This window comes from Klebsiella sp. 141240, assembly GCF_050600805.1.
In the GTDB taxonomy this organism is placed as follows: Bacteria; Pseudomonadota; Gammaproteobacteria; order Enterobacterales; family Enterobacteriaceae; genus Klebsiella; species Klebsiella aerogenes.
Genome location: NZ_JAQIRK010000022.1, coordinates 1 through 57,130, shown reverse-complemented (window position 1 = coordinate 57,130; position 57,130 = coordinate 1). Strand labels below are relative to the sequence as shown.

Below are 57,130 nucleotides of genomic sequence, written 5' to 3'. Positions count from 1 at the left end.
TCCGGTTTATACCCGTAAGGTCTACACCGACGTTTCTTATCTCGCCTGCGCCAAAAAGCTGCTGGCGGTACCGAACCTGATTTATCCGCAATTTGCTACCCATAACGCCCACACGCTGGCGGCTATCTACCAACTGGCTGGACAAAACTACTATCCTGGCCAGTATGAATTCCAGTGCCTGCACGGCATGGGCGAACCGCTGTATGAGCAGGTCGTGGGCAAAGTCGCCGACGGCAAACTAAACCGTCCGTGCCGTATCTACGCGCCGGTCGGTACCCATGAAACGCTGCTGGCTTATCTGGTACGTCGTTTGTTGGAAAACGGCGCCAATACCTCCTTCGTTAACCGTATCGCGGATAATACCCTGCCGCTGGACGAACTGGTGGCCGATCCGGTCAGCGCGGTAGAAAAACTGGCGCAGCAGGAAGGCCAGGCCGGCCTGCCGCATCCGAAAATTCCGTTGCCGCGCGATCTCTACGGTAACGGCCGCAGCAACTCCGCCGGTCTGGATCTGGCTAACGAACACCGACTGGCCTCCCTCTCCTCTTCGCTGCTTAACAGCGCGCTGCACAAATGGCAGGCGCTACCGATGCTGGAGCAGCCGGTGGCCGAAGGCGAAATGCAGCCGGTCATCAACCCGGCAGAACCGAAAGATATCGTCGGCTACGTGCGCGAAGCCAGCGATGCCGAAGTGCAGCAGGCGCTAACCAGTGCTATCAATAGCGCGCCAATCTGGTTCGCCACCCCGCCGCAGGAACGCGCCGCCATTCTTGAGCGCGCCGCCGTGTTGATGGAAAGCCAGATGCCGACCCTGATGGGGATCCTGGTACGCGAAGCTGGCAAAACCTTCAGCAACGCCATTGCTGAAGTGCGCGAAGCCGTCGACTTCCTGCACTATTATGCCGGTCAGGTGCGTGACGATTTCGATAATGAAACCCACCGCCCGTTAGGTCCGGTCGTCTGTATCAGCCCGTGGAACTTCCCGCTGGCGATCTTCACCGGCCAGATTGCCGCGGCGCTGGCGGCAGGCAACAGCGTGCTGGCCAAACCGGCCGAGCAGACGCCGCTTATCGCCGCGCAAGGCGTGGCGATTCTGCTGGAAGCCGGCGTGCCGCCGGGCGTGATTCAACTGCTGCCGGGCCGCGGGGAAACCGTCGGCGCCGCGCTAACCTCAGATGAACGCGTACGCGGCGTAATGTTTACCGGTTCGACCGAAGTAGCGACGCTGCTGCAGCGCAACATCGCTAACCGCCTTGATGCGCAGGGCCGTCCGACACCGCTTATCGCGGAAACCGGCGGTATGAACGCGATGATCGTCGACTCGTCGGCGCTCACCGAGCAGGTGGTGATCGACGTACTGGCCTCGGCTTTCGACAGCGCCGGCCAACGCTGTTCTGCCCTGCGCGTGCTGTGCCTGCAGGAAGAAGTAGCCGACCATACGTTAACCATGCTGCGCGGCGCAATGAGCGAATGCCGGATGGGTAATCCGGGTCGCCTGACCACCGATATCGGCCCGGTAATCGACGCGGAAGCCAAAGAGAATATCGAACGCCATATTCAGGCGCTGCGCGCGAAAGGCCGCAATGTCTTCCAGGCGGTACGTGAAAATAGCGAAGATGCCCGCGAATGGAATCACGGTACGTTCGTCGCGCCGACACTTATCGAACTCGAGAGCTTCGACGAACTGAAAAAAGAGGTCTTTGGCCCGGTTCTGCACGTGGTGCGCTATAACCGTAACGAACTGGATAAGCTGGTCGAGCAGATTAACGCCTCCGGCTACGGTCTGACCCTCGGCGTGCATACCCGCATCGACGAAACCATCGCTCAGGTCACCGGCAGCGCGAAAGTCGGCAACCTGTATGTTAACCGCAATATGGTTGGCGCGGTGGTCGGCGTACAGCCGTTCGGCGGCGAAGGGTTATCGGGTACCGGCCCGAAAGCCGGCGGCCCGCTGTACCTGTATCGCCTGCTGTCCAGTCGCCCGCAGGGCGCGGTCGGCGTCACTTTCGCCCGCCAGGATGCGGAGCGTCCGCTGGACGCCCAGTTGAAAACGCTGCTGGAAAAACCGCTGCAGGCGCTGCAGCAGTGGGCGGCAGGCCGTCCTGAACTGCAGGCGCTGTGTCAGCAATACAGCGAGCTGGCGCAAAGCGGCACCCAACGTCTGCTGCCAGGACCAACCGGCGAGCGTAATACCCTGACGCTGATGCCGCGCGAACGCGTATTGTGCGTGGCGGATAACGAGCAGGACGCGCTGATTCAGCTGGCGGCGGCGATGGCGGTTGGCTGTGAAGTGCTGTGGCCGGATAGCGCCCTGCAGCGCGAACTGGCGAAGAAACTGCCGCGTGAGGTCAGCGAGCGGATTCATTTTGCGAAAGCGGATCAGTTGACCAGCCAGGCTTTCGACGCGGTCATTTATCACGGTGATTCCGATCAGTTGCGCGAGCTGTGTGAGCAGGTGGCGGCGCGCGACGGGGCGATTGTATCGGTGCAGGGCTTTGCCCGCGGCGAAACCAATCTGCTGCTGGAGCGCCTGTATATCGAGCGTTCGTTGAGCGTCAACACCGCCGCGGCAGGCGGTAACGCCAGCCTCATGACCATCGGCTAAAACGGGCTCCCCGGTGGCGCTACGCTTACCGGGGCTACATAACCCCGCCAAAGGGTAGCCCGGATGAGGCGCTGTGCGCCGTCTTCCGGGAAATCTACGGCGTGTTCAACTAATGACAGCCGACGTCAGCTGTGCTTAATTAAGGCTCCCGGATGGGAGCTTTTTTTATGGGAGTAGAACGATGAAACGCACTTTAATTGCCGTGGCTGCCCTATTAGCCAGCGGTGCGGCGTGGGCGGATGACTGCAGCAACGCCAACACGCAAACCGAAATGAATCAGTGTGCCGCCGCACAATATCAGGCGGCCGATAAAAAGCTGAATGAGACCTGGCAGCAGGCGCTGAAACGCGCCTCCGGCCAACAGCTGGAATTGCTGAAAAAAGCCCAGCAGGCGTGGATTTCGCTGCGTGACGCCGATTGCGCGTTTCTCGCTTCCGGCGCGGAAGGCGGCAGTATGCAACCGATGCTGATAAGCCAGTGTATGACCGATAAGAGCGTCGAGCGCGAAGCCTTCCTCGCCTCGCTGCTTCAGTGCGAAGACGGCGACCAAAACTGCCCGCTGCCGCCGGCCAATTAACGTACGCGGATCCCTTCGATAATCATCCGCTGCACGTTATCCACGGTTTGCTGGAAAAACAACTCATCCTGCAGCGTTGCGCCGGTCACCGCCTCCACCTGAGTGGCAAAATCGGCGTAATGCTGCGTCGTCGCCCAGATCATAAAGATAAGGTGCTGCGGATCGACCGCCGCCAGCTTGCCGCTATCAATCCATGACGAGATTATCGCCGACTTTTCATCTATCAACGCCTTTAGATCGCCGGTCAGTTCGCCCATCAGCAGCGGCGCCCCCTGCAGCATCTCCAGACAGAACAGCCTGGAGGCCTGAGGATGATCGCGCGATACCTCAAGCTTGAGGCGAATATATTCGCGGATCGCCACCAGCGGACTGATATCTTCGCGAAATGCCCGCAGCGGCGCCAGCCAGATGGCGAGGATCCGCTGCAGCACGGCAACGTACAGCGCCTCTTTTGACGGGTAGTAATAGAGTAAATTGGTTTTCGACACCCCGGCCAGTTCAGCGACCTGCTCCAGTCGCGTACCGTGAATGCCGAACTGCGAGAAGGTCTCCAGCGCAGCGGCCAGAATGGCCTCTTTTTTGGCGCTCACCGCCTGTGAACGCTTGCCGGTTTTTTTCACGGCGCCCTGTGCCATACGTCTTCTCCTTCGGTAGTCGTCTTCAGCATAGCAAAAGCCCCTCGCCGACACGACCCTGCGCACTCCGATCGCGCATGACTGCCGTTTTTTCGTGCACTGATTTTGACCATTCAGTCCACATTTTTACCTTCAAATCCAGCAACCATTACGCAACACATTAATAACAAAACCTTTTTTAAAACTGGCATTACCTTTGCTTTATTTCTTCTGCGAGGTGGTTCGGGGAGAGGCAGGATGCCGCACCGCGCGATTTCATCTTCCATGACGACAGAGAGGTAGTTATGAAAATCGGTGTTTTCGTTCCCATTGGTAATAACGGCTGGTTAATTTCCACCCATGCACCGCAGTATATGCCCTCCTTCGAACTGAATAAGGCGATTGTGCAGAAGGCCGAGCACTACCATTTCGACTTCGCGCTCTCCATGATCAAACTACGCGGCTTCGGAGGGAAGACCGAGTTCTGGGATCACAACCTGGAATCGTTCACCCTGATGGCCGGTCTGGCAGCGGTGACGTCGAAGATAGAGATTTATGCCACCGCCGCGACGTTGACGCTCCCTCCGGCCATCGTCGCCCGCATGGCCTCGACTATCGACTCTATCTCCGGCGGACGTTTTGGCGTGAATCTGGTGACCGGCTGGCAAAAACCGGAATATGACCAGATGGGGATCTGGCCCGGCGACGAATACTTCGCCAGCCGCTATGACTACCTGACAGAATACGTTACGGTTCTGCGCGATCTGTGGGGCACCGGGCGCAGCGATTTTAAAGGTGATTACTTCACCATGAACGACTGCCGGGTTAGCCCACGGCCCTCGCAGCCGATGAAGGTTATCTGCGCCGGGCAAAGCGACGCCGGCATGGCATTCTCCGCCCAACACGCCGACTACAACTTTTGCTTTGGCAAAGGGGTTAATACCCCCGCCGCCTTCGCGCCCACCGCCGCACGTATGATGCAGGCGGCGGAAAAAACCGGTCGCGACGTCGGCTCCTACGTGCTGTTTATGGTGATCGCCGACGAAACCGACGAAGCGGCCCGCGCTAAATGGGAACACTACAAGGCCGGCGCGGATGACGAGGCGCTGGCATGGCTGACCGAACAGAGCCAGAAAGATACCCGCTCCGGCAGCGATACCAACGTCCGCCAGATGGCCGACCCCACCTCCGCGGTCAACATCAATATGGGCACCCTCGTCGGCTCTTATGCCAACGTCGCCCGTATGCTCGATGAGGTGGCAGCGGTCCCCGGTACCGACGGCGTACTACTGACCTTCGATGATTTCCTGCAGGGCATTGACGCCTTCGGCGAACGTATTCAGCCGCTGATGCGCTGCCGTGACCACATTGCTCCCATTAACCGCGAGGTGGCCTGATGATGATTACCCTTCCCGCTCGCCCGGAATCGCTGACCTTGTCGCCGCAGCACAGCGCGCTGATCGTGGTCGATATGCAAAACGCCTATGCAAGCCACGGCGGATACCTGGATCTCGCCGGTTTTGACGTCTCCGCCACCCGGCCGGTTATCGATAATATTAATCTCGCGGTGGCCGCCGCCCGCGCCGCCGGCATGTTAATCATCTGGTTCCAGAATGGCTGGGACGAACAGTATGTGGAAGCCGGCGGTCCCGGCTCGCCGAATTACCATAAATCCAACGCGCTGAAGACCATGCGCCAACGTCCCGAACTGCAGGGTAAATTACTGGCGAAAGGCGGTTGGGATTATCAACTGGTTGATGAATTGCGGCCGCAGGAGGGCGATATCGTCCTGCCGAAACCGCGCTACAGCGGTTTCTTCAATACCCCGCTCGACAGCATTTTACGCAGCCGCGGTATTCGCCACCTGGTGTTCACCGGCATCGCCACCAACGTCTGCGTCGAATCGACGCTGCGCGATGGCTTCTTTCTCGAATACTTCGGCGTGGTGCTGGAAGATGCTACCCATCAGGCAGGCCCCGCCTTCGCGCAACAGGCGGCGTTGTTCAACATTGAAACCTTTTTCGGCTGGGTCAGCGATGTCGGTAGCTTCTGTCGTGCCATAGAAGGCGCCGCCCCGCTCGCTTTTACCGAGGAGAAACGCTATGCCTAAACAGGTGATTATTCCCCCGGGCACCGCTACGCCGATTGCCCCCTTTGTTCCTGGGACGCTCGCCGACGGGGTGGTATATGTCTCCGGCACTCTGCCGTTTGATAAGCAAAACAATGTGCTCTACCCCGGCGACCCAAAAGCGCAAACCCGTCACGTGCTGGAGATTATCAAAAGCGTTATCGAAACGGCGGGGGGCAGCATGGCGGATGTGACCTTCAACAGTATCTTTATCACCGACTGGCAAAATTACGCCGCGATTAACGAGGTCTACGCCGAGTTTTTCCCCGGTGATAAACCGGCGCGTTTCTGTATTCAGTGCGGGCTGGTGAAACCCGATGCGCTGGTGGAGATTGCCAGCGTCGCCCATATCGGTACTCCAACATGATGAGGCTCAATATTGCCCCGTCGCCGTGGCCCGGCGCGCCGGTGGTGGTGCTGAGCGCCGGTCTTGGCGGCGCTGGCGCGTACTGGCTGGCGCAGCGGGCGGCGCTGGCACAGCATTATCAACTGGTGTTCTATGACCATAACGGTACCGGGGAGAACCGCGGCCCGTTGCCGGAAAATTACAGCATGGCGACGATGGCGCAGGAGCTGTTCAGCGCCCTGCAGGCGGCGGGCATCATGCGCTTCGCGCTGGTTGGCCACGCCCTGGGGGCGCTGATTGGGATGCAATTAGCGCTCGACTATCCGCGCGCGGTCAGCGCGCTGGTGCTGGTTAACGGTTGGCTAACGCTTTCCCCGCATACCCGCCGCTGCTTTCAGGTTCGCGAACGCCTGCTGCATGCCGGCGGCGCTCAGGCGTGGGTCGAGGCTCAACCGCTGTTTCTCTATCCGGCGGAGTGGATGGCGGCCCGCCTGCCGCGTCTCGAAGCTGAAGACGCGTTGGCCATTAGCCATTTCCAGGGCAAGGAGAATTTACTGAAACGGCTGCAGGCCCTGAAACAGGCGGATTTTTCGCGCCGCGCGGCGGCTATCGCCTGCCCGACGCTCATCATCAGCGCCGCCGACGACCTGTTGGTACCCGCCTCCTGCTCGCGAATGCTGCAGGCGTCTATCCCCAATAGCCGACTCGTGGAAATGGCCTGGGGCGGCCATGCCTGTAACGTTACCGACAGCGAGACGTTTAACCCCCTTTTATGCGACGGACTGGCGGCCCTGCTGCCGGTCGCCGAGGAGAATATATGAGCGAAGCAATCAACCAAAAGGCTTGCGAGACGCTATTCACCCACGCCCGAACCTACAACGGCTGGCGCGAACAGGCGGTTAGCGATCGGCAACTGCAGGAGATTTACGACTTGATGAAAATGGGGCCGACCTCGGCCAACTGTTCACCGGCGCGAATCGTTTTTGTGCGCAGCGCCGAGGGCAAAGCGAAACTCCGCCCAACGCTCTCCAGCGGCAATATGGAAAAAACCATGCAGGCGCCGGTCACCGCCATCGTGGCCTGGGATAGCGCGTTTTACGACCGCTTGCCCGCGCTGTTTCCCCACGGCGACGCCCGGAGCTGGTTTACTTCCAGCCCGCAGCTGGCCGAGGAAACCGCCTTTCGCAACAGCTCGCTGCAGGCGGCGTATCTGATTTTCGCCTGCCGCGCGCTGGGCCTCGACACCGGTCCGATGTCGGGGTTCGACCGCGAGAAAGTCGATGCGGCGTTTTTCGCCGACAGCGGCTGGAAAAGCAATCTGCTGGTGAATATCGGCTATGGCGACCCCGACAAACTGTACGACCGGCTGCCGCGCCTGAGCTTTGATGAAGCCTGCCTGCTGGTATAAGGAGACGATAATGAACCTAGCGGATCGACAAAGTTTTCGCGACGCCATGGCCCACGTCGGCGCGGCGGTGAACATTATCACCACCGAAGGACCTGCCGGGCGCGCCGGTTTTACCGCCAGCGCGGTCTGCAGCGTAACCGATACCCCGCCGACGCTGCTGGTATGTCTCAACCGTTCGGCGTCAGTCTGGCCGGTATTCAGCGAACATCAAACCCTTTGCGTCAATACCCTCTCGGCAGGGCAGGAGACATTATCGAATACTTTTGGCGGCAAAATCCCGATGGCGGAACGTTTCGCCGCCGCCGACTGGCAAACCGGCGCGACCGGCTGCCCGCGGCTGAAAGAGGCGCTGGTCAGTTTCGACTGCCGCATCGACCAGCGGCTGCAGGTCGGCACCCATGACATTCTGTTTTGCCAGGTCGTGGCCATCACCCGCCAGCAGGAACCGCGCGGTTTGATGTGGTTTGACCGCAGCTACCACACGCTTATGCGGCCCGTTTGTTAACCTCTCACCCGGGATATCATCATGGCACTCTTCAATTTTCCTCGCTGGCAGTTGACCTCCCCCGCCGCGGATGCCGGCGTTGTCGCCCCGGATGAACGTCTATCCGCCGGGCAAACGCTGATCATGGGCGTTCAGCACGCCGTGGCAATGTTTGGCGCAACCGTATTAATGCCTTTATTGATGGGGCTTGATCCGAACCTGGCTATCCTGATGTCGGGAGTGGGCACTCTGCTGTTCTTTGTCGTCACCGGCGGCCGGGTACCGAGCTATCTTGGCTCCAGCGCCGCCTTCGTCGGCGTGGTCATCACCGTGACCGGCTTTACCGGTCAGGGGTTGAATCCTCATCTCAGCATCGCCCTCGGCGGTATTATCGCCTGCGGGCTGCTCTATACCCTGATCGGTCTGGTGGTGATGAAAATCGGCACCGGCTGGATAGAGCGTCTGATGCCGCCGGCGGTAACCGGCGCGGTGGTGATGGCGATCGGTCTTAACCTGGCGCCGATTGCCGTGCACAGCGTTTCCGCCAATGCCTTCGACAGCTGGATGGCGATGCTGACGGTGCTGTGTATCGGCGCCGTCGCGGTGTTTACCCGAGGACTGCTGCAGCGTCTGCTGATCCTGATGGGGCTTATTATCGCCTGTGCGCTCTATGCGCTGCTGGCCAACGGATTCGGTCTTGGCAAACCGCTGGATTTTGCCCCTGTCGCTCAGGCGGCATGGTTTGGGGTCCCGCACTTTACTTCGCCCACCTTTGACACCCAGGCGATGCTGCTGATTGCGCCGGTGGCGATTATTCTGGTGGCGGAAAACCTGGGGCATTTGAAGGCCGTCGCGGGAATGACCGGGCGTAATCTGGATCCCTGGATGGGGCGCGCGTTTGTCGGCGACGGGCTGGCGACCCTGCTTTCCGGCGCCTGCGGCGGTAGTGGCGTCACCACCTATGCGGAGAATATCGGCGTCATGGCGGTAACCAAAGTCTATTCAACGCTGGTGTTTGTCGCCGCGGCGCTGATCGCCATCCTGCTCGGCTTTTCGCCCAAGTTCGGCGCCCTGATTCATACGATCCCAGGCCCGGTAATAGGCGGCGCGTCAATCGTGGTTTTTGGTTTGATTGCGGTCACCGGGGCGCGGATATGGGTGCAGAATCGGGTCGATCTCAGCCAGAATGCGAATTTAATCATGGTGGCGGTGACGCTGGTTCTGGGCGCAGGCGATTTTACCTTGTCGTTGGGGGGCTTTCGCCTGGGCGGGATTGGCACGGCGACTTTCGGCGCTATTCTACTGCATGCGTTGCTTAACCGCCGCCAGCATCAGGAAAAGGTGGCGAAAGCCACTACGGTATAACGTGAGTATTGGTTCGCCCCGGCGGCGCGGCTGCCGGGGCGAAAATTAGGGCTCGCGCCGATCCGCGAGCTCTGGTGCTTCCTCCGCCACGATCTGCGGCCGCGATTTTTTCTTCCACTTCAGCTCGCTGACCAGCACCCCGGCGAGAATAAACAGACAGCCCACCAGCGCCAGCAGCGGCAGACGCTCGCCGGCGATACGACCAAACACGCCAGCCCAAACCGGCTCGCCGGTGTAAATCAGCGTCGCCCGCGTCGGCGATACGCTACGCTGCGCCCAGTTCATGGTGACCTGAATAATGGCGCTGAAAATCCCCAGTCCCAGCGCGACGGCCAGCAGTTCCGGGCGCATCGGCGGGATAGACTCCCCTGCCGGGCCCATCGCGGCAAAAGCCACCAGCGAGGCAGTCGCCAACTGTACCACCGTCACCCGGCGCACATCGACCTGACGCGCCCACGCGCTGATTAAAATGATCTCGGCAGCGATAGCCACCGCGCTTGCCAGGGTAATCATTTCGCCAATCCCCAAAGCCAGCAGGTTGTTTTCCGGCCCCGCCAGCAGGATCAGCCCGATAAACGCCAGCACGATGCCCACGCAAGACATGACGCCGGGCATGCGCCCCAGACAGAGCCACTGCAACAGCGGCACCAGCGGCACATACATGGCGGTAATAAACGCCGATTTACTGCTGGAGATGGACTGTAAGCCCCAGGTTTGCAGGCTGTATCCGAGCGCAATCGCTACGCCAATCGCCACACCGGCCTTAACCTCAAGCCAGGTCAGGCCGCGTAGCGTACGCAGCGACAGTAGCGCCACCGCCAGCGCGGCGGTGGCGAAGCGCAGGCCGACGAAGAAAAACGGCCCGCTAAAGCTCACGGCGTATTGTACGGCAAGAAAGGTACCGCCCCAGAACATGGTGATCACAATCAGGATCAGTTCCTGCGGCGTTATCGAGAGTTTGAGCGAAGACATGAGGCGACCAATAGCAAAATATAGCTAATCAGTTTCGCAGGCGCTTCAGGCTAAAAGCAACACTCATTGACAAAAAAACCGCCGACATACGTCGGCGGCGAGGGTGATGCGGCAGGGTCGGGGGAGATTAACACCGCATCATTAAAGACAGTCCCGGCTAGCTATTGCGATTACCGTGACTATTTTTACCCCCTTTTTTGCCAGCTTCCGAGGCGCGTTGAGGATCGTTTTTAAAGTTCCCCCCGCTGTGCTGGCCACCTTTACGACCTGCTTCTGATGCTCTGGCACGATCTTCGGCAAAGTTGCCGGAACCGCCACGATGGTTTGCCATTACTGACCTCCATTGGGTTTGACATCATATTGCATTAGGTGAGTTCAGGGCCTAAGCCCCCGCGACATATGGCATGGCCATTATGCATCGCGTGCTTATAAGCGTAGTAAATGAAACTCATTCCCTGGAAAAATAGTCACATCCCGCAACATTTAATCGTTAAAACCAGACGCCAGCCGCCAGCGCAACCGCTAAGCATTTCTTCTCACAGCTGAAATCAGCCCTGCGTAAAATGTATCTATTTGCTACGAGGTATGTTGCAAATTAATCTTTGCCATTTTGTTATAAATCAAACAAATGTTTGTTGGATTTGCACTCTGCGCCACAGGTCTTATCTTTATAGATAGCCAGTCGTTTGGCTGGACAATTACGCAACCGAGGAGTGATGCAAATGGCTAAAATTCTGGTGCTTTATTATTCCATGTATGGACACATCGAAACCATGGCTCATGCCGTTGCCGAAGGGGCAAATAAAGTTGACGGCGTTGAGGTGGTTGTGAAGCGCGTGCCGGAAACTATGCAGGCTGAAGCGTTTGCCAAAGCAGGCGGGAAAACACAAAATGCGCCCGTCGCCACGCCGCAGGAACTGGCGGAGTATGATGCCATCATCTTTGGTACCCCTACCCGTTTCGGCAATATGTCGGGACAGATGCGCACCTTCCTGGATCAGACCGGCGGCCTGTGGGCGTCTGGCGCGCTGTATGGCAAAGTCGCCAGCGTCTTTAGTTCAACCGGTACCGGCGGCGGCCAGGAGCAGACAATTACCTCAACCTGGACTACCCTTGCCCATCATGGGATGATCATTGTGCCGATTGGCTACGGCGCGCAGGAGCTGTTTGATGTCTCCCAGGTGCGCGGCGGCACGCCGTATGGCGCAACCACCATCGCAGGCGGCGACGGCTCCCGTCAACCAAGCCAGGAAGAGCTGGCTATCGCTCGCTATCAGGGTGAACACGTCGCCAATGTGGCTGTGAAATTACACGGCTAACCTTTAACAGGAGGAGTTGCATGCCGAACCAAGAAGCGAAGGCCCACCACGTGGGCGAATGGGCAAGCTTACGTAATACCTCTTTGGAAATCGCCGAAGCCATTTTCGAACTCGCGAATTACGATGAAAAGCTGGCGGAGAAAATTTGGGAAGAAGGCAGCGATGAGGTGCTGTCGCGAGCTTTCGCCAAAACCGACAAAGACAGCCTCTTCTGGGGCGAACAGACCATCGAACGTAAAAACGTCTGACGACGATCGCCTAATGCGGGCTTCAGGCCCGCATATTCCCGTATAAAGGTGGTCATAACTGACCTTACCTGAAGCCCTCCCCCTGACAACATTATGAATGTTGCCGGGCATGGTTATTGATTGCCTCGTTTAGACGATCGTCATTTAAAGCGTATTATGGTTGCCGGTTATGAGGCGCGCAGACCGTGAAAGACACCTTTCCGGGATCGGCAGTATATAAAAATTGCCATTATCCTTGTCAATCATCCCATAAAAAATAACATCGCCGAGATTTGCAACAACTCGTAAAGTGCTATATTCAAAGTACTGCATTTTCCCCGTACTGGTGACTATCTTTCCCAGGCCGTCAATACAGTTCAACTCTACGCTCCTGGTGCTGCGCAATGAGCGCATACTGCGCTTTATTAACACATTAGCCCTTATTGCAGTAAGACATCTAAGCGTAAACTTCCTGTATTTAACGCACCTTGCTAAATAGGTTTTATAACAATAATCCTGCAATCGGTGTTTGTATTTTTTAAAGACAACAATAACCATCGGAAATACAATTAAAAATGCGAGCACAGATTCAACGGAGTAACCACGAAGCTTAAAAGAAATAATAAATGAGGTAAAAATTGAGATGGTCATCACAACATTAAATCGGCGTGCAAACTTACCCTTGTCGGCAACCTTGAACCATTTTGTGGTTTTTGTGTTTTGTATATTATACTTCAGAAAATATCTTAAATAGTTTTTCAGCAAGTAAGCTTTAATTGTACGAACCTCAGCTTTAGTAAGCTTATAATTAGCGCTTGAATATATCACCCATGAATCATTCATAATCTTCCATAATATAATTTTATTGTTTCGCATACCCTCTGCATTTCTCAATAAATTATGTGCATCCTTGCCGCAAATATCAACACATTAACGTAAAGACTATCCTGGAAATAATTTTCAGCATAATGCCATCAAGCATAAACCCGGATTGCTCCGGGTTTTTTGTTCTATTTTGCCGCCTCGTTCATGACCTTTTTGAACGTCTCCAGCGGGCAGAATCCCTGATCGTCTACCGGACAACCGTTAAGCGCCAGCGTGACCCGCTGCGGTGGGGATTGTAGGCTCAGGGCATCCGCGTTGCGCAGTTGTTCAGTGCTTTGATAGACATACTCAATCTTCATTAAATCGCGATTGCTGCCGCTATCGTGCCAGCGTTGGAACAGCAGCTTGCCGCCGATGGGGGTGCGCTCATACTGGCCCGGTAACTGGTAGGGTTTAAAGTCCAGCGCCGTCAGCAGCGAAGCGATATTGGAATCATGCCCGACCAGCAGCGTTACCTTCGCCTTACCGGCGCCATCGCCCACCAGCGCATTATCAATATATTTGACCAGCGGCTTAGCGACGTTGCGCGCCACTTCCGCGGAAGTAAACAGGCTGTCCTGATAGCCGTTTTTCAGCTTCGACAACACCTGCCACTGCTTATCGCTGGCAATTTCGCCCCACGCCACCTGATCCTTCGGAAAACCTTCGTAGTACTGCAAGGTGAAGGCGTCGACCAGCGAGTTGCCGACCTTCAGCGGCCCGGAGACGCCCGGCTCCTGCTGATATTTGGCGCTAAAGGTATCTTTACCGTCGCTAAGTGAGCAGACATGCTTTTCTTTACAGGATGGCGAATTACGATAGTCGGTCATCTCTTCCAGTAGTTTGTAGCTCTCAGCGAGCTGCATCCCCTGACGCTCTTTCTCCATCGACTGCACCGCTTTTTGCGCGAATTCGGCTGAATCGTCGGTAATGACCGGGTTGAAAGTGGGATCCATGGTTCCCATCTGCGGCTGATGATGCACAGGCACCCCGCAGCCCGGGAAAGCGCCGGTGATAAAGAACTGCGCGGTTGCGACGGTCCGCTGCAGGCTATTGGCGTAGGCGTAAACCGCATTCTCCGGCGGGCACTCGCCGCTGGTCACCAGCTTCTGCTGCGCCAGCCACTCACGCATATAGTGGCCCATATAGACTTCCAGCACGCCGCCTTTGGTGGTCAACTGGCCGCCAGGCACATCCCACTGCGGCCAGGATTTTGGCGTCGACTGCTCGAGTACGCTGCCGTTATTGGCTAGCGGAGCGCGCAGGTTGTGGCGGCTCATGATCAACACCTGTTGCAGCTGATACCCCTCTGGCGCAGCGGCGTCCTGCGCCTGGGCGCCGGCGGATAACAATACGGCCCCGGCCACCGCGGCGGCAAGTAGACTTTTTTTCATCCCTTCATCCTCAGTCATTTATTATCATCGCCATCATTGTGACGGATTTATGACATTTTTGCGGGCAATGGCTCACAAACTGAGGCGTCGGTCGCTTTTTGTCGCAGAGGGAGAGGAGAAAGCGGCTACCTATTCCGGTAATGGCACCGCCGCCAACGTACAAATCGCTTCATGTTCGCCGCCCCTGCGGTCAACCATCACTACTTTATCGCCGGCCTTTTTACCTTCGCAGGGCTTTAACACCTGCTCGACAATTCGTTCGCGAACCTGTTGGCTTTCCGACTGCGCCCAACTGGCAAAAGCCGTCAGCATAAGCGCCGAAGCACACAGGCCGGCGAGACTTTGTTTAAACATGCATTACTCTCAGAAAATTCTCATTCAACAGTTAGCGTAACAGCCGCAGCCCCGTTCGTCTGTAAAATGACTTAACGGAGTGTTACATCCAACGCTAAGACTCCTACAGAGCGGCGCAAACACATTAACACCACCAATACTTTAACATAACGAGCCATACCAGATGCCTCTGGCACTTTTAGGTCATCTTTCGGAAACATCCCGATGTTATCGTCTTCGTGAGGCGTTATTTTTTCTTCTGTTTAAACAAATCATTAGGTTAATTTATGTCGGGTTTTGTGCTCTTTATCGTGGCGATTGCTCTACTGGGAGTCGCCGTTTACAGTCTGGTGTCCTATATCAAAGAACGTCGCGCCGCTCAGCTGCCAACCGATAAAAAAAAGAAATAATTCCCCTTTGCCAATCTTTACACCTGGGCTGCGTAACAAACAGAGAAGGCAGGCTTAGCGCCTGCCTTCTCTCCTGCTATCACTAAAAGTTAAGACTCCCAAGCCTGTTCCGCCTTTGTTGCATCAAACTGCGGCGGCGGTTTACGGAAACGGCGGGTCAGGTAAGTGAGATAAAGCAATCCCAGCGCGGCCCACACCAGACCTAACGTCAGCGAGGTCGCCTCAAGGTTCAACCACAGCACCCCCACGGTTAATGCGCCTACCATCGGCAACAGCAGATAATGGAAGCGATCTTTCCAGGTTTTGTTATAACCCTTGCGCCGCCAGAAGTGGTTGTATACCGAGAGATTAACGAAGGTAAAGGCCACCAGCGCGCCGAAGTTGATTAGCGCCGTCGCGGTCACCAGGTCGAAGAACAGCGCCGACAGCGCGACGATGCCCACCATAATCACGTTGAGCGCAGGGGTTCGCCATTTCGGATGCACATAGCCGAAAATGCGCTCCGGGAAGACGTTATCGCGCCCCATCACGTACAGCAAGCGCGACACGCTGGCGTGCGACGCCAGGCCCGATGCCAGGGTATTAACAAAAGTGGTGCACAGGAAAATCGACTGGAACAGCTTGCCGCCGACGTAGAGCGCAATTTCCGGCAGCGCGGCGTCCGGATCTTTAAAGCGATGGATATCCGGGAAGAACAGCTGCATAAAGAACGAGGCGACGATAAAAATAATGCCGCCGTACATTGCGGTAAGGAAGATGGCCTTCGGGATCACCCGCGCGGCATTCGGGGTTTCTTCTGAAAGCGTGGTAACGGCGTCAAAGCCGAGGAACGAGAAGCAGACAATCGTCGCGCCGGTAATAATCGGGATCAGATGCGCATTCTCGCTGATGAACGGCTGCAGCGACCAGACGGTACCCACACCCTCGCCTTTATGCAGCCCTTGTACCACCAGAACCACAAACACCACCATGATGGAGATCTGCACCAGCACGAACAAAGTATTGAAGTTGGCCACCAGGTTGACGCTTTTCAGATTCGCCGCGGTCAGAATGGCGACAAAGGTCACCACCCACACCCACGGCGGCACTTCCGGAAACAGCGCGGAGAGGTAGATCTTCGCCAGCAGGACGTTAATCATCGGCAGGAACAGATAGTCCAGCAGTGAGGACCAGCCGACCATAAAACCGATATGCGGGCTAATTGATTTTTGCGCATAGGTGTAGGCCGAGCCCGCTTCCGGGAACTGGCGCACCAACTTGCCGTAGCTGATAGCGGTGAACAGCACCCCTGCCAGCGCCAGCAAATAAGAGGCTGGAACGTGGCCATTACTGATACCGGAAACGATGCCGAAGGTATCAAACACCGTCATTGGGGTCAGGTAAGCCAGCCCCATCATCACCACTTGCCACAGTTTGAGCGATTTACGCAGACGCGGTTTTCCCGCCTGAGCGGCGTTTTCTGCAGGAAGATTAGTAGCCATGACGCATTCCCCCCATGCCGACGACAGTTTGCGGGCACAAAGACCGGGTAACAAACCTGCTTAGCAAGGGGGTAAGACGTAAATAAAAGGGTAAGACGGACCGATGAACGGCGGTAAGTTGGCATCCAATGCGGCCAAAGAGGCCCCCTTCTCCCTGCGGATATTTGAACATCTGCATCATCTCATTTCCTCGTCACACACTGTGTCGTTAACTGAAGCCCCGTTGCCGCCTACGCTCCTTAACGCGACATCCGGGAAATGGCTGGGCTCCCAGCAAAAAGGACGACCAGGCTCCGCTCAGGCCGTATGATGCTACCGGTTAAACTAATGCGCCCCTTTCGGGGCGAACATCAGGCGTTTTTCAACATCCACTCAATTTCGGTTTCTGTGATAAGACGCTCAAACTGCAGTAACTCATCATTCTTACAGGCGTGGTAAACGTGGCAGAAACGCTCGCCAAGACGCTCCCGCAGATGATCGTTTTGCATAAACTCCCACAGCGCATCGCTCTGGCGGATCGGGAACGGCAAGCCTTCTTGTTCCAGACCATTACCTTCCACCTCTTCCTGCAGCGGCAGCGGATTATCCAGCCCGTGCAGGATACCGGCGAAAATCGCCGCCATCACCAGATACGGGTTGGCGTCCGCCCCGGCCACGCGGTATTCAACGCGGTGGTTATGCCGATCGCCACACGGAATACGCAGCGCTACCGTACGGTTGTTATGCCCCCATGACGCCTGGGTCGGCACATACATGCCCGCCTGGAAGCGACGATACGAGTTCACGTTCGGTGCCAGCAGCGCCATCGACGCCGGCATCAGGTCAATCATCCCGGCCAGCACGCGTTTCAGCAGGGCTGAATCCTCGCCGTCCGCATCCGCCAGCACGTTTTCACCTTTATTGTTTTGCATGCTGATATGGATATGCATCCCGCTACCCGCATGCTCTTCATAGGGTTTCGCCATAAAAGTGGCGTGCATCTTATGCTTCTCCGCCATTAAACGCACGAGACGTTTTAATGCCAGCGCATCATCGCACGCATCCAGCACGTTATCGGTGTGGTGGAGGTTGATTTCGAACTGCCCTGGAGAGGCTTCGGCCACCGCGCCATCCGCCGGGATCAGCTGTAACTGGGCCAGTTCATCAATATCATTCAGTACATCGGCAAAATGGTTGAGGTTATCAACGGAATAGACCTGGCTTTGGGTATTGCGGTCGTCGGTGCCGGGCGCGCACGGCGGCTGCAGGTAGCCCTCGGCATCGCGTTTGCGATCGAGTAAATAGAACTCCAGCTCTACCGCTACCACGGGGAACAATCCGCGCTGGCGGAGCTGCTGCCAGAGGCGGTTGAGTACGTTCCGCGGCTCAACGTCAAAGGGAGCGCCATCTTCATCAACCATGGTCAACAGGACCTGCCCGATGTATTCCGGATCGGCGGCCGAAGGGGTCAACGTACCCAATACCGGGACGCAGCTACGGTCCGGTTCGCCCATATCCTGGCCAAGCCCGGCCTCTTCCACCACGTTGCCGAGAATATCCATCGCGAAAACGGATGCCGGGAAGTAGCAGCCTTTCTCCAGCTTGCTGAGGCTGGCAACCGGGATGCGTTTGCCGCGAAAGCAGCCGTTCAGGTCTGTGAGAAGTACATCGACATACTGAGTATTGGGGTAGGTTTCGAGGTAGCGCTTCACTTCTTTAGCGAACGCGCTTACCCGTCTCTCTTCCGTCTGCTGAACAAAATTCTCAACTTCTACGATATTGGTATCCATGATTCACCGCCGTTGTTTTAGTTTTCGGACCCTGACTGAAAATGTCAAATATAATGTCCACCCTTCGAATGTGTATGCAAACAAAATGTTTGTCAAATGTTAAATTAAGTTTGCAAACGGCTATTTCCACTGCTAGATTGAGAAAATATTGAACGATATGGCCGTTTATCAGCCACTGGCGGTCATAATTTAGTCCACTTTGTGAGGGCGATCATGGAAAATATAATGTACAAGCCAGTTATTGGCGTCGTGATGTGTAGAAACAGGCTTAAGGGTCACCAGACCCAGACTCTGCAAGAAAAGTACCTGAATGCCATTGTTAACGCTGGCGGACTGCCGATTGCCCTGCCGCACGCGCTGGCCGAGCCGGAACTGCTGGATGCGTTAGTCGATAAACTGGACGGGATCTACCTGCCAGGCAGCCCCAGCAACGTGCAGCCGCACCTTTATGGTGAAAACGGCGATGAGCCTGACGCCGACCCCGGGCGTGATCTTCTGAGCATGGCGCTAATTAACGCCGCGCTCGAAAGGCGCATCCCCATTTTCGCCATCTGCCGAGGGCTGCAGGAACTGGTTGTCGCCACCGGCGGGACTCTGTATCGTCGTCTGTTTGAACAGCCGGAACTGCTGGAGCATCGCGAAGATCCTGAACTACCGGTGGAGCAGCAGTATGCGCCGTCCCACCAGGTGGAGGTGCAGGAAGGAGGTTTACTTTCTCAGTTAATACCGGGCTGCAACACGTTTTGGGTAAACTCGCTACACGGCCAGGGCGCAAGAACGCTGGGTTCGCGTCTGCGCGTGGAGGCCCGTTCACCGGATGGGCTGGTTGAGGCGGTCAGCGTCAACGACCACCCTTTCGCGCTGGGCGTACAATGGCATCCTGAATGGAACAGTAGCGAATACGCCCTGTCGCGTATGTTGTTTGATGGTTTTATCACCGCCTGTCAGAACCATGTCGCCGAAAAGCGGCGGCTCTGACCACTACAGTTAAGGAAATGCAAATATGAGCGATGACGGACTGGCGCCAGGGAAACGTCTGTCAGAGATCCGCCAACAGCTGGGTCTTTCACAGCGTCGTGCCGCCGAACTGTCTGGGTTAACACATAGTGCCATCAGCACCATAGAGCAGGACAAAGTCAGTCCTGCCATCAGTACGCTGCAAAAGCTGCTGAAAGTATATGGGCTGTCGCTCTCGGAATTCTTTTCTGAACCCGAAAAGCCGGATGAACCGCAGGTCGTCATTAATCAGGACGATCTTATCGAAATGGGGAGTCAGGGCGTTTCAATGAAACTGGTTCATAACGGAAATCCGAACCGTACGCTGGCGATGATTTTTGAAACTTACCAGCCTGGGACCACAACCGGGGAGAGAATTAAGCATCAGGGTGAGGAGATAGGCACCATACTGGAAGGTGAGATCGTGCTGACGATTAACGGTCAGTCGTACCACCTGGTGGCTGGACAGAGCTATGCCATTAATACCGGCATCCCTCATAGCTTCAGCAACACCTCGGCAGGTATCTGCCGCATTATCAGTGCCCATACCCCCACCACATTCTGATTTCTTAGCCTGAGCAGGTTTCAGGCTTTCTTCAGGCCTGTCGCGGCGGATGTAATATTTCCGCCGCGGCGAAGAACTCGCAGTAATAATACCTGCGCAGCGCGGAAATCTTATTTCCTGCCGGCCCAAAGATAATTAACGCCAGTGAATGGCGAAGAACGGTACTCAACTCCGGGGATGCTCTGCACCCTGAAAACGCCGAACCCTATATTTTGCCGATGATGTTTTTAAGGAGTCATGATGAATTTTCAGCACCTGGCTTACTGGCAGGAAAAAGCGAAAAACCTGGTCATTGAAACGCGCTTATTTATTAACGGCGAATATTGCGCCGCGGCCGATGATACCACCTTCGAGACTATCGACCCTGCCGCACAGCAGACATTAGCGCAGGTCGCCCGCGGTAAAAAAGCCGACGTCGAACGGGCAGTGAAAGCCGCGCGCCAGGCCTTTGATAACGGCGACTGGTCGCAGGCCTCCCCGGCCCGGCGTAAAGCGGTTCTCACGAAATTTGCCGACCTGATGGAAACCCATCGTGAAGAGCTGGCGCTGCTGGAAACGCTCGATACCGGCAAACCGATTCGCCACAGCCTGCGCGACGATATTCCCGGCGCCGCCCGCGCCATTCGCTGGTACGCCGAAGCGCTGGATAAAGTCTATGGCGAAGTCGCGCCCACCGGCGGCAACGAACTGGCAATGATCGTTCGTGAACCGATTGGCGTGATTGCCGCGGTGGTGCCGTGGAACTTCCCGCTGCTGCTGGCCTGCTGGAAACTCGGCCCGGCGCTGGCGGCTGGTAATAGCGTAATCCTCAAACCCTCGGAAAAATCGCCGCTCACCGCCCTGCGTCTGGCAGGGCTTGCGAAAGAAGCCGGACTTCCGGACGGGGTGTTAAACGTGGTCAGCGGCTTTGGCCACGAGGCCGGGCAGGCGCTGGCGCTGCATCCTGACGTTGAAGTCATTACCTTCACCGGATCCACCAGCACCGGCAAGCAGCTGCTGAAAGACGCCGGCGACAGCAATATGAAGCGCGTGTGGCTGGAAGCCGGCGGCAAGAGCGCCAATATCGTCTTCGCCGACTGTCCGGATCTGCAAAAAGCGGTCAATGCCACCGCCGGCGGTATCTTCTATAACCAGGGGCAGGTCTGCATCGCCGGCACCCGCCTGCTGCTGGAAGAGAGCATCGCTGATGAGTTCCTGACGTTGTTGAAAGCGCAAGCGCAAAACTGGCAGCCGGGTAATCCGCTCGATCCCGATACCACCATGGGGATGTTAATTGATAACGCCCATGCCGACAGCGTACACAGCTTTATCCGCGGCGGTGAGGCCAAAAGCACGCTATTCCTCGACGGGCGGAAAAATCCGTGGCCAGCCGCCGTCGGCCCGACCATTTTCGTCGATGTCGACCCGTCCTCAACCCTCAGCCGCGAAGAGATCTTCGGCCCGGTGCTGGTCGTCACGCGATTCAAAAGCGAAGAACAGGCGCTGCAGCTGGCCAACGACAGCGACTACGGTCTCGGCGCCGCGGTGTGGACCCGCGATCTGTCGCGCGCCCACCGCATGAGTCGCCGCCTGAAGGCCGGCTCGGTCTTCGTCAACAACTACAACGATGGTGATATGACCGTCCCGTTCGGCGGCTATAAGCAGAGCGGCAACGGGCGCGATAAATCGCTGCACGCGCTGGAAAAATTCACCGAACTGAAAACCATCTGGATTGCTCTGGAGTCTTGATCATGACTGAACATACCACTAGTTACTACGCCGCCAGCGCCAACAAGTATGAACCGTTCCCGACGCTGGAGGAATCAATCAACTGTGACGTCTGCGTCGTTGGCGGCGGTTACACCGGCCTCTCCTCGGCCCTGCATCTGGCCGAAATGGGCTACGACGTAGTAGTGCTGGAAGGCGCGCGTATCGGCTTCGGCGCCAGCGGCCGCAACGGCGGACAGCTGGTTAACTCCTATAGCCGCGATATCGACGTGATTGAGAAGAACTACGGCCCGGATGCGGCCAAAATGCTCGGCAGCATGATGTTCGAAGGCGGCGATATTATTCGCGAGCGCATCCAGCGTTATCAGATCCAGTGCGATTACCGCCCAGGCGGCCTGTTTGTGGCCATGAACCATAAGCAAATGGAAACGCTGGAAGAGCAAAAAGCCAACTGGGAGCGCTACGGCAATACCCAACTGGAACTGCTCGACAGCCATGCCATTCGTCGCGAAGTAGACAGCGACCGCTACGTCGGCGCCCTGCTCGACCACAGCGGCGGCCATATTCACCCGCTGAACCTTGCCATCGGCGAAGCGGACGCCATTCGTCTTAACGGCGGCCGGGTGTATGAGCAGTCGCCGGTGACCCGAATTCAGCACACCAGCCCGGCGGTAGTCAGTACCGCTCGCGGCCAGGTAACCGCGCGCTACGTGATCGTCGCCGGTAACGCCTATCTCGGCGACAAGCTTGAACCGGAGCTGGCAAAACGCAGCATGCCGTGCGGCACTCAGGTCGTGACGACCGCTCCGCTGTCGGAGGACTTAGCCCGCTCGCTGATCCCGAAAAACTACTGCGTGGAAGATTGTAACTACCTGCTGGACTACTACCGCCTCACCGGCGATAACCGCCTGCTGTACGGCGGCGGCGTGGTCTACGGCGCACGCGATCCGGACGACGTTGAGCGCCTGATCATGCCGAAACTGCTGAAAACCTTCCCGCAGCTGCAGGGGGTAAAAATTGACTACCGCTGGACCGGCAACTTCCTGCTGACCCTGTCGCGTATGCCGCAGTTCGGCCGTCTCGATAACAATATTTACTACATGCAGGGCTACAGCGGCCACGGCGTGACCTGTACCCATCTGGCCGGACGCTTGATTTCAGAACTGCTACGCGGCGATGCCGAGCGCTTCGATGCCTTCGCCAAACTGCCCCACTACCCGTTCCCGGGCGGGCGCAGCCTGCGAATTCCTTTTACCGCCATGGGCGCCGCCTACTACAGCCTGCGCGATCGCCTTGGGGTCTGATTTGCCGTTCGGTTCCGTGATTAACTTTTGCTAAAGGGTGTTTATTATGAGCAACAATGAATTCCATCAGCGTCGTCTTTCCGCTACCCCGCGCGGCGTGGGCGTTATGTGCAACTTCTTCGCCCAGAGCGCGCAAAACGCCACGTTGACCGATGTCGAAGGCAATGAATATATCGATTTCGCCGCCGGCATCGCGGTGCTGAATACCGGCCATCGCCATCCGCGGATGGTCGCCGCGGTTGAACAGCAGCTACAGCAGTTTACCCATACCGCCTATCAGATAGTGCCTTATGAAAGCTATGTGTCGCTGGCTGAGAAGCTCAACGAACTGGCGCCGGTAAAAGGCCCGGCAAAAACCGCCTTCTTCTCTACCGGCGCGGAAGCGGTCGAAAACGCGGTGAAGATCGCCCGTGCCCATACCGGACGCCCGGGCGTTATCGCCTTCGGCGGCGGTTTCCATGGCCGTACCTATATGACGATGGCACTAACCGGTAAGGTCGCGCCGTACAAGCTAGGCTTCGGGCCGTTCCCCGGCTCGGTATACCACGTGCCGTATCCGTCAGCGCTGCACGGTATCAGCACCGCCGATTCGATTACCGCCCTTGAACGCCTGTTCAAAGCCGATATCGAAGCCAAACAGGTGGCGGCGATTATTTTCGAACCGGTACAGGGCGAAGGCGGCTTTAACGTCGCGCCGAAAGAGCTGGTTGCCGCAGTACGCCGCCTCTGCGATGAGCACGGCATCGTGATGATTGCCGATGAAGTACAGAGCGGCTTCGCCCGCACCGGTAAATTGTTCGCCATGGATCACTATGCCGATAAACCGGATCTGATGACGATGGCTAAAAGCCTGGCGGGCGGCATGCCGCTTTCCGGCGTGGTCGGTAACGCGCAGATCATGGATGCCCCGGCGCCGGGCGGCTTAGGCGGCACCTACGCCGGCAACCCGCTGGCGGTGGCGGCCGCGCATGCGGTGCTGGATATCATTGATAACGAAGCGCTGTGCGAGCGCGCCCAGTTCCTCGGCGAGCGCCTGCTGGCGACGCTACAGGAAGTGAAGGGCTGGTGTCCGGCGCTGGTGGAAGCGCGCGGCGTGGGTTCGATGATCGCCGCCGAGTTTTTCGACCCGGCGACCGGCGAACCGTCGGCGGCGATTGCGCAGAAAATCCAGCAGCAGGCGCTGGAGCAAGGCCTGCTGCTGTTGACCTGCGGTCAGTATGGCAACGTCATTCGCTTCCTCTATCCGTTGACCATCCCGGATGCACAGTTCTCCCGCGCGCTGACGATTCTGCAGAGCGTCACGCGTCTGTAACGCCCTCCGCCGGCGGCGCTGGTCGCCGGCTGTTTTCCTCGCTGCTGACGATACATTGCTGGGGATAGTGCTGCTGAAAATAGTGGCGTAGAAACTCCACGGTGGTGCGGATTTTGGCTGAGGTCGCCAGCCGCGACACGTAGACCGCCCAGACGTTGGCGGGCTGAAAGTAGTCAGGCAGCACGTGCACCAAATGGCCGCTGGCGATATTTTCACTGACATCCCACCAGGAACGTAACGCAATCCCCTGCCCATCCAGACACCACTGATGCACGATCTCACCATGGTTGGAGGAGAGCGGCCCGGTCACCTTGATCGCGTGCTGACCCTCTTTGCTGTGCAACTGCCAGACGCCAAACGGATGGTCGCGCTCTTTGATCACCAGGCAGGGTAAGGTAGCCAGATCGCTAAGCTGCTTCGGTTGCGGATGGCGGGCAAGAAACTGCGGCGACGCGCAGAGAATACGATGGTTGGTCGCCAGCTTGCGGGCAATCAGATTCGGCGCGATATCGTCGCCGACGCGAATATCGAGATCCACCCCTTCATTGACTAAATCCACCAGCCGGTCCTGGACATCGAAGCGCAGCTCAAGTTGTGGGTACTGGCGCGCCAGCGCCGACAGCGCCGGGGCCACCACCCGACGGCCAAAACCAAAGCTGCTGATAATACGCAGCGTTCCCTGCGGTACCTGACGCACGTCGGAAAGCTCGTCCATCATCTCATCCACATCCTGCAGAATGCGCTGCGCCCATTCGTAGATCCGCTCCCCTTCTTCGGTAATGGTGACCCGACGGGTGGTACGGTGCAGCAACATCACATGCAGGGTTTGCTCCAGCAGCGAAACCCGCTTGCTGACGAACGCCGGTGAGACGCCAAGCTCCTCGGCGGCGGCGGCAAAACCGGCCCGGCGAGCGACCAGCATGAACACGCGTAAATCATTTAGCAGCGGCAGATTATTCATGATCTGTGTTTTATGTTTCACCAGTTAGCGTGATTAATTATAAACCAGTCAATTATAGGATAGGCAGGTGGTCAAACATCATCGCTAAAAAGTGAGAACCGGAATGAAAAAAACCTGTCGTATTGCCGCCATCCCCGGTGACGGAATTGGTAAAGAAGTTCTGCCTGAAGGTATTCGCGTGCTGCAAGCCGCCGCGCAGCGTTGGGATCTGTCGCTGAGCTTCGAACAGATGGAGTGGGCAAGCTGCGAATATTACGCCCATCACGGCAAGATGATGCCGGACGACTGGCGCGAGCAATTGCAGGGCTTCGATGCTATCTATTTCGGCGCCGTCGGCTGGCCGGATACCGTCCCCGACCATATCTCCCTATGGGGATCGCTACTGAAGTTCCGCCGTGAGTTCGATCAGTACGTCAACCTGCGCCCGGTGCGCCTGTTCCCCGGCGTCCCCTGCCCGCTGGCGGGTAAAAAGGCCGGCGATATCGATTTTTACGTGGTGCGCGAAAATACCGAAGGCGAATATTCCGCCCTCGGCGGTCGCGCTAATGAAGGCACCGAGCATGAAGTGGTGATTCAGGAGTCGGTCTTCACCCGCCGCGGCGTTGACCGGATCCTGCGCTACGCCTTTGAGCTGGCGCAAAGCCGCCCGCGCAAAACGCTCACCTCCGCAACCAAATCTAACGGCCTTGCGATCAGCATGCCCTACTGGGATGAGCGCGTGGAAGAGATGGCCAAAAGCTATCCCGAAATTCGCTGGGACAAGCAGCATATCGATATTCTCTGCGCCCGCTTCGTGCTGCAGCCGGAACGTTTCGACGTGGTCGTCGGCTCCAATCTGTTTGGCGATATTCTGTCGGATCTCGGCCCGGCCTGTACCGGCACTATCGGTATTGCGCCGTCGGCTAACCTCAATCCCGAGCGCGCCTTCCCGTCGCTGTTCGAACCGGTTCACGGGTCGGCGCCGGATATCTACGGTAAAAATATCGCCAACCCGATCGCTACCGTTTGGGCCGGGGCGATGATGCTCGATTTCCTCGGCAACGGCGATGAGCGCTACCACGCCGCGCATAACGGTATTCTGGCGGCGATAGAGCAGGTGATCGCCAGCGGGCCGAAAACTCCGGACATGAAAGGCACCGCCTCAACGCAGCAGGTCAGCGACGCTATCTGCAAGGCCATTTTGGCGTAATTACCCCGGCCGCTCCCCGGTCGCGCTGCGCTTACCGGGGCTACAATGGCACGAGAATATCGCCCGATCGCGTAGCCCGGGTAAGGCGTAGCCGCTACCCGGGAAAACTCGCGCCAACTCCCCTCTCTCCTCTGAATGCAGAATCCCCCACGATTGACAAGTGAACCGCATCACAGCGGCGAACTTTATTCATTCCCGAAAGGAAAGAACCTGCGCCAATTCACCTTTTATTATTTCCGTTCCGTGTTTTATTGCTTCACGAATCGGCCAATTGTTTAATTCATGTAACGAAGAAATAATCCAATTGTTAATAGCATTTTGCTACGAACCCTGACCCTACAGCGTGATAACAACGACAGGCTAAAGCCACCGACGGGCAACCGTGCCCAGGAGATCACTCATGTTGAGCAACGTAAAGAAAAAAGATGTGCCGCTGATTGTCATCAGTCTCGCGGCCATTGTTTTCATCGCCGCTACATTAAGTCTCTTCCCCCAGCAAACCGCGCAGGCGGCTAATTCGATATTTAACGGCGTTACCCGCCTGCTGGGTTCCGCGGTACAAGTGCTGGTGCTGCTGGCGCTGGGACTGGTGTTGTATCTGGCCACCAGCAAATACGGCAATATCCGGCTCGGCGAAGGCAAAGCCGAGTACAGCACTCTCTCATGGCTGTTTATGTTTATCTGCGCCGGGCTCGGCTCCTCTACGCTGTACTGGGGTGTTGCCGAGTGGGCTTATTACTACCAGACCCCTGGCCTGAATATTGCGCCGCATTCAGCAAAAGCGCTGGAATACAGCATCCCGTACTCTTTCTTCCACTGGGGCATTAGCGCGTGGGCGACCTACACCCTCGCCTCGCTGATCATGGCCTATCACTTCCACGTGCGGAAAAACAAAGGCCTCAGCCTCTCCGGGATCATTTCGGCGATCACCGGCGTCAATCCGCAGGGCTTCTGGGGTCGTCTGGTTGACCTGATGTTCCTGATAGCCACCGTCGGCGCGTTAACCATTTCGCTGGTGGTCACTGCCGCCACCTTCACCCGCGGCCTGTCAGCACTCACCGGACTGCCGGATAACTTCACCGTCCAGGCGTTTGTGATCCTGCTCTCCGGCGGTATTTTCTGCATGAGTTCGTGGATTGGCATCAACAACGGCCTTCAGCGTCTGAGCAAAATGGTCGGCTGGGGGGCGTTCCTGCTGCCGTTGGTGGTATTACTGGTTGGCCCGACCGAATTCATCACCAATAACATCATCAACGCCATCGGTCTGACGACCCAAAACTTCCTGCAGATGAGCCTGTTTACCGACCCGCTCGGCGACGGCGCCTTTACCCGCAACTGGACCGTCTTCTACTGGTTGTGGTGGATCTCCTATACCCCTGGTGTGGCGATGTTCGTCACCCGCGTCTCCCGCGGACGCAAAATCAAAGAGGTCATTTGGGGACTGATTCTCGGCAGCACCGCCGGCTGCTGGTTCTTCTTCGGAGTGATGGAAAGCTACGCCATGCATCAGTTCGTCAACGGCGTGATTAACGTGCCGCAGGTCATGCAGACCCTCGGCGGAGAAACCGCCGTCCAGCAGGTGCTAATGTCGCTGCCGGCGGGCAAGCTGTTCCTCGCCGCCTATCTGTTCGTGATGATTGTTTTCCTCGCTTCGCATATGGATGCGGTGGCTTACACCATGGCGGCGACCAGTACCCGTAACCTGCGCGAAGGCGAAGATCCGGATCGCGGCATGCGCCTGTTCTGGTGCGTGGTGATAACCCTCATCCCGCTATCGATTCTGTTTACCGGCGCTTCGCTGGAAACCATGAAAACCACCGTGGTGCTAACCGCCTTACCGTTCCTTGCCATTTTACTGATCAAGACCGGCGGCTTCGTACGCTGGCTAAAACAGGACTACGCCCACGTGCCTGTGCATCAGATAGAAACCCATACGCCCGAGCCGATCGTTAAAGCCGAGACGCTGCCGGTTGGCGCGGTACTCAAAGGCGACGGCCAGTCGCTGTAAAAAACGCTTACTGACAATAATCACAAGGTGACCTTACATGAGCAATTTAAGCCCTGACTTTACCCTGCCGATTAACTTTTGCGCCAATCCGCAGGACGCCTGGACCATTCCGGCCCGTTTTTACACCGACAGCCAGGCGTTTGAGCACGAGAAAGAGCGTATCTTCGCCAATAGCTGGATTTGCGTCGCCCACGGCAGCGAAGTCGCCAGGCCGAACGATTACATTACCCGGGAGATCATCGGCGAAAATATCGTTATCGTCCGCGGGCGCGACAACATTCTGCGCGCCTTCTATAACGTCTGCCCGCACCGCGGCCACCAGTTGCTGAGCGGCGAAGGTAAAGCCAAAAACGTGATTACCTGCCCCTATCACGCCTGGGCCTTCAAGCTGGACGGCAATCTCGCCCACGCCCGCAACTGCGAAAACGTGGAGAATTTCGATAGCGATAAGGCTACGCTTGTGCCGGTTCGCCTTGAAGAGTATGCCGGCTTTGTGTTTATCAATATGAACCCACAAGCGGAGAGCGTGGAAACGCAGCTACCGGGGCTGCAGGACAAAGTGCTGGAAACCTGCCCGGATGTGCATGAGCTGAAACTGGCGGCGCGCTTTACCACTCTTACCCCGGCGAACTGGAAAAATATCGTCGATAACTATCTGGAATGTTACCACTGCGGCCCGGCGCACCCGGGCTTCTCGGATTCCGTGCAGGTTGACCGTTACTGGCACACCATGCACGGCAAATGGACGCTGCAGTATGGCTTCGCCAAGCCGTCCGAGCAGTCGTTTAAATTCGAAGAAGGCACCGACGCCGCGTTCCACGGTTTCTGGCTGTGGCCGTGCACCATGCTCAACGTCACGCCGATCAAGGGCATGATGACCGTCATTTATGAATTCCCGGTGGATGAAGAGACCACCCTGCAGAATTACGACATTTATTTCACCAACGAAGAGCTGACCGACGATCAGAAAGCGCTGATTGAGTGGTATCGCGACGTGTTCCGCCCGGAAGATTTACGTCTGGTCGAAAGCGTGCAAAAGGGGCTGAAGTCCCGCGGCTATCGCGGCCAGGGGCGCATTATGGCGGATAACAGCGGCAGCGGTATCTCCGAGCACGGGATCGCCCATTTCCATAATCTGGTCGCCCAGGTGTTCCAGCCGTAATCGTTGAAGGAGTTAGCCATGTCCGTATTTCACTCAAATCTGTTTCGCCAGCAGGCGCTGATTGCCGGAAGCTGGCGCGACGCTGCCGACGGTACGACCCTTGCCGTCAGCAACCCCTCCACCGGCGAGGCGCTCGGCCAGATCCCGAATATGGGACGGACGGAAGCGCAGCAGGCGGTGGATGCCGCCGCTGCCGCGCTGCCGGCATGGCGCGCGCTTACCGCCGCCCAGCGCGCAGCGTTATTGAAGAACTGGCACCGCCTGATCCTCGAAAACAAGACCGCGCTGGCGCAGATAATGACCGCCGAGCAGGGCAAGCCGCTGGCGGAAGCGGAAGGCGAAATGACCTATGCAGCCTCGTTTATCGAGTGGTTTGCCGAACAAGGAAAACGCGCCAACGGCGAGATAATCCCCTCCCCCGGCGCCGATAAACGCCTGATGGTGATCCGCCAGGGCGTGGGGGTCTGTGCGGCGATCACCCCGTGGAACTTCCCGGCGGCGATGATAACCCGTAAGGCCGGCCCGGCGCTGGCCGCGGGTTGTACGATGGTAATTAAGCCTGCCAACGAAACGCCGTTTACCGCGCTGGCGATGGCGGAACTGGCGAATCAGGCCGGGATCCCGCAGGGCGTGATTAACGTTGTCACCGGGCAGTCGCGTGAAATTGGCGCGGTGTTCACCGGCGATGAGCGGGTGCGAAAGCTCTCCTTTACCGGCTCGACCGAAGTTGGCCGCGTGCTGATGCGCCAGTGCGCTGAATCCATCAAAAAGCTCTCTTTAGAGCTCGGCGGTAACGCGCCGTTTATCGTCTTTGACGACGCCGATATCGATAAAGCCGTCGAGGGAGCGCTGATCGCCAAGTTCCGCAACGCCGGGCAAACCTGCGTTTGCGTCAACCGCTTCTATATTCATCGCGCCGTCTACGACCAATTCTGCGATAAGTTCGTCGCCCGCGTCGCCGCCCTGAAAGTCGGCGATGGCAGCGAGTCCGATGTACAGATTGGCCCGCTTATCAACGCCGACGCCGGACGCAAAGTCCAGTCCCTGCTCGACGATGCGCTCACCCGCGGCGCGACGCTGTTAACCGGCGGAAAAGCACATCCGCTGGGCGGTAATTTCTTCACCCCGACGGTTATCGGCAACGTACAGCCGGGGTCACTGCTGCTGCAGGAAGAGATTTTCGGCCCGGTGGCCGCGCTGGTGAAATTTGAAGATGAGCAAGAGGTCATTGAGCAGGCCAATAACACCATCTACGGCCTCGCCTCCTATTTTTACAGCAACGATGCCGCCCGTATCTGGCGCGTCTCCGAGCAGCTGGAATACGGCATGGTCGGCATCAATACCGGGCTGATTTCCAACGAAGTCGCGCCATTTGGCGGGGTGAAACAGTCGGGTCTTGGCCGCGAAGGCTCGGAACACGGAATTGAAGATTACCTGGAGATGAAGTATCTCTGCCAGGGGTTGTAACTGTATTCTCCCGGCGGCGGCTCTGGCCACGCCGGGATTTTTGATGGAGTTCAGCGATGTCTGATTATCAAATGTTTGAGACGATCGTTCGCGATGTTGAACAGATCACCGCCCAGGTTAAGCGTTTTACGCTGGTGTCGCCGACCGGCGCCCCGCTGCCGGCATTCAGCGGCGGCAGCCATATAATCGTCCAGATGCAGGATGGCGAGCAGCGCTACAGCAATGCCTATTCGCTCATGAGCTCGCCGCTGGATACCTCCAACTGGCAGATTGCGGTGCGTCTTGAGTCGCCTTCCAAAGGCGGCTCGCGTTTTATGCATCAGCAGGTGCGACCGGGCGATACCCTGACGGTGTCCACCCCCAACAACCTGTTCGCCATCGAACCGCAGGCGCGAAAACATCTGCTGATCGCCGGCGGCATCGGCATCACGCCGTTTTTAGCTCATATTCCTGAACTGGAACAGCAGCAGGCCGACTGGCAACTGCACTACTGTTTCCACGACGCCGACAATAATGCTTTCGTCGATGCGCTCAGCGCAGCGCCGTGGCGCGACCGGGTCAATATTCACATATCAGCGCTCGGCAGCCGTCTCGATCTGTCGCGCCTGTTCGCCGACATCGAGCCCGGAACCCACGTCTATACCTGCGGCCCGGCTGCACTTAACGAGGCGGTGAAAGCCGCCGCCGAACGGTATCAGGTTCCCGCCAGCCAGCTGCACTTTGAGCAATTTATCCTTGAGGATAAAGGCGGAGAGGCATTTACGCTGGTGCTGGCGCGTTCCGGACGCGAATTTACCGTGCCGCAGGATATGACCATTTTACAGGTGATTGAGAATAACAAAGCGGCGAAGGTGGAATGCCTGTGCCGCGAAGGGGTGTGCGGCACCTGCGAAACGATGATTCTGGAGGGCGAAGCCGACCACCGCGATCAGTATTACAGCGATGAAGAGAAAGCCAGCCAGCAGAGTATGCTGATCTGCTGCTCACGCGCTAAAGGCGGCCGGTTAGTGCTGGATTTATAGCTCGCTCTCCGGCCAGCGGCGCTGGCCGGAGAGACAATCACAATTCCAGCTCGCGGCGCAGCAGTTCGGCGATATCCTCGGGGCTTGCCGCATTTACCAGAGCGGTACGAAAACCCTCATGCATAATGCGCCGCGCCAACCGTGAGAAGATCCGCATATGCTGGTCACCCGCCGAGTGTTTGTTCAGCGTCAGCATAATGACAAATTGCGCTTCTTCATCGCCCCACATCACCGGTTGCGCCAGCCGCGCGACGCTGATGGTCGACTGCTCAATATGCTCGGATTTACTGTGCGGAATGGCGAAGCTAAAGCCCAGACCGGTGGAGAACACCGCCTCGCGGGCCCACAGGTCTGCCTCCAGCTTACGCGGATAGCGGCAACGCCCGGCCAGCAGCAGATTATCAGTCATCCCTTTCAGCACTTCTTCCTTGCTGCGCCAGTCGCTATTGAGCGTAATGCACTGGGTGCTCACCAGCGGAACATCCTGCTGACGCATGCGGAACTGGGCCAGCAGATGCTCGACTTCCAGTGAGGTACGGCACTGCATCGCCTGATTCAGTAGCTGGCGGCAGGCGCGGCTATCCAGTTGCGCCAGGCGCGCCTTGGTCGCCGGGATTGCCGGCGCGCTCATACTCAATTCATCTAAACCGAGGCCAACCAGCAGCGGCAGCACCGATCCTTTCGCCCCCAGCTCGCCGCACAGGCCAATCCATTTTCCCTGACGATGCACCGCCTGCACGGCATAGTCCAGCGCGCGCAGGAAGGCCGGGTTCAGGCTGTTGTAATGACGCGTCACTTTAGCGTTATCGCGATCGACCGCCAGCAGATACTGCGTTAAATCGTTGCTGCCGATGCTAAAGAAATCGACCTCTTCACAGCACTGATCGATGATAAACATCACCGACGGCACCTCCAGCATGATGCCGAGTGAGATCTTTTCATCAAACGGGATCTGTTCGGCGCGCAGCGACTGCTTGGCCTCCGCCAGCCGCTCTTTCACCCACAGAATCTCCTCCATTGATGAAATCATCGGGATCATAATTTTCAGCGAGCCGTGCGCCGAGGCGCGTAAAATGGCCCGCAGCTGAGTATGAAACAACGCTTGATACTCTTCATAGATGCGTACCGCGCGGTAGCCGAGGAACGGATTGTTTTCCGCCGGAATATTGAGATACGCCACCGGCTTATCGCCGCCGATATCCATGGTGCGCACGATAATACTGCGCCCGTTAGCGGGCTCAAGCGCCTGACAAAAGATGTTGTAGAGCTCATTTTCCGACGGCGCGCCGGGACGGTCCATATACAACATTTCGGTACGGAACAGCCCAACCGACTGCGCGCCGTTATTAAATGCCGCCACCGCTTCCACCGAATGCGCGATATTGGCGGCGATCTCTACGCGGATGCCGTCTTGCGTCTGCCCGGCTTTATCAAGCCATACCTGCTGCTGTTGCTGAATTTGCCCCTGTAGCCAGGACTCCTGCTGATAATAGCGCGCCACCGCTGGGCTGGGGTCCACCACCAGCAGCCCGGCATTACCGTCGATCTGTACCTGAGTATCGACCCACGGCAGCAGCGCCGGCAGGTCAACGCCCACCAACGTAGGAATATTGAACGAACGGGCCAGAATGACAGTATGTGAAGTTGTGCCGCCGCTGCGCAGCAGTAGCCCTTTCAACTGCGACTTATCTAGTTCCAGAAACTGGCTTGGGGTTAGTTCATCGGCAAGACAAATAGCCGCTTCCCGCAGTTGTCCCGGTGCCGGAAAGCGATCTTCACCATAGATATGCTGCAATAGCTGGAAGCAGACGTCGCGGACATCCAGCACTCGTTCCTGCAGATAGCTGTTGCCGGAATCGCGGAACTGGGTGCAGAAGTGGTCGCCGGTGGCGACAATAGCCTGTGCGCAGCTAAGGCCGGTTAGAATACCGCCAAGCAGGTGCTGGCGCAGCGAAGCATCGGTCGCCAGCGAACGGTGAGCTTGCAGAATCGCGCTGGCGGTGCCGTCATTGTCAAGTAACCGCAGATCGATATCCTGCACCAACAGACGCAAACCGTTATCCAGTGCCGCCTGTTCCTGTTCAAGGCTGGCGACCATCGGCAGTTCGCCAAGGTCGTGAAGATCGCGTGATTTGAGATGAACCAGCTTACCGCCAGCACTGCCGGCGCACACCGGGCGCGCAGGGAACAGCGTTGGGTTCAGCCGCGACAGCGATTCCGGCACCGGCTGGACATCCAGCGTTTGCGCAGAGGGCAGCGGCGCATCGCAGTGCGGAAATTCATTTTCAATAAACGCGGTTAACGCGGCATACGCTTCGTCTTCATCCTCCCCGCTGATAATCAGCTGACAGGCGTCTCCTTTTAGGGTGTTGCTGCCGATAATCGCCAGCGCGCTTTTCGCATTCCCGCGACCGTCGCTCCGCAGATTCCGCCACTCAACCGCCGACGAAAAACGGTTACACAGCGTTTCGACCAGGCTTGCCGGGCGCGCATGCACGCCATTTGGCAAATCACATATGAATTCAATTACCAGTGCCATCGCCTTCCTCCTGAGCAATGCGTTATTTCAGCCAAAGGTAATGAAAGTAGTGGCAATGAACTACGTGATAAAACTGGCAATTACTGGACTATTGTACACATACATCTTTTTTATGCTCGCCATCACAATTCATCAGTTCAGGCGTACGTAGCCCTAATAACAGCTAAGATTTGAGGTGGATCGCAATTCCTTTCTCACCTTACAAATATCCAGTAAATGCACTTTTTCTCTACTATTTTATACCCCGCCCTTTTTCTAATGTTGAGGCATCAATACTGTCACGGGCCACACAGCGCTCAGGAGCAAGCAATGAACGAACTGGTGCACATACTAAAAAATACCCGCCAGCATCTGATGACCGGCGTCTCACACATGATCCCCTTCGTCGTTTCCGGCGGGATCCTGCTGGCGGTGTCCGTCATGTTATATGGCAAAGGCGCGGTGCCCGATGCCGCCACCGACCCTAATCTGAAGAAGCTCTTTGATATCGGCGTCGCCGGGCTGACGCTGATGGTACCTTTCCTTGCCGCCTACATCGGCTACTCCATTTCTGACCGCGCCGCGCTGGCCCCCTGCGCCATTGGCGCCTGGGTCGGCAACGGCTTCGGCGCCGGCTTCTTCGGCGCGCTGATAGCCGGAATGATTGGCGGTCTGGTGGTCTATTACCTGAAAAAAATTCCCGTTCATAAAGTTCTACGCTCGGTGATGCCTATCTTCATTATTCCCATCATCGGCACCTTTATCACCGCCGGGATCATGATGTGGGGCCTCGGCGAACCGGTGGGCGCGCTGACCGCAAACCTGACCAGCTGGCTGCAGGGGATGCGCGAAGGCAGCATCGTGGTGCTGGCCATCATTATGGGCCTGATGCTGGCCTTTGATATGGGCGGCCCGGTTAACAAAGTGGCCTACGCCTTTATGTTGATTTGCGTCTCTCAGGGCGTCTACAGCGTCGTGGCAATCGCCGCGGTCGGCATCGCCGTACCGCCGCTGGGCATGGGACTGGCGACGTTAATTGGTCGCCAATATTTTACCGCCGAAGAGCGTGAAACCGGCAAGGCCGCGCTGGTGATGGGCTGCGTCGGGGTGACCGAAGGCGCCATTCCTTTTGCCGCCGCCGACCCGCTGCGCGTTATTCCCGCCAACATGATTGGCGCCGCCTGCGGCTGCGTCACCGCCGCGCTGATGGGCGCGCAGTGCTATGCCGGCTGGGGCGGGCTTATCGTGCTGCCGGTGGTCCAGGGCAAACTCGCCTTTGTCACCGCACTCTTTGTCGGCGCCTGCGTCAGCGCGGCCTGCGTCATCGCCCTGAAAGCATTCACCAAAAAGCAACCGTCCGACGCCCAAGCCGACGATGAATTAGATCTTGATTTCGAAATTAACTAACAGACTGGAAGGAACACCTTATGACCCACATTATCGCCGTCACCGCCTGCCCATCGGGCGTCGCCCATACCTATATGGCCGCCGAGTCGCTGGAAAGCGCCGCTAAAGCCAAAGGCTGGCAGGTTAAGGTTGAGACCCAGGGTTCCATCGGCATTGAGAACGAACTCACGGCGGAGGATATCGCCGCTGCCGATATGGTCATTCTGACCAAAGATATCGGCATTAAGTTTGAAGAACGTTTTGCCGGGAAAACCATTGTGCGCGTCAATATCAGCGATGCGGTAAAACGCGCCGACGCCATCATGAACAAGATAGATAGCCACCTTTCCCAGAACGCCTGAAGCCCAAAAGAGGCGCTTACGCGCCTCTTCGCCACAACACGGAGTTTGTCATGACGAATCGTACGCAACGCCTGAAAGCCAGCCTGTTCGCCCAGCCGCGCGAAATCTCCCTTGAACGCGCATTGCTCTATACCGCCAGCCATCGGCTAACGGAGGGGGAGCCGGTGATTATCCGCCGGGCGAAAGCCACGGCATGGATCCTTGATAAGGTGGCCATTTCGATTCGTGATGATGAACTGATTGCCGGCAACCGCACCGTTAAACCACGTGCGGGAATTATATCGCCGGAGATGGATCCCTACTGGCTGCTCAACGAACTCGACGCCTTCCCGACCCGCCCGCAGGACCGCTTCGCGATAAGCGAAGAAGATAAACGAATTTACCGCGAAACGCTGTTCCCTTACTGGGAAAAGCGCTCAATGAAAGATTTCATCAATGGTCAAATGACCGAGGAAGTAAAGGCTGCTATCAGCACGCAGATTTTCAGCGTTAACCAGACGGATAAAGGCCAGGGCCATATTATTATCGACTATCCGCGGCTACTGAATCATGGCCTTGACGCGCTGATCGCCGAGCTGAAATCACACTGCGCCCGGCAGCCTGATAACCACTTTTATCAGGCGGTATTGATCTTACTTGAAGCCTCTCAGCGCCATATTTTGCGCTACGCCGCTCTGGCGGAAGAGATGGCCGCGAACTGCGCGAATGCCCAGCGTCAGCGGGAGCTGGCAACCATCGCCGCGACCTCACGCCATAACGCGCAGCATCGGCCGCAGGATTTTGCCCAGGCCTGCCAGCTGTTCTGGTATATGAACATTATTTTGCAGTATGAATCCAACGCCAGCTCGATTTCGCTCGGGCGTTTTGACCAGTACATGCTGCCTTTTTATCAGGCGTCGCTGACTCAGGGTCAGGATCCCGCTTATCTCAAGGAGCTGCTGGAGTCGCTGTGGGTAAAATGCAACGATATCGTTCTGCTGCGATCTTCCAGCAGCGCGCGCTATTTCGCAGGTTTCCCTACCGGTTACACCGCCCTGCTTGGCGGACTGACGGAAACCGGGCGTAGTGCGGTAAACGTACTGTCCTTTCTTTCTCTCGATGCTTACCAGAATGTGCAGCTACCGCAGCCGAATCTGGGAGTACGGGTCAATGAACTAATAGATCGCCCGTTCCTGCGCAAAACCGCTGAGACCATTCGCCTGGGCACCGGGATCCCGCAGATTTTCAACGATGAGGTGGTCGTCCCGGCCTTCCTCAACCGCGGCGTGTCGCTGGAAGATGCCCGCGATTACGCGGTGGTCGGCTGCGTGGAGCTCTCTATTCCCGGGCGCACCTACGGCCTGCACGATATCGCGATGTTTAATCTGCTGAAGGTGATGGAAATTGTGCTGCAGGAAAATGAACAGCAGCCCGATGTCAGCTGGGACGGCCTCATCAGCCAAATCCGCGACAAAATCCGCCATTACATCAAGCTGATGGTCGAAGGCAGCAACATTTGCGATATCGGCCATCGCGACTGGGCTCCGGTGCCCCTGCTGTCATCCTTTATCGAAGATTGCGTGCAGCACGGCAAAGATATCACCGCAGGCGGCGCGCGCTATAACTTCTCCGGCGTTCAGGGTATCGGAATCGCTAACCTGAGCGATTCGCTGCACGCGCTGAAGGGCATGGTCTTCGAGCAACAGCGCCTCAGTTTTGCCGAGCTGATGGCGGTGCTAAAAGCCAACTTCCGCACGCCGGAAGGAGAAAAAATCCGCGCCCGCTTGATCAACCGTTACGAGAAATACGGCAACGATATCGACGAAGTCGATAATATTAGCGCCGATCTGCTGCGTTTTTACTGTAAAGAGGTAGAACGGTATCTGAACCCTCGCGGCGGCCATTTTACCCCTGGCTCCTATACCGTCTCCGCGCATGTGCCGCTGGGCTCGGTCGTCGGCGCGACGCCGGACGGTCGACTGGCTGGCGAACAGCTGGCGGACGGCGGCCTGTCGCCAATGGTTGGACAGGATGCTCAGGGGCCGACGGCGGTGCTGAAATCGGTCAGCAAACTGGATAACTATCTGCTGTCGAACGGTACGTTGCTGAATGTCAAATTCACCCCGGCAACGCTTGCCGGAGATGGCGGCCTGAACAAACTGGCAGACTTTTTACAGGCCTTCTGCAAGCTCAAGCTGCAGCACATCCAGTTTAACGTGGTCAACGCCGACACCCTGCGTGAAGCGCAGCAGCGGCCGCAGGACTTCGCAGGCCTGGTGGTGCGCGTCGCGGGCTACAGCGCCTTCTTTGTTGAGCTGTCGAAGGAGATACAGGATGACATTATCCGCCGCACCGCGCATCAGCTGTGAGGTCATCGAAACGCGCGCCGATACGGCGCGCATTTTTAACCTTCAACGCTACTCGCTTAATGACGGACAAGGCATCCGCACGGTGGTATTTTTCAAAGGTTGCCCTCATACCTGCCCGTGGTGCGCCAATCCTGAATCGATCTCGCCAAAGATTGAAACCCTGCGCCGGGAGAGTAAATGCCTGCGCTGCACGCGCTGCCTGCAGGATGTCGCTGAGTGTCCCTCCGGCGCATGGGAGCAGATAGGCCGGGATGTCACGCTCGATGCTCTGCTGCGCGAGGTGCTTAAGGACGAGGTCTTCTTCCGGGCATCCGGCGGCGGCGTCACCCTGTCAGGTGGCGAAGTACTGATGCAGGCCGGATTTGCTGCCAGTTTCCTCCAGCATCTGCGTCAGTGGGGGATCCACACCGCTATCGAAACCGCAGGCGACTGCGCCTTTAACCGTTTCCTCCCGGTCGCCGAAGCCTGTGACGAAATACTGTTTGATTTGAAAATCATGAATAGCGAGCGGGCCCATTCACTACTGCAGATGAATCAGCCGCGGGTACTGGACAACTTTCGTCAGTTGGCCAGCCGCAAAATGAATCTTATCCCGCGCGTGCCGCTGATCCCTGGCTACACGATGAACACGGAGAATTTTAAGCAGATCTTAAATTTCCTCGCGCCGTTCGGTCTGACGGAGATTCACCTGTTGCCGTTTCATCAATATGGCGAGGCGAAATACCGTCTGCTGGGTAAAAGCTGGCCGCTGGCCGGCGTCAACGCTCCCCAAGAGGCGGATATTCATCCTTATCAAGCGCTGGCTGAAGCAGCAGGATATCACGTCACTATCGGCGGTTAACGCCTGGAGGATGTTATGGACTTCAACATTGTCGCGGTGACCGCCTGCGTGAGCGGGGTTGCACATACCTATATGGCAGCCGAGCTGCTGGAAAAAGTCGGTCACCATGAAAAATGGTCTCTGAAAGTGGAAACCCAGGGCGCGCTCGGCGTGGAAAACCGAATTAGCGAAGAGGATATTGCCCGCGCCACGGTGGTGTTACTGGTAACCGATATCGAAATCGATGGCGCTCAGCGCTTTAACGGACTCCGTACCATTAAAACCAGTATCGCCACATTCCTGTTGCAGCCACAGCAAATTGTCAAAGCCGTTAATAGCATTATGAAAAAGCCGGTCGTTTACCTGGAAGTTCCCTGACCGGCCACGGCGCTTATTGCACGTCGAGCAGCCACTTTTGCGCGGGCGTCAGGCGGCTCGCCGTTTCCGGCGTCAGCCAGCGCTGCTGGTCCTGCTGCGCGGTATCAGCACGATCAATATATAAGCCATGAAGAACGCGCCTTCTGCTGCCTTCACGATTGCGGGTGCCACCGTGCCAGGCATGCGCGTTATAAATCATTACGCTACCGGCCGGCGCGGCAAAAACAATTTCATCAGGATGCGTCTTTTCGGGATCCGCCAAAACCTCTTCCGGCAGCTCCGGGCGCAGATGGGTCGCCGGAATAATCCTCGGCGCCCCGTTGGCGGCGCTCAAATCATCAATAGCCCATATCGTATTGACCAGATGCACTTTCGGGAAGTCTACTCGCGGCTTTTTCCAGTCGGCGTGCAGCGGTTGATGACCACCGTTATACAGCGCCTCGCGGGCATTAAGGCTGGAAACCTTAAACGCGCCATTAAAAATATAACGACAGACGGAAAGAATGAGCGGATGTGACCACACCTTTTCCCAGATAACACCCTTGTTGATGAGGTTGGCAATACGCGTCGCCGTCGCCTCCTGATGGTGTTCCATCGCCAGATTCTCGCCTTCACGTTCCACCAGCGCGTCAATGCGCTCGCGCATCTCGTTCAGCCACTGAGGATCAACGACGTTGTGCACCACGGTATAGCCAAGCGTATCAAGTTCATGTTTCATTTGGTCGCTTAGCGTCTGGGTCGCGCCAAGCGCAGCCAGATGAACCGTCGATTGTGAGTCCATATTGTCTTCCTTTTAACTTTTAGATAACACAATCAAACTCTACGATGCGGACAACGACCAGGCAGGAAGGAAAAACTACGAAAAACTGGATATCCGTACGCCAGCCACAAAAATGTGAGCATTATCAATAATTGACGGCGGGTGAATTCGTCGAAAATATTCACCCATTTAATAATGCATCCGTAGCGCGCCGTAAGGCGGAACATCAGGATAAAAAAGATTATAATCAACGAGATAATTTTAACTCGGGGTCGACAGGATGATTGATGATCTGGCGGGCATACTAAATCGTTTAGTTAATCAAAAAGATAGGCTGCAAGTCCGCTTTCCGGAGCCGGATATTCCCGTTCCGGCGCTGGCGCTGAAGGTGCCCTTCCCGCGCCTGGAGATTGTCCTTGAAGGCGAGCTTCATGAACAGGGGCTGCCGCTATCCGCGGCGGTCTTAGCCACATCCCAGGTACTCTACGTACAGGCGGGAAAGTGGACGCTACCCGAGTGGACCGGCCCGGCGGCCACGCTCAGCATTTTATTCGGCCGCCAAAAGCTCGGCTTTTGCCTCCAGCGCTGGGACGGTAAAACACTACATACTGAAAAGCAAAACGTCGCCAGGCTGGGCCCCCGCGTTGGCTCCTATCTGCTGCTGGCGTTGAATGAGGTCTGCCTGCAGCCTGACCCAATAACCGCCCGGCTGGTAGTTTCCGCGCTGTTAAGCCACTGCCTTGAACAACTAGTCGGGCTGGAAATGCGCGTAAGCCGCAGCCGCGATCTGTTTTTAGCCGTTCAGGATTATCTACAAGAAAATCTAAGCCAGCCGCTGACCCGAGAATCGGTGGCCAGACGCTTTCATATTACCCCGAACTATCTTTCGCATATATTTCAGAAGTCAGGCTCGGTGGGCTTTAATGAATATCTAACCGCCGTGCGGCTGGAAAAAGCCAAGCAACTATTACGCGGTTATGATTTAAAAGTAAAAGAAATTGCGCATAACTGCGGCTTTATCGATAGCAACTATTTTTGCCGGGTGTTTAAACGTAATACTGAACGTTCACCCTCGGAATATCGTCGGCACTGCCGTAGCGCGCAGCAACGATAATCATCCCCAGGGGAAATAAGAATGGACTGACCTCGCGGAATTATTCCAACGACCTACCACTCCATGGCGACGAGATCAGTGGCGCGGATACTAAAGCGTTCGCTGGAAGTGTAATTAGCACAATGTGCTACATCAGCAGCTAATTAACGTATCTCCGCGCCAAATCAATTTTTATCCCGGCTGAACGTTCACCTTTTCACCGCTATGCGCAAAATATCCGCGCCTGGCCAATAACGTCCAGGCGAACCGCTGCGCCAGCTTGCCAGGCGGCCTGGCTGACGGTTTTCAGCACCAGCGGCATCGATTGCCCTGTAACCGTCACCGTCAGCGTCGAGATATGGCCGGCGAAATCGACATCCACGATACTAAATGCGCTCTCCTGCGGCGCGCACGGCGACACCCGCAGTTGCTCCGGGCGCAGCATTACACGTCCGCGGCCGCTGGCGTGAGGATTGTCAGTCGGTAACTCGCCGATGGCGCAACGCGCGCGCCCCTCAGTGAGCTCGGCGTCGAGCACCAGCGCATCGCCAAGAAACAGCGCGGTGGCCTCGTCAACCGGGCGCGAATAGACCTCGAACGGGGTCCCTACCTGAGCAAAACGTCCTTGCCGCATCACCGCGACCTGGCTTGCAAACGACAGCGCCTCCGTCTGATCGTGAGTGACCAGGATCGACGCTACGCCAGCCTCGGCCAGCAGGTCGGCGGTGGCTTTACGCGTTGCCGCCCGCAGTCCGGTATCCAGCGCCGAGAAAGGTTCATCCAGTAACATCAGCGATGGCCGCTGGGCCAATGCGCGCGCCAGCGCAACCCGCTGCTGCTGGCCGCCGGAAATTTCATGCGGCCAGTGGTTCGCTAATGTCGAATCTAACGCCACCATCTCCATCAGCGCAGCGACCCGACGGCGTTTCTCTTCCCGGTTACAATCCAGCCCCCAGGCAATATTGTCCGCGACGTTAAGATGGGGGAACAGCGCCCCTTCCTGCGGCACGAAACCGATCCCGCGCTGATGCGCCGGCACAAACACGCCTTCGGCAAACAGGGTGTTGCCCTGCAGAACGATTCGCCCGTTATCCGGGGTTTCAAAACCGGCAAGAATTCGCAGCAGCGTGGTTTTACCGGAACCCGACGGGCCGACAATGGCGGTACGGCTTCCCGGCGCCACGGTCAGATTAAGGTTATCGAGCACCAGCGCGTCGGCGAAGGATTTCGAGATAGAGGACAATTCCAGCATGTTACAACCCTGCAATTTTTTTCGACTGCACATAAAGAACCGCCGTCAGCGGCAGCGAAATCACGATCATCAGCATCGCATAGGGCGCTGCGGCGACGTAGTCGATCTCGCTGGTTAACGCCCAAAAACCGGTCGACAGCGTGCGGGTGCCTAACGGCGATAGCAGCAACGTCGCGGTGAGCTCGTTGCTCACGCCAAGAAACACCAACGCGGCGCCAGCGGCCGCTCCCGGCGCGGCCAACCGCATGGTAACGCTCCATAAGGCGCGAGCCGGGCTGCGGCCAAGGCTACGGGCGACGTTTTCCAGCTCAACCGGCGCCTGGGCGATACCGGCGCGCAGGTTAATCAGCGCTCGCGGCATAAACATCAGCAGGTAAGCGAGGAACAGCGTCACTTCGGTCTGATACACCGGACGGGCATAGTGGATGGCGACCGTCACCAGCGCCAGCGCGGTGACGATACCCGGCAGTGAGCTGGTGATGTAATTACAGCCTTCCAGCAGGCGGAACAGCCGGCGCGGATAACGCACGCCGAGCCAGGCGATAGGAATCGCGCAAGCGGTGGTCAGCAGCGCGCCGCCCGCTCCCAGTAGCAGGGTCTGGCGCAGCGAATGCCAAAGATCGGCATGCAGCCAGTTCTCCACACCGCCAAGCCATAGCCAGCGGCACAGCACCAGCAGCGGGACGCCCATCGCCAGCATCACCAGCGTCAACAGCAGCAGTTGCGCGCCCCATGCGGCCACGTTGCCCAGCGGACGACGCTTCTGTTCTCGCGCCGCGCCGGCGCCGATACGCGCATAACGCGCTTTGCCGCGCGAGAGGCTCTCCAGTAGCAGGATAGCCAGGCAGCACAGCGCCAGTACCCCTGCCAACATATTCGCCGCCGGGCCGCTAAAGGTGGACTGGAACTGGTCATAAATGGCGGTGGTGAAGGTATCGAAGCGAATCATCACATACAGGCCATATTCCGCCAGCAGATGCAGCGCCACCAGCAGCGCGCCGCCGCAGATAGCCAACCGCAGTTGCGGCAGCACCACGCGGAAGAAAACCTTCCACGGCGGCGTGCCCAACGAGGCGGCAACATCTTCCAGCGTCGGGTCGAGACGACGAAGCACCGCCGCCACCGGCATGTAGATAAAGGGATAGTAGGCCAGCACCGAAAGGAACACCCCGGCGGACAGGCCGTGCAGCGAGGGAACCGCGCTAACCCAGGCATAGCTCTGGACAAATGCCGGGATAGCCAGCGGCGCGACCGCCAGCGCCGACCACAGCTGACGCCCGGCAAGCGCGGTGCGTTCAGTAAGCCAGGCCACCGCTACGCCAAGCGTGATGCAGATGGGCACCGCCAGCAGCGTCAGCCATAGCGTATTGCTGAGCAGTTCGGCCACCCGCGGGCGAAACACCAGGGCTTTAATAGTCGGCCAGCCGGTCTCAATCCCCACCGCGGCCACAAAACCTAAGGGCAGTAACGCCATTACAGAAAACAGTACAGCTAAGGCAACCATCGGAAATGCAGGACGCCTGCGCTCGGGCAGGCGTCCTGTTTTCTTTCCGAGTACCAGACTCAGGCCAGACATAGATAAATCACTTCAGCATCAAATTACAGCAGGCCAGCCTGGGTCATCAGGTCGATCACTTTTTTGCTATTCAGCGTTGACGGCTCTACCTTCGGCGCGTCCAGCTCTTTCAGCGGCGTCAGTTTCGGGTTAGAGGCGGCATTCACGCCCACCGCATATTCGAAGGCATTATTGGTACGCAGCTCATCCTGACCCTGCTTGCCGGTGATCCATTTGATAAACGCCTGCGCCTGCTCTTTATGTTTGCTGGACGCCAGTACGCCGCCGCCGGAGATACTCACGAAAGCGCCCGGATCCTGGTTTTTAAAGTAATACAGCCTGGTGTTTTTGCTGTTCTCGCCGGTTTTCGCCTGGTCGACAAAGCGGTAATAGTGGTAGATCACCCCGCCGTCGATTTGTCCGGCGTTGACCGCTTTCATCACCGTGCTGTTGCCTTTGTAGGCCACGAAGTTCGTTTTCATCGCCTTCAGCCAGTCGAGCGTCGCTTTTTCGCCCTTCAACGCCAGCATGGCGCTGACGATGGCCTGGAAGTCTGCGCCCGATGGAGAGGCGGCCCAGCGCCCTTTCCACTCAGGTTTCGCCAGGTCCATCAGCGAATGCGGCAGCTGAGATTCGCTGATTTTCGCCGGGTTATAGACGAAAACGGTGCTGCGGGCAGCAATGCCAATCCAGCGGCCGTGCTCAGGACGGTACTGCGGCGCGACCTGATTCAGCGTTGCGGCATCCAGCGGCGCAAACAGTTTGGCGTTATCAACCAGCACCATTGAAGGCGAGTTTTCAGTCAGGAAGACATCCGCCGGCGAGGCTGACCCCTCCTGCACCAGTTGATTACCCAATTCGCTATCGTCGCCGTTGCGCAGCGTGACTTTAATACCGGTTTCTTTGGTAAAGCCGTCAACCCAGGATTTCACCAGGTTTTCATGCTGGGCGTTATACACCACAATGCCGTCGCCATTGTCAGCAGCCATAACCTGCGGAGCGGTAAACAGAGCCGAAGCAGCGAGCATCGCCGCGCAATATGCCGATAAGCGGAAATTCATAAGCTAATCCTTAGTATGGGTAGTCGAAAAGCCGTGGAGAAACCGGGTTGGCACGGATTAAATCACAGAGGAATGTGAATGATAATGAAAACAATTACCATCATTTTAAAAAAGTGAAAAACACCGCCAATTAGAATTTCCTGATGACAAAATGCTTATTTCGACGCGCGACTGAAACAAACATTAAGACAACATTAAGCCAGCAGCTTTAAATATTATCGCTGTTTAAAATCTTGATCGTCTTCACAGATTCTACCCACGACACGGCAACGGACAGCTGTTTGCCGGGTGAAACCATCACTCTTGCCAATAATTTTAAATGAGAATGATCTTGATAATCATTCTCAATATCACATATCATCCTGTTCCAGCAGCAAGATACGAAGAAAAGACGACTAAAAAGCCGAAAATGGATATTTTATGTTTAAGGAAACCCTTTTAAACACTCTGGTTATAGGCTGCGCGTTGCTCATCAGCGCCTGTCACAGCCCGGTTTATCCCCTCTCCCCTGCCGGGGAGCGCGCGCTGGTAGAGCAGGCGGATATTCGCGATACCGCCAGCGGACGCTCCCTGACGCCGCAACAATTGCTGAACCAACTCGCTCAGGCGCCGCTGGTTATTGTCGGCGAAGAACATACTAACACCCAGCATCACCAGATTGAGCGCTGGCTGCTGCAGAACCTTCACACCCTTCGCCCGCAGGGCAGCGTACTGATGGAGATGATCGACCTAAGCCAGCAGGAGGCGGTTAATCGGGTCAAGCAGGCCAGCCTCAGCGGGACGACCGTTTCCGCCACTCGCGCAGCGGAAACGCTGCGCTGGAATCCCGGCTGGCCGTGGGCGCTTTATCGCGATGTCGTAATGACCGCGCTGCAAGCGCCTTATCCGCTGCTGGCAGCTAACCTCAGCCGCCAGCAGGTGAGCGATATTTATCAACATCCCACGTTTCCCCGCGGAGCACTTTCCAACAGCCCGCAGGTACATGAATCGCTATCGGCCATTATCTTTCTGATGCATAACGGGCAAATCGATGGCGAGCAGGTTACCTCTATGCTCGCTATCCAACAGCAGCGCGATCGCCTGATGGCGATGCAAATGAAAGCCGCGCCGCGCCCTGCGCTGTTAATTGCCGGCGGTTATCATGCGGCGAAAGATATTGGCGTACCGCTGCATCTGGCCGATCTCAAGGCGGAAAAACCGCTGGTCTTACTGCTGACCACCGACGGCGCCACGCCGACGGCGAAGCAGGCTGATTATGTCTGGTCGGTAGCGGCAGAAAAATGAATATCCCTCTCTCCACGCCATTGATAGCATCGCGTCCCCGCTGGTTGGCAGGGACAACGGCAAGCGTGCTTGGCCACCTGGCGCTGGCCGTGCCTTTTATCATTCACTTCGCCTCGCCGCCGGATGCCGCGCCCCCTGCCGCGGTGATGGTGGAGTACGCGCCGGAACTGGAAGTGTCATTTATTCATCCCGAGCTGCCGCCGGGCGTCACCCAGCAGCGCAAAGTCGAGGCGATGACCGAGCAGGAAACAGCCGCGGTGAAAGAGGCGCCGAAGCTACAAATTCACGACAATGCGCAAATAAAGCTGTCCGCCAGCAAACCCGAACCGCAGCGGAAAAAGCAAATCGAGGTTAAAAAACAGTCCCGCCGCCAGCAGCAAGAGGAAAAGGGCAATTCAACCATTACCAGCTTCGCCGCGCCCCCGGCGCCGGCCGTCCTTACTCAGCGCACCACCGCGCCGCTCGATAGCGATGCCGCGCGCCTGAGCCGCAACAAGATCAGTTGGGAATCGCTGGTGAAAGGCAAAATCAACAAAATGCGCCACTATCCGGAAGATGCGCGCCGCCGTAAACGTACCGGTACCGTCATTATTACCTTCAGCGTCAACGAACGCGGCGAGGTGTTGCAATCGCAGTTGGCAAACTCATCAGGGACCCATTCGCTGGATCGCGCCGCGCTGATGGCGCTGGAAAATGCGCGTCCGCTTCCGCCGCCGCCAAAAGAGCTGCTGCGTAACGGTATTAATAAGGTCACCCTGCCGGTGGAGTTCGGCTTATTAAAAATATAAACCCAGGGTTCCCTGTTATTTATTCAGGCAACCCGGACGTTATTTATAACGGTCACTGACCGCTAATAATTTTTTATTTTGGGCAATGTGTCATCGCACTTAGCAATAAGCGCGATGCACGCTGCTGCCCTTTTTGTGCGTTAACTATTTATTACCTCAGGATTGGATTATGGAAAAATCACAAATAATCACGGGGCTCGTTACCGGGCTACTTATCGTCAACGGCCAGGCTTTCGCCGCCGAAAGCGAAGGAGAATCGGTTTTCTCTCCTATCACCATTACCGATAACCCGCTGGCGGAAAATGCCGGCCAGGTCGGCTCCTCAGAGGAGAGCTATACCCGTCCCGGCGCCTACAGTTCACGAACGCTCAATAAGAATCTGCAAAGCCTCGATGCCTCGCTGCGCAGCATGGCGGGCACCTATACGCAAATCGACCCGCTGCAGGGCACCATCAGCGTCAATATTCGCGGCATGAACGGGCTGGGCCGGGTAAACACCATGGTGGATGGCGTCACCCAGACCTTCTTCGGCATGGCGCCGGCTAACTATCACGGCGGGGCGAATACCGCCGCCGGGGTGCCGCTGGACCCCAACTTCCTGGCCGAAGTGGATATCACCCGCGGCAACAGCGCCGGTTCGCAAGGCGTCAACGCGCTGGCGGGCAGCGCCAACCTGCGCACGATCGGTATCGATGATGTGTTAATACCGGGGCATCAGGTCGGCCTGCTGTCGCGTTTTTCCGTGGGCGATAACGGACTCGGCCGCACCGGTATGGTAACGGTAGCCGGCAAAACCGACGCCTTCGATAACGGCGGCGGCCTTGGCGCGCTACTCGGCATCAGCGGCACCCGCACCTATGCGACCTATAAAAACGGCGGCGGACGCAGCAGCGAAGAGTTTATCGGCGAAGATAATAAATATCTGCGCCAGGAGCCGCGCTCGCAGCTGTATAAAATCAATTTCAACGTCGATCAATTTAACCGCTTCGAGTTTTCCGGGCGTAATTACCGCAATAGCTTTACCCGTCGCGATATTAGCAGCGACGACTACTATCTGCGCTATAACTACGCGCCGCTCAATGAACTGGTCGAGTTCAATGTTTTAGCCAGCACCAGCCGCGGCAATCAGTCATATAAACCGGAGTCGCTGTATAACTTTAACGACTCCTCGACCACCAATAAGTCCAACGCGCTGGATATGAACAACACCAGCCGTTTTCGTATTACCGACGATCTGTATGCCGCTTTCCAGCTCGGTGGCAAGTTAATGGATACCCGCTATTCCCGCCGCTTCGTGCAGGATACCGAGACCGACCATAACGCCTTCGCCCCGGCGGGCAAACAGAAGATCGCCTCGCTCTATAGCGGGCTGACATTAAACAAGGATATTTATCAGCTCGATCTTAATCTTAACTATACCCGTAGCCGGGTACAGGGCTATAAACCGGCCTGTGCAGATAACGAAAAATGCTTCCCGCAAGGGGCAACCCAGCTCAACGTTAAAGATAACGGTTTTAATCCCTCGGCGACCTTCTCCGCGCAGGTGACGCCATGGCTGCAGCCGTTCGTCAGCTGGAGCCGTTCATCGCGCGCGCCGAACGTTCAGGAAGTGTTCTTCGCCAACGAGGGCGGCGCATCGATGAACCCGTTCCTGAAGCCGGAAAAAGCCGAGACCTGGGAGGCCGGTTTTAACGTTATCAAACAAGGGTTATTGAGCGAGCAGGATAGCCTGCATCTGAAAGCTCTGACCTACCGCTCGCGGATTAAAGATTACATCACCAGCGAATCCTTCCTGCTGTGCAGTAACGGCGGGCTGTGTAAAGATGTCGCCAATGCTTCACCGGATTTCAACGCCAATATCTCGGTTAACGTCACCTCGCCGGTGACCACCGAGGGCTATGAGATTGAAGCCGGATACGACATCGGTTTTGCCTACGCCAATGTGTCATGGAGCAAGCAGCGTACCGATCAGCCCACCTCTATTGCCAGTACGGTCTATAGCTTCGCCTATAGCGACCTTAGCGATCTTCCCAGCAGCTACGCCACGGTGGATGTGGGCGGGCGCCTGTTCGATCGCAAACTCACCGTCGGCAGCCTGGTGAAATTCACCGGTAAATCAAAACGCCTGAGTACCGAAGGCATTAGCCTCGACACCAACACGGTGCCTAAAGAGAGCATGCCGAATATCCCGACCATTATCGACCTCTATAGCAGCTGGCAGATGACCGATAACGTACTGCTGCGCTTTAGCGTGCAGAACGTGACGAATCGTGACTACTCCGAAGCGCTAAACCGTATGAACCAGAGTCTCGATAACGCCAAAGAGGGCGCCTCTGTTAACACCACCGCCCGCGGCCGCACCTATATTTTCGGCGGCGAAATCCAGTTCTGATCCCTATTTATCAACAAGGATAACCATCATGCCTAATCGCAACTTGATAAAACCGCTGGCTGCGCTGCTGCTCGCCGCCCTGCTCCCCCACCCGGCTTTCGCTATCGATCCACCGCCGCGGGAAGCGTCGCGCTTTGCGATGAAAACCAATTATCTGCAGGAAGCCAATGAAGGGATTTATGAGCTGGCGTTCGATAATGGCGACAACCTGCTATTCGCCGCGGCGACCGACCGGGTTAACCGCGCGGCCAATAAAGGTTATCTCTACGCCTTTAATCCGGCCACCCTGCAGGTTATCCAGCGCTACGATATGCCCAGGCGCGCCTTCTCGCTGGCGATGAATCAGCCGGCGCGCGTGCTTTACGTCGGCCATACCCAGGCGGCTTCGCTGCGTATTAGCCTGTTCGACGCCGCCAGCGGTAAAATCACCCGCACCAGCCCGCGCCTGAGCTTCACCACCGACGGCGCCGCCGATGCGCGCTTCGAACATCTGCGGCATATGGTATACAGCCGCGCCGCTAACCTGTTATTTGTCAGCTACAGCCATATGCTGAAAACCCAGGACGGGATGCGTCCGCTGCATAAATTGTTGATGCTCGACGGCACGACGTTGCAGCTGAAAGGGGAAGTCAAAGGCGCCTATCGCGGCACCGCCTACGGCCTGACGCTGGATGAAAAGACGCAGAAGATCTACGTTGGCGGCCGCGACTATATCAACGAGATCGATGCCAGAACCCAGCAGGTTGTCCGCACTATCCCGCTTAACGCGCCGCAGTTGGCCAGCGCGCAAAACCTGATCGTTGATTCCGACTCAGGGCGTATTTTCGTCGTCGCCTTCGATCACGACGATCGCAGCGGCCCGCACGACGGCCTGTATATTTTCGATCTGAAAGACGGCAAATCGCTGGGTTACGTGCGTACCGGCGTCGGCGCCAACGCGGTGCGTTTCAATCCGAAATATAACGAGCTGTACGTGAGTAATTTCACCAGCGGCACCATTAGCGTCGTGGACGGCAAAACCTGGCGCGTGACACATGAATTCCGCCCCCCGGTTTATCCGAATCAAATGGTGTTGTCGCCGGACATGGATACCCTGTACGTCGGCATTAAAGAAGGGTTCAATCGCGAATGGGATCCTGAGGTATTTGTCGAAGGGGCGAAGGAGCGCATTCTGCGCATTGATTTGCGTAAATCGTAATCCGCTAACCACCTGCCCGGCAGGTGGTTATTAGCCTTCGTTGGCCAGCTTCGCGCGCAGGCGCTTAATCGCCTGGCTGTGTAGCTGGCTGACGCGGGATTCTCCCACCTCCAGCACCGCGCCAATCTCTTTAAGGTTTAGCTCTTCCTGGTAGTAAAGGGTGAGGACCATTTTTTCGCGTTCCGGCAAGGCTTCAATGGCCTCAATGACCCGCTGGCGCAGGCTGCCTTCCAGCAGATGATGCAACGGATTGGCCTCTTCGTGCCCTTCCAGTAGTCGTTCGGCATTCTCGCCCTGCTCTTCCCGCCATTCGTCATAGGAGAACAGCTGGCTGTTATTGGTATCCAGCAGGATTTGTCGGTACTCGGCAAGGGTGATACCCAACGTCTGCGCGAGTTCGCTTTCCGTGGCCGGGCGGCCCAGATGCTGCTCCAGCTTCTGCATCGCCTGGGCGACTTCGCGGGCGTTACGCCGTACGCTGCGCGGCACCCAATCGCGGCTACGCAGTTCATCAAGCATTGCGCCGCGGATACGTTGCACCGCATAGGTGGTAAAGGCCGTTCCCTGTAGCGAGTCGTAACGCTCGATGGCGTTCAACAACCCGATTCCCCCGGCCTGCAGCAGATCGTCAAGCTCGACGCTCGCGGGCAGCCTGACCTGCAGGCGTAACGCCTCGTGCCGCACTAACGGAACGTAGCGCAGCCAGAGGGAATTTTTGTCCATCACGCCTTCGGCGGTATACAAATCGCTCACTATTTCTGAAACCTGCGGATAAGAGAGTCAGCGCTATTATGCGCAGGGGCAAAAATGCCAATCGCCGGAAAAACCGCATAAAAGCGTCTCTATTTACGACATGCTCCGCCGTTGCGCCGTTTTGCGCCGGGTGGCTATGGCATAAAGCAAAAACCCCGCCGAAGCGGGGTTGCGATGCGAAAGTAATCAGGCGTGCGATTAACGCAGCAGAGACAGGACGTTCTGAGTCGACTGGTTAGCCTGCGCCAGCACGGAGGTACCCGCCTGCTGCAGGATGTTCGCGCGGCTCATGTTGGACACTTCGGTCGCGTAGTCAGCATCCTGAATACGGGACTGGGAAGCGGACAGGTTGTTAACGGTGCTGTTCAGGTTGTTGATAACAGAATCGAAACGGTTCTGTACCGCACCCAGGGAGGAGCGCAGTTGGTCAACCTGGGACAGGGCTTTGTCGAGGGTAGCCAGCGGATCGGCAGTTTTTTCTGTGGTTTGCAGTTGATCGCCTTTTACCACTTTACCCGTTTTTTCATCAACGGTAGCTTTATAGTACGCTGTGTTACCATCTTTATCTTTTCCTTCAATTGCATAACCATCTTTATTACCTTTGGCATCGGTAAATGTATGCAATTTTTCATTTGCTGCTAAACCGGTTACGCTTACTCCACCACTTGCCGGGATGGTAACTTTATCTACGACACTTTCAGTACCACTTACTGTGTATTCAGCACCAGTCGTGTCAAAAGTATACTCTCCAGTATCGGCGTCAAGATTCGCTTCATAAGTCTTACCGCCATCCTTAACATAGTATTTATTGTCATCTTTATACAGTTTGCCATCTGTAGTTCCTGTCCCGTTAGCAGTAACAGGAATATCTTTCGCTGCAGTGCCACCCACTTTATCAATATCAGCAGTACCAATCTGAGTCGCCGCATCAATCGGATTAGCCACGCTGAACTTATCCAGGCCCAGAGTCTTCGCATTGATATCTTTCAGATCGATATCGATAGTTTCGCCGTCGTTGGCGCCGACCTGGATGGTCAGCTTCTGGTCGCCGCTCAGGACTTTAACGCCGTTGAAATCGGTCTGTTCGGAGATACGGTTGATTTCTGACAGACGCTGGGAGATTTCATCCTGGATGGACTGCAGGTCGCTTGCGGAGTTGGAGCCGTTCTGCGACTGTACGGTCAGACGACGGATGTTCTGCAGGTTATCGTTAACTTCGTTCAGCGCGCCTTCGGTGGTCTGCGCCAGGGAGATACCGTCGTTAGCGTTACGGGAAGCCTGAGTCAGGCCTTTGATGTTAGCGGTGAAACGGTTGGAGATCGCCTGACCCGCGGCATCGTCCTTGGCGCTGTTGATGCGCAGACCGGAAGACAGACGCTCAATCGCCGTGCCCAGGGAAGACTGGGATTTGTTCAGGTTGTTTTGCGCCATCAGCGACAGGCTGTTGGTATTAATTACTTGTGCCATTATATGCATTCCTTACGAGTCAGTTGCGTTCAGTGCAACGTGGTTAAAAGGTTCGGGCTTGCTTGCCCACGGCGTCAACCACCGTCCCTTCTGGTATCGACGTATCCTTTGCAACCTTTAGCCATTTTTTGAAAAATTTTTCCTCCTTCGCCAATGGCGAAAATAACGCGCTTTTTCCCTCTTCTATTACGCCATCGCCTTTTTCACTTTTTCGGTAAACTTTTTCTCCACTGGGCCGATAACGCAATAAGCGAATAACGTCATTAGTAAGGAGAAACACCAATGGCATCGATCAGTTCCTTAGGCATCGGCTCAGGACTCGACCTCAACGGTTTACTGGACAAACTCAGCAAGGCGGAACAACAGCGCCTGACGCCGTATACCACTCAGCAAACCAGCTATAACGCGCAGCTAACGGCTTACGGCACGTTAAAAAGCTCGCTGGAAAAATTCGATAACCTGAGCAAGGAGCTGGCCAAGCCGGAGTTTTTCAACAGCACCACCGCCACCAAGCACGACCAGTTCACCATCACCACCACCAATAAGGCGGTGCCGGGCAACTATAGCGTTGAAGTGCAGAAGCTGGCGCAGCCGCAAACCCTGACCACCCAGGCGACAATTACCGACCAACAAGAGAAACTAGGAACCGCCGGCAATAGCAATCGCTCCATTACGATCACCGCCGGCGACCCGCCGAAAGAGACCACGATTCCGCTGAGCGACGACCAGACCTCGCTGCTGGAGATGCGCGATGCCATCAACGGCGCTAAAGCCGGCGTCACCGCCAGCATCATGCGCGTCGGCGACAATGACTATCAGCTGGCGCTGAGCTCCTCCACCACCGGCGAGAAAAACACCGTGTCGGTGCAGGTGAATAACGACGATAAACTCGGCGCCATCCTCAACTATGACAGCAGCAGCAAAAGCGGCGCGATGAAGCAAACCGTCGCCGGGCAGGATGCGGAGATTATCGTCAACGGCACCAAAATTAAGCGCAGCACCAACTCGATTGCCGATGCGCTGCAGGGCGTCACCATCGACCTGAAAACCACCACCAAAGCCGGCGAACCGCAAAACCTGGTGATCGGCATTGATAAGAGCGGCACCGCCGACAAAATCAAAGAGTGGGTCGATAACTACAATTCGCTGCTCGACACCTTCGGCTCGCTGACCAAATACACCCCGGTGAAAAGCGGTGAAGCGCAAAGCGCCAAGAACGGCGCGCTGCTGGGCGATAACACCCTGCGCGGCATTCAGTCGTCGATTAAAAGCGCGCTCAGCGCCGCTCAGGACAACCCGGAGCTGAAAGGCCTTGGTAACCTCGGGATCTCAACCAATCCCAAAACCGGCAAGCTTGAAGTCGACAGCACGAAACTCAATAAAGCGCTCGACGAGAAACCGGATCAGGTCGCCAACTTCTTCGCCGGCAACGGTAAAGACACCGGGATGGCCACCGAAATCCATAATGAAATCCAGAACTATATTAAAGCGGGCGGCATCATCGAGAACTCGACCAAAAGCATCAACACCAATCTCGATCGCCTGAATATCCAGATCGACACCGTTTCTGACAGCATCCAGAACACTATCGATCGCTATAAACAACAGTTTGTTCAGTTGGATACCATGATGTCCAAGCTGAGCAGCACGGGTAACTACTTACAACAGCAGTTCTCGTCCCAGTAACCCTTAATCAGGTAATGAAACAGCATGTATAACCGTAGCGGCACGCAAGCCTACGCACAGGTCAGTCTGGAAAGCAGCGCGATGAGCGCCAGTCCGCACCAGTTAATCGTAATGTTGTTCGACGGGGCGCTTAACGCCCTGCTTCGCGCACGCATCCTGATGAATCAGGGGGATATCGCCGGTAAAGGCCTGGCGCTGTCGAAGGCAATCAACATCATCGACAACGGGTTGAAAAGCGGCCTCGACCACCAGCAAGGCGGCGAAATCGCCGATAATCTGGCGGCGCTGTACGATTATATGAAGCGACGCCTGATGCAGGCCAACCTGCATAATGACGAAGCGGCGATCGTCGAAGTGGTCAAGCTGCTGGAGAATATCGCCGATGCCTGGCGGCAAATTGGGCCAAACTATCAACCTGCTCAGGGTACATTGTGATGGAACGCCAACAGCAGCTTTTAGCCGCCTATCAGCAGATCCATACCCTGAGCAGTCAGATGATTGCCCTGGCGCGCGCCGGGCAATGGGAAGCGCTGGTGGAAATGCAGTTTGCCTACGTGACGGCGGTCGAGAAAACCGCCGAATTTACCGGCAAAGCGGGGCCATCGCTGGCTCTGCAAGAGATGCTCAACGCTAAGTTGAAGCAGATTATCGACAATGAGGGAGTACTGAAAGGGCTATTGCAACAGCGGATGGAACAATTAAAAACGCTGATCGATCAATCCACCCGCCAGAACGCGGTCAACAACGCTTACGGCCAGTTCGACGATCGCTCGCTCCTGCTTGGCGAACTGCAGTCCGATAATGTGGTCGCCATCAAGAGCAAAAGCGAAGAATTACAATAACAACAACAGCGTCACAGCCTGATATCCGGTCAGGAAGCGCATGATGGGTCTCACCAGGGCAATGCAGAGTGTTGCCTGGTAAGCCATCGGCGGATTTTACAGGGCTAATAAGCAATAATATATAATCTATTATTTCATTTACGCTTCATACATTCATCAATTAAATACCCTAAACATCCTGCCAGCTAAAACAAACAACTCACAAGTTTAGGGAAATATGCCTGAAAAATATTCTGTATTATCTTGTCCGGGCTAATCTAATATTTGTCACGAGGGTAAAACATGGATGTATTCTTCGGGAAATGAGTGCCCCTGCGTTGGCTCTTAAAGGTGTTTCATCAACGGTAAAGGGAATACAAATAGGCAATACCATATATGAAATTATAATAAGTAATCACTTAATTTTAAAGCAGATAAGATATACTTTAAAAACCATCGGGAAAGGTGTTAATTTCCAAACAGCAATCAGGATAAAAATAATGATTAGCGGATAAGTAAAATCATTACTTTCGAAGTTAAAAATCCACGAAACGACTATGGCAAAGGCAATACAAACAACAATAACGCCGCCCCAAAAACGTTTTCGTAAACTGTCGATCAAAGTAGCATAGGTTTCATTGTTACTTTCTTGTCGCGTCAGGATTTCACGTAAGCGGGCAATCTCTTTATCGGTGAAGCCATGTTCACGAAGATCATCTTCTGTTAGCTGCTTTCCCACGTCAGGCTCCTCCATGCTGGTTATATATTTGTCCAACGTTTCCGACTGAAGATACCCATTGCGTTGCTCAGCCAAATGCTCAGGTGTCATGCAGACAGCCGGGTTTACCACAGCCCGTGGAAAATTGCCCCTGAAGTTGCCAGGGGTTAAGCGCGCGCGTTCATACCCTACAACGGTTTCACGCCCGAACCGCCAGAATGCTGTCAGTTTAAAGGAAAAACGTCACGCTAGCGCCCCGCCTTCATCCTCCCAACGGCAGACCATATGGTACAGTTCCCGCTCGTCGTATTCATCGTGGAATATGATCACAACCCCTCAGACGATGGTTAGTCATAACCTTAGTTTAGTTGCTGGTAGGGAGGTATATAGAGGAAATAAATTACTGAGTAAAAGACCACCTTCTTAGAAGGTGGCTTTTGAGAATGCCCCCTGTAAGGGGGGCTATTGTTACTTCTCGCTTACTACTCTAACAATTCCATC

At 56.5% G+C, this 57,130-nt stretch carries 53 protein-coding genes and 1 pseudogene (1 of these 54 cut by a window edge); 36 read left to right on the top strand and 18 right to left on the bottom strand.

Annotation, left to right across the window (positions count from 1 at the left end; translation table 11 throughout):
- On the top strand, positions 1–2,605 hold the 3' portion of the coding sequence (gene putA / locus PGQ95_RS23790; RefSeq protein WP_430919573.1) for a trifunctional transcriptional regulator/proline dehydrogenase/L-glutamate gamma-semialdehyde dehydrogenase. Its footprint begins 1,358 nt before the window's first position; the window shows 2,605 of its 3,963 coding nt (coding positions 1,359–3,963); the start codon falls outside the window, past its left edge; it ends in the stop codon at positions 2,603–2,605.
- 181 nt (positions 2,606–2,786) lie between these two features.
- Positions 2,787–3,182: a lysozyme inhibitor LprI family protein gene (locus tag PGQ95_RS23785; RefSeq protein WP_087858034.1), complete on the top strand. Its 396-nt coding sequence runs from the start codon at positions 2,787–2,789 to the stop codon at positions 3,180–3,182.
- Here the strand turns inward: PGQ95_RS23785 and rutR are convergent.
- On the bottom strand, positions 3,179–3,817 hold the full coding sequence (gene rutR, locus PGQ95_RS23780; protein ID WP_015367241.1) for an HTH-type transcriptional regulator RutR: 639 nt from the start codon (positions 3,815–3,817) through the stop codon (positions 3,179–3,181). The genes PGQ95_RS23785 and rutR overlap by 4 nt on opposite strands.
- Positions 3,818–4,101: 284 nt before the next feature.
- Between rutR and rutA the strand changes: the two genes are divergently transcribed.
- From rutA to rutG, 7 genes are read left to right on the top strand one after another with little or no spacing between them, the layout of a single operon-like run.
- Positions 4,102–5,193, top strand: a complete 1,092-nt coding sequence (rutA, locus tag PGQ95_RS23775; protein WP_087858035.1) for a pyrimidine utilization protein A — start codon at positions 4,102–4,104, stop codon at positions 5,191–5,193.
- Positions 5,194–5,195: 2 nt separating this feature from the next.
- Positions 5,196–5,906 carry a pyrimidine utilization protein B gene (rutB, locus tag PGQ95_RS23770; protein WP_213317069.1) on the top strand — a complete coding sequence of 237 codons (711 nt, stop codon included), beginning with the start codon at positions 5,196–5,198 and terminating at the stop codon, positions 5,904–5,906.
- Positions 5,899–6,291 (top strand): pyrimidine utilization protein C, encoded by a 393-nt coding sequence (gene rutC, locus PGQ95_RS23765; protein WP_020079164.1) that lies wholly within the window; start codon positions 5,899–5,901, stop codon positions 6,289–6,291. The genes rutB and rutC overlap by 8 nt, the downstream gene beginning before the upstream one ends.
- Positions 6,288–7,091: a pyrimidine utilization protein D gene (rutD, locus tag PGQ95_RS23760; RefSeq protein ID WP_430919570.1), complete on the top strand. Its 804-nt coding sequence runs from the start codon at positions 6,288–6,290 to the stop codon at positions 7,089–7,091. Before rutC ends, rutD begins: the two co-directional genes overlap by 4 nt.
- A complete protein-coding gene (locus PGQ95_RS23755; protein ID WP_430919568.1) occupies positions 7,088–7,678 on the top strand; it encodes a malonic semialdehyde reductase in 591 nt (196 codons plus the stop codon). The genes rutD and PGQ95_RS23755 overlap by 4 nt, the downstream gene beginning before the upstream one ends.
- Positions 7,679–7,688: 10 nt before the next feature.
- Positions 7,689–8,183 (top strand): NADH-dependent FMN reductase RutF, encoded by a 495-nt coding sequence (gene rutF / locus PGQ95_RS23750; RefSeq protein WP_430919566.1) that lies wholly within the window; start codon positions 7,689–7,691, stop codon positions 8,181–8,183.
- A gap of 21 nt (positions 8,184–8,204) precedes the next feature.
- Positions 8,205–9,527 (top strand): pyrimidine utilization transport protein G, encoded by a 1,323-nt coding sequence (rutG, locus tag PGQ95_RS23745; RefSeq protein ID WP_430919564.1) that lies wholly within the window; start codon positions 8,205–8,207, stop codon positions 9,525–9,527.
- Between the two features lie 45 nt (positions 9,528–9,572).
- Here the strand turns inward: rutG and PGQ95_RS23740 are convergent, their stop codons facing one another.
- Together PGQ95_RS23740 and PGQ95_RS23735 are read right to left on the bottom strand one after the other, a co-directional pair.
- Positions 9,573–10,499, bottom strand: coding sequence for a DMT family transporter (locus PGQ95_RS23740; RefSeq protein ID WP_113374225.1), 927 nt, complete (start codon positions 10,497–10,499; stop codon positions 9,573–9,575).
- Between the two features lie 157 nt (positions 10,500–10,656).
- On the bottom strand, positions 10,657–10,830 hold the full coding sequence (locus PGQ95_RS23735; RefSeq protein ID WP_015367250.1) for a general stress protein: 174 nt from the start codon (positions 10,828–10,830) through the stop codon (positions 10,657–10,659).
- A gap of 391 nt (positions 10,831–11,221) precedes the next feature.
- Here PGQ95_RS23735 and wrbA point away from each other — a divergent pair, with 391 nt between their 5' ends.
- Both wrbA and PGQ95_RS23725 read left to right on the top strand, forming a co-directional pair.
- A complete protein-coding gene (gene wrbA, locus PGQ95_RS23730) occupies positions 11,222–11,818 on the top strand; it encodes an NAD(P)H:quinone oxidoreductase (protein ID WP_015367251.1) in 597 nt (198 codons plus the stop codon).
- A gap of 20 nt (positions 11,819–11,838) precedes the next feature.
- A complete protein-coding gene (locus PGQ95_RS23725) occupies positions 11,839–12,066 on the top strand; it encodes a YccJ family protein (protein WP_015367252.1) in 228 nt (75 codons plus the stop codon).
- Between the two features lie 144 nt (positions 12,067–12,210).
- On the opposite strand, the gene PGQ95_RS23720 is transcribed toward PGQ95_RS23725, so the two are convergent.
- The 3 genes from PGQ95_RS23720 to PGQ95_RS23710 form a co-directional block, all read right to left on the bottom strand.
- Positions 12,211–12,888 carry a hypothetical protein gene (locus PGQ95_RS23720; protein WP_430919562.1) on the bottom strand — a complete coding sequence of 226 codons (678 nt, stop codon included), beginning with the start codon at positions 12,886–12,888 and terminating at the stop codon, positions 12,211–12,213.
- A gap of 167 nt (positions 12,889–13,055) precedes the next feature.
- Complete coding sequence (gene agp / locus PGQ95_RS23715; RefSeq protein ID WP_430919560.1) at positions 13,056–14,303, bottom strand: bifunctional glucose-1-phosphatase/inositol phosphatase; 1,248 nt, start codon at positions 14,301–14,303, stop codon at positions 13,056–13,058.
- Positions 14,304–14,432: 129 nt separating this feature from the next.
- Positions 14,433–14,657, bottom strand: coding sequence for a hypothetical protein (locus PGQ95_RS23710; protein WP_213793822.1), 225 nt, complete (start codon positions 14,655–14,657; stop codon positions 14,433–14,435).
- 266 nt (positions 14,658–14,923) lie between these two features.
- On the opposite strand from PGQ95_RS23710, the gene PGQ95_RS23705 reads away from it, so the two are divergent.
- Entirely contained in the window at positions 14,924–15,046 is a 123-nt protein-coding gene (locus PGQ95_RS23705; RefSeq protein ID WP_072251592.1) for a small membrane protein, read from the top strand.
- An 89-nt stretch (positions 15,047–15,135) separates the two neighbouring features.
- Here the strand turns inward: PGQ95_RS23705 and PGQ95_RS23700 are convergent, their stop codons facing one another.
- Positions 15,136–16,527: an APC family permease gene (locus PGQ95_RS23700; RefSeq protein ID WP_430919558.1), complete on the bottom strand. Its 1,392-nt coding sequence runs from the start codon at positions 16,525–16,527 to the stop codon at positions 15,136–15,138.
- Positions 16,528–16,877: 350 nt separating this feature from the next.
- Positions 16,878–18,296 (bottom strand): glutamine synthetase family protein, encoded by a 1,419-nt coding sequence (locus PGQ95_RS23695; RefSeq protein WP_087858047.1) that lies wholly within the window; start codon positions 18,294–18,296, stop codon positions 16,878–16,880.
- A 225-nt stretch (positions 18,297–18,521) separates the two neighbouring features.
- Here PGQ95_RS23695 and puuD point away from each other — a divergent pair, with 225 nt between their 5' ends.
- The 5 genes from puuD to puuE all read left to right on the top strand — a co-directional run bounded on the left by puuD (position 18,522) and on the right by puuE (position 24,180).
- Positions 18,522–19,274, top strand: a complete 753-nt coding sequence (puuD, locus tag PGQ95_RS23690; RefSeq protein WP_213793830.1) for a gamma-glutamyl-gamma-aminobutyrate hydrolase — start codon at positions 18,522–18,524, stop codon at positions 19,272–19,274.
- 25 nt (positions 19,275–19,299) lie between these two features.
- Complete coding sequence (gene puuR, locus PGQ95_RS23685; protein ID WP_002898590.1) at positions 19,300–19,857, top strand: HTH-type transcriptional regulator PuuR; 558 nt, start codon at positions 19,300–19,302, stop codon at positions 19,855–19,857.
- A gap of 240 nt (positions 19,858–20,097) precedes the next feature.
- Positions 20,098–21,585, top strand: a complete 1,488-nt coding sequence (puuC, locus tag PGQ95_RS23680) for an aldehyde dehydrogenase PuuC (protein ID WP_430919581.1) — start codon at positions 20,098–20,100, stop codon at positions 21,583–21,585.
- A gap of 2 nt (positions 21,586–21,587) precedes the next feature.
- Positions 21,588–22,868, top strand: coding sequence for an NAD(P)/FAD-dependent oxidoreductase (locus PGQ95_RS23675; RefSeq protein WP_045397003.1), 1,281 nt, complete (start codon positions 21,588–21,590; stop codon positions 22,866–22,868).
- Between the two features lie 46 nt (positions 22,869–22,914).
- The gene (gene puuE, locus PGQ95_RS23670) at positions 22,915–24,180 is read left to right on the top strand and encodes a 4-aminobutyrate transaminase (RefSeq protein ID WP_045386357.1); all 1,266 of its coding nucleotides are present in this window, start codon (positions 22,915–22,917) and stop codon (positions 24,178–24,180) included.
- Here the strand turns inward: puuE and PGQ95_RS23665 are convergent.
- Positions 24,167–25,162, bottom strand: coding sequence for a LysR substrate-binding domain-containing protein (locus PGQ95_RS23665; RefSeq protein ID WP_183269025.1), 996 nt, complete (start codon positions 25,160–25,162; stop codon positions 24,167–24,169). The two genes, puuE and PGQ95_RS23665, sit on opposite strands and share 14 nt — an antisense overlap.
- A gap of 82 nt (positions 25,163–25,244) precedes the next feature.
- On the opposite strand from PGQ95_RS23665, the gene PGQ95_RS23660 reads away from it, so the two are divergent.
- The 5 genes from PGQ95_RS23660 (at position 25,245) to PGQ95_RS23640 (ending at position 31,989) form a co-directional block, all read left to right on the top strand.
- Complete coding sequence (locus tag PGQ95_RS23660; RefSeq protein WP_087858052.1) at positions 25,245–26,330, top strand: tartrate dehydrogenase; 1,086 nt, start codon at positions 25,245–25,247, stop codon at positions 26,328–26,330.
- Between the two features lie 400 nt (positions 26,331–26,730).
- A complete protein-coding gene (locus tag PGQ95_RS23655) occupies positions 26,731–28,338 on the top strand; it encodes a BCCT family transporter (protein ID WP_047054263.1) in 1,608 nt (535 codons plus the stop codon).
- A 37-nt stretch (positions 28,339–28,375) separates the two neighbouring features.
- Positions 28,376–29,500 carry a carnitine monooxygenase, oxygenase subunit YeaW gene (gene yeaW / locus PGQ95_RS23650; protein ID WP_430919554.1) on the top strand — a complete coding sequence of 375 codons (1,125 nt, stop codon included), beginning with the start codon at positions 28,376–28,378 and terminating at the stop codon, positions 29,498–29,500.
- 18 nt (positions 29,501–29,518) lie between these two features.
- Positions 29,519–30,967: an NAD-dependent succinate-semialdehyde dehydrogenase gene (locus PGQ95_RS23645; RefSeq protein ID WP_430919552.1), complete on the top strand. Its 1,449-nt coding sequence runs from the start codon at positions 29,519–29,521 to the stop codon at positions 30,965–30,967.
- Positions 30,968–31,023: 56 nt separating this feature from the next.
- Complete coding sequence (locus tag PGQ95_RS23640; protein WP_430919550.1) at positions 31,024–31,989, top strand: PDR/VanB family oxidoreductase; 966 nt, start codon at positions 31,024–31,026, stop codon at positions 31,987–31,989.
- A 37-nt stretch (positions 31,990–32,026) separates the two neighbouring features.
- Here PGQ95_RS23640 and ptsP read toward each other — a convergent pair whose 3' ends face one another.
- Positions 32,027–34,528 carry a phosphoenolpyruvate--protein phosphotransferase gene (gene ptsP, locus PGQ95_RS23635; RefSeq protein ID WP_430919548.1) on the bottom strand — a complete coding sequence of 834 codons (2,502 nt, stop codon included), beginning with the start codon at positions 34,526–34,528 and terminating at the stop codon, positions 32,027–32,029.
- Between the two features lie 309 nt (positions 34,529–34,837).
- Here ptsP and PGQ95_RS23630 point away from each other — a divergent pair, with 309 nt between their 5' ends.
- From PGQ95_RS23630 to PGQ95_RS23610, 5 genes are read left to right on the top strand one after another with little or no spacing between them, the layout of a single operon-like run.
- Positions 34,838–35,914 carry a PTS fructose transporter subunit EIIC gene (locus PGQ95_RS23630; protein WP_087858057.1) on the top strand — a complete coding sequence of 359 codons (1,077 nt, stop codon included), beginning with the start codon at positions 34,838–34,840 and terminating at the stop codon, positions 35,912–35,914.
- 20 nt (positions 35,915–35,934) lie between these two features.
- Complete coding sequence (locus PGQ95_RS23625) at positions 35,935–36,255, top strand: PTS fructose-like transporter subunit IIB (protein WP_087858058.1); 321 nt, start codon at positions 35,935–35,937, stop codon at positions 36,253–36,255.
- 50 nt (positions 36,256–36,305) lie between these two features.
- The gene (locus tag PGQ95_RS23620) at positions 36,306–38,603 is read left to right on the top strand and encodes a formate C-acetyltransferase (protein ID WP_430919546.1); all 2,298 of its coding nucleotides are present in this window, start codon (positions 36,306–36,308) and stop codon (positions 38,601–38,603) included.
- Positions 38,569–39,444 (top strand): [formate-C-acetyltransferase]-activating enzyme, encoded by an 876-nt coding sequence (locus PGQ95_RS23615; protein ID WP_430919544.1) that lies wholly within the window; start codon positions 38,569–38,571, stop codon positions 39,442–39,444. Before PGQ95_RS23620 ends, PGQ95_RS23615 begins: the two co-directional genes overlap by 35 nt.
- Before the next feature lie 15 nt (positions 39,445–39,459).
- Positions 39,460–39,801 carry a PTS fructose-like transporter subunit IIB gene (locus PGQ95_RS23610; RefSeq protein WP_047065412.1) on the top strand — a complete coding sequence of 114 codons (342 nt, stop codon included), beginning with the start codon at positions 39,460–39,462 and terminating at the stop codon, positions 39,799–39,801.
- A gap of 13 nt (positions 39,802–39,814) precedes the next feature.
- Here the strand turns inward: PGQ95_RS23610 and PGQ95_RS23605 are convergent, their stop codons facing one another.
- Positions 39,815–40,519 carry a phytanoyl-CoA dioxygenase family protein gene (locus PGQ95_RS23605; RefSeq protein WP_375156850.1) on the bottom strand — a complete coding sequence of 235 codons (705 nt, stop codon included), beginning with the start codon at positions 40,517–40,519 and terminating at the stop codon, positions 39,815–39,817.
- Here PGQ95_RS23605 and PGQ95_RS23600 point away from each other — a divergent pair.
- Together PGQ95_RS23600 and PGQ95_RS23595 are read left to right on the top strand one after the other, a co-directional pair.
- Positions 40,486–40,605 (top strand): annotated as a pseudogene (locus PGQ95_RS23600) (hypothetical protein); the annotation flags it as partial. The gene PGQ95_RS23605 and the pseudogene PGQ95_RS23600 sit on opposite strands and share 34 nt — an antisense overlap.
- A 236-nt stretch (positions 40,606–40,841) precedes the next feature.
- Complete coding sequence (locus PGQ95_RS23595; RefSeq protein ID WP_087858062.1) at positions 40,842–41,675, top strand: helix-turn-helix transcriptional regulator; 834 nt, start codon at positions 40,842–40,844, stop codon at positions 41,673–41,675.
- A gap of 202 nt (positions 41,676–41,877) precedes the next feature.
- Here the strand turns inward: PGQ95_RS23595 and PGQ95_RS23590 are convergent, their stop codons facing one another.
- From PGQ95_RS23590 to PGQ95_RS23580, 3 genes are read right to left on the bottom strand one after another with little or no spacing between them, the layout of a single operon-like run.
- Positions 41,878–42,906 (bottom strand): ABC transporter ATP-binding protein, encoded by a 1,029-nt coding sequence (locus PGQ95_RS23590; protein ID WP_430919542.1) that lies wholly within the window; start codon positions 42,904–42,906, stop codon positions 41,878–41,880.
- 1 nt (position 42,907) lies between these two features.
- Positions 42,908–44,482: an ABC transporter permease gene (locus PGQ95_RS23585; RefSeq protein ID WP_430919540.1), complete on the bottom strand. Its 1,575-nt coding sequence runs from the start codon at positions 44,480–44,482 to the stop codon at positions 42,908–42,910.
- Positions 44,483–44,505: 23 nt separating this feature from the next.
- Positions 44,506–45,522, bottom strand: coding sequence for an iron ABC transporter substrate-binding protein (locus tag PGQ95_RS23580; protein WP_015704968.1), 1,017 nt, complete (start codon positions 45,520–45,522; stop codon positions 44,506–44,508).
- Between the two features lie 420 nt (positions 45,523–45,942).
- Between PGQ95_RS23580 and PGQ95_RS23575 the strand changes: the two genes are divergently transcribed.
- The 4 genes from PGQ95_RS23575 to PGQ95_RS23560 all read left to right on the top strand — a co-directional run bounded on the left by PGQ95_RS23575 (position 45,943) and on the right by PGQ95_RS23560 (position 51,184).
- On the top strand, positions 45,943–46,806 hold the full coding sequence (locus PGQ95_RS23575) for a ChaN family lipoprotein (RefSeq protein WP_308958916.1): 864 nt from the start codon (positions 45,943–45,945) through the stop codon (positions 46,804–46,806).
- Positions 46,803–47,594 carry an energy transducer TonB gene (locus tag PGQ95_RS23570; protein ID WP_430919537.1) on the top strand — a complete coding sequence of 264 codons (792 nt, stop codon included), beginning with the start codon at positions 46,803–46,805 and terminating at the stop codon, positions 47,592–47,594. The genes PGQ95_RS23575 and PGQ95_RS23570 overlap by 4 nt, the downstream gene beginning before the upstream one ends.
- A gap of 169 nt (positions 47,595–47,763) precedes the next feature.
- Positions 47,764–49,986: a TonB-dependent receptor domain-containing protein gene (locus tag PGQ95_RS23565; protein WP_430919535.1), complete on the top strand. Its 2,223-nt coding sequence runs from the start codon at positions 47,764–47,766 to the stop codon at positions 49,984–49,986.
- Positions 49,987–50,014: 28 nt separating this feature from the next.
- Positions 50,015–51,184, top strand: a complete 1,170-nt coding sequence (locus PGQ95_RS23560) for a YncE family protein (RefSeq protein WP_430919533.1) — start codon at positions 50,015–50,017, stop codon at positions 51,182–51,184.
- A gap of 30 nt (positions 51,185–51,214) precedes the next feature.
- On the opposite strand, the gene PGQ95_RS23555 is transcribed toward PGQ95_RS23560, so the two are convergent.
- The 3 genes from PGQ95_RS23555 to PGQ95_RS23545 all read right to left on the bottom strand — a co-directional run bounded on the left by PGQ95_RS23555 (position 51,215) and on the right by PGQ95_RS23545 (position 53,693).
- Complete coding sequence (locus tag PGQ95_RS23555; RefSeq protein WP_015704963.1) at positions 51,215–51,937, bottom strand: RNA polymerase sigma factor FliA; 723 nt, start codon at positions 51,935–51,937, stop codon at positions 51,215–51,217.
- Positions 51,938–52,135: 198 nt separating this feature from the next.
- On the bottom strand, positions 52,136–53,404 hold the full coding sequence (locus PGQ95_RS23550) for a flagellin FliC (protein WP_047076272.1): 1,269 nt from the start codon (positions 53,402–53,404) through the stop codon (positions 52,136–52,138).
- A gap of 43 nt (positions 53,405–53,447) precedes the next feature.
- Positions 53,448–53,693 (bottom strand): histidine kinase, encoded by a 246-nt coding sequence (locus PGQ95_RS23545; RefSeq protein ID WP_430919531.1) that lies wholly within the window; start codon positions 53,691–53,693, stop codon positions 53,448–53,450.
- On the opposite strand from PGQ95_RS23545, the gene fliD reads away from it, so the two are divergent.
- Genes fliD through fliT form a run of 3 tightly spaced genes read left to right on the top strand, consistent with a single transcriptional unit; the run spans position 53,687 to position 55,932 of the window.
- A complete protein-coding gene (gene fliD / locus PGQ95_RS23540; RefSeq protein WP_213793848.1) occupies positions 53,687–55,090 on the top strand; it encodes a flagellar filament capping protein FliD in 1,404 nt (467 codons plus the stop codon). The two genes, PGQ95_RS23545 and fliD, sit on opposite strands and share 7 nt — an antisense overlap.
- Before the next feature lie 24 nt (positions 55,091–55,114).
- Positions 55,115–55,525: a flagellar export chaperone FliS gene (gene fliS / locus PGQ95_RS23535; protein WP_015704959.1), complete on the top strand. Its 411-nt coding sequence runs from the start codon at positions 55,115–55,117 to the stop codon at positions 55,523–55,525.
- On the top strand, positions 55,525–55,932 hold the full coding sequence (fliT, locus tag PGQ95_RS23530; RefSeq protein ID WP_045397410.1) for a flagella biosynthesis regulatory protein FliT: 408 nt from the start codon (positions 55,525–55,527) through the stop codon (positions 55,930–55,932). Before fliS ends, fliT begins: the two co-directional genes overlap by 1 nt.
- A 394-nt stretch (positions 55,933–56,326) precedes the next feature.
- On the opposite strand, the gene PGQ95_RS23525 is transcribed toward fliT, so the two are convergent.
- A complete protein-coding gene (locus PGQ95_RS23525; RefSeq protein WP_430919499.1) occupies positions 56,327–56,740 on the bottom strand; it encodes a hypothetical protein in 414 nt (137 codons plus the stop codon).
- Positions 56,741–57,130: the final 390 nt, after the last annotated feature.

Coding starts and splice junctions, on each gene's coding strand:
- PGQ95_RS23695 (WP_087858047.1), bottom strand. CDS start 18,296: ATGGATACCAATATCGTAGAAGTTGAGAATTTTGTTCAGCAGACGGAA.
- PGQ95_RS23610 (WP_047065412.1), top strand. CDS start 39,460: ATGGACTTCAACATTGTCGCGGTGACCGCCTGCGTGAGCGGGGTTGCA.
- PGQ95_RS23545 (WP_430919531.1), bottom strand. CDS start 53,693: ATGCCATTGGTGTTTCTCCTTACTAATGACGTTATTCGCTTATTGCGT.
- rutF (WP_430919566.1), top strand. CDS start 7,689: ATGAACCTAGCGGATCGACAAAGTTTTCGCGACGCCATGGCCCACGTC.
- PGQ95_RS23525 (WP_430919499.1), bottom strand. CDS start 56,740: ATGACACCTGAGCATTTGGCTGAGCAACGCAATGGGTATCTTCAGTCG.
- PGQ95_RS23575 (WP_308958916.1), top strand. CDS start 45,943: ATGTTTAAGGAAACCCTTTTAAACACTCTGGTTATAGGCTGCGCGTTG.
- agp (WP_430919560.1), bottom strand. CDS start 14,303: ATGAAAAAAAGTCTACTTGCCGCCGCGGTGGCCGGGGCCGTATTGTTA.
- puuE (WP_045386357.1), top strand. CDS start 22,915: ATGAGCAACAATGAATTCCATCAGCGTCGTCTTTCCGCTACCCCGCGC.
- PGQ95_RS23740 (WP_113374225.1), bottom strand. CDS start 10,499: ATGTCTTCGCTCAAACTCTCGATAACGCCGCAGGAACTGATCCTGATT.
- PGQ95_RS23785 (WP_087858034.1), top strand. CDS start 2,787: ATGAAACGCACTTTAATTGCCGTGGCTGCCCTATTAGCCAGCGGTGCG.
- PGQ95_RS23565 (WP_430919535.1), top strand. CDS start 47,764: ATGGAAAAATCACAAATAATCACGGGGCTCGTTACCGGGCTACTTATC.
- PGQ95_RS23595 (WP_087858062.1), top strand. CDS start 40,842: ATGATTGATGATCTGGCGGGCATACTAAATCGTTTAGTTAATCAAAAA.
- PGQ95_RS23705 (WP_072251592.1), top strand. CDS start 14,924: ATGTCGGGTTTTGTGCTCTTTATCGTGGCGATTGCTCTACTGGGAGTC.
- PGQ95_RS23725 (WP_015367252.1), top strand. CDS start 11,839: ATGCCGAACCAAGAAGCGAAGGCCCACCACGTGGGCGAATGGGCAAGC.
- rutB (WP_213317069.1), top strand. CDS start 5,196: ATGATTACCCTTCCCGCTCGCCCGGAATCGCTGACCTTGTCGCCGCAG.
- PGQ95_RS23585 (WP_430919540.1), bottom strand. CDS start 44,482: ATGTCTGGCCTGAGTCTGGTACTCGGAAAGAAAACAGGACGCCTGCCC.
- PGQ95_RS23655 (WP_047054263.1), top strand. CDS start 26,731: ATGTTGAGCAACGTAAAGAAAAAAGATGTGCCGCTGATTGTCATCAGT.
- PGQ95_RS23700 (WP_430919558.1), bottom strand. CDS start 16,527: ATGGCTACTAATCTTCCTGCAGAAAACGCCGCTCAGGCGGGAAAACCG.
- rutR (WP_015367241.1), bottom strand. CDS start 3,817: ATGGCACAGGGCGCCGTGAAAAAAACCGGCAAGCGTTCACAGGCGGTG.
- ptsP (WP_430919548.1), bottom strand. CDS start 34,528: ATGGCACTGGTAATTGAATTCATATGTGATTTGCCAAATGGCGTGCAT.
- PGQ95_RS23720 (WP_430919562.1), bottom strand. CDS start 12,888: ATGAATGATTCATGGGTGATATATTCAAGCGCTAATTATAAGCTTACT.
- PGQ95_RS23605 (WP_375156850.1), bottom strand. CDS start 40,519: ATGAAACATGAACTTGATACGCTTGGCTATACCGTGGTGCACAACGTC.
- PGQ95_RS23710 (WP_213793822.1), bottom strand. CDS start 14,657: ATGTTTAAACAAAGTCTCGCCGGCCTGTGTGCTTCGGCGCTTATGCTG.
- fliT (WP_045397410.1), top strand. CDS start 55,525: ATGGAACGCCAACAGCAGCTTTTAGCCGCCTATCAGCAGATCCATACC.
- fliS (WP_015704959.1), top strand. CDS start 55,115: ATGTATAACCGTAGCGGCACGCAAGCCTACGCACAGGTCAGTCTGGAA.
- PGQ95_RS23640 (WP_430919550.1), top strand. CDS start 31,024: ATGTCTGATTATCAAATGTTTGAGACGATCGTTCGCGATGTTGAACAG.
- puuR (WP_002898590.1), top strand. CDS start 19,300: ATGAGCGATGACGGACTGGCGCCAGGGAAACGTCTGTCAGAGATCCGC.
- PGQ95_RS23735 (WP_015367250.1), bottom strand. CDS start 10,830: ATGGCAAACCATCGTGGCGGTTCCGGCAACTTTGCCGAAGATCGTGCC.
- rutA (WP_087858035.1), top strand. CDS start 4,102: ATGAAAATCGGTGTTTTCGTTCCCATTGGTAATAACGGCTGGTTAATT.
- PGQ95_RS23615 (WP_430919544.1), top strand. CDS start 38,569: ATGACATTATCCGCCGCACCGCGCATCAGCTGTGAGGTCATCGAAACG.
- rutC (WP_020079164.1), top strand. CDS start 5,899: ATGCCTAAACAGGTGATTATTCCCCCGGGCACCGCTACGCCGATTGCC.
- PGQ95_RS23620 (WP_430919546.1), top strand. CDS start 36,306: ATGACGAATCGTACGCAACGCCTGAAAGCCAGCCTGTTCGCCCAGCCG.
- PGQ95_RS23550 (WP_047076272.1), bottom strand. CDS start 53,404: ATGGCACAAGTAATTAATACCAACAGCCTGTCGCTGATGGCGCAAAAC.
- fliD (WP_213793848.1), top strand. CDS start 53,687: ATGGCATCGATCAGTTCCTTAGGCATCGGCTCAGGACTCGACCTCAAC.
- puuC (WP_430919581.1), top strand. CDS start 20,098: ATGAATTTTCAGCACCTGGCTTACTGGCAGGAAAAAGCGAAAAACCTG.
- PGQ95_RS23755 (WP_430919568.1), top strand. CDS start 7,088: ATGAGCGAAGCAATCAACCAAAAGGCTTGCGAGACGCTATTCACCCAC.
- rutD (WP_430919570.1), top strand. CDS start 6,288: ATGATGAGGCTCAATATTGCCCCGTCGCCGTGGCCCGGCGCGCCGGTG.
- puuD (WP_213793830.1), top strand. CDS start 18,522: ATGTACAAGCCAGTTATTGGCGTCGTGATGTGTAGAAACAGGCTTAAG.
- rutG (WP_430919564.1), top strand. CDS start 8,205: ATGGCACTCTTCAATTTTCCTCGCTGGCAGTTGACCTCCCCCGCCGCG.
- PGQ95_RS23560 (WP_430919533.1), top strand. CDS start 50,015: ATGCCTAATCGCAACTTGATAAAACCGCTGGCTGCGCTGCTGCTCGCC.
- PGQ95_RS23590 (WP_430919542.1), bottom strand. CDS start 42,906: ATGCTGGAATTGTCCTCTATCTCGAAATCCTTCGCCGACGCGCTGGTG.
- PGQ95_RS23570 (WP_430919537.1), top strand. CDS start 46,803: ATGAATATCCCTCTCTCCACGCCATTGATAGCATCGCGTCCCCGCTGG.
- yeaW (WP_430919554.1), top strand. CDS start 28,376: ATGAGCAATTTAAGCCCTGACTTTACCCTGCCGATTAACTTTTGCGCC.
- PGQ95_RS23630 (WP_087858057.1), top strand. CDS start 34,838: ATGAACGAACTGGTGCACATACTAAAAAATACCCGCCAGCATCTGATG.
- PGQ95_RS23645 (WP_430919552.1), top strand. CDS start 29,519: ATGTCCGTATTTCACTCAAATCTGTTTCGCCAGCAGGCGCTGATTGCC.
- PGQ95_RS23675 (WP_045397003.1), top strand. CDS start 21,588: ATGACTGAACATACCACTAGTTACTACGCCGCCAGCGCCAACAAGTAT.
- PGQ95_RS23580 (WP_015704968.1), bottom strand. CDS start 45,522: ATGAATTTCCGCTTATCGGCATATTGCGCGGCGATGCTCGCTGCTTCG.
- PGQ95_RS23660 (WP_087858052.1), top strand. CDS start 25,245: ATGAAAAAAACCTGTCGTATTGCCGCCATCCCCGGTGACGGAATTGGT.
- PGQ95_RS23625 (WP_087858058.1), top strand. CDS start 35,935: ATGACCCACATTATCGCCGTCACCGCCTGCCCATCGGGCGTCGCCCAT.
- wrbA (WP_015367251.1), top strand. CDS start 11,222: ATGGCTAAAATTCTGGTGCTTTATTATTCCATGTATGGACACATCGAA.